Consider the following 52,884-nt stretch of genomic DNA (forward strand, 5'->3'; position numbering starts at 1 on the left):
GATATCCAGGATCGTGCGACGCACGATCGTCGGGATGTCGGCATACGCCTTCGTGGTCACCTCACCCGCGATGTGCACCTGACCAGTCGTGATCAACGTCTCCACCGCGACCCGACTCCGCGGATCCTCCGCCAACAACGCATCGAGGATCCCGTCACTGATCTGGTCGGCGATCTTGTCGGGATGGCCTTCCGTGACCGATTCGGAAGTGAAGAGGCGGCGTGTCACGGCACTCCTAAGTTTGGAAAGGTCGTTCCGCGGCAGTGTAATCACCCGCGTCCGGAGTCGGCCTCTTCGGTCGTGCCCGTTCCAGCCGTCAGGAACGGCCGACGAGCCGGGTGACGACCAGATCCCAGACGCCTTCGGCGAGGTCTTCCTTGGACTGCTCGGGCATCCGGCTGACCGAGCCGTCCGCGCCGATGACCGTCGCCGCGTTGGTTTCGGCGCCGAAGACCTTGTCCGGGCCGACCTCGTTGATGACGATGAGGTCCGCCCGCTTGCGGGCGAGCTTCGCCCGGCCGTTGGCCTCGGCGTCGCCGGTCTCCGCGGCGAACACCACCAGCACCTGCTCCGGGCGACGGCGCTGGCCGAGCTCGGCGGCGATGTCCGGGTTCGTGACGAGCTCGATCGTGGGCGCGCTGCCGTCGTCCGATTTCTTGATTTTGCCAGTCGCGTACGTCGCCGGGCGGAAATCGGCCGGAGCGGCCGCCATGACCACCGCGTCGGCGTCGACGGCGGCCTTGAGCGTCGCCTCGCGCAGCTCGCTCGTCGTGCCGACCCGCACCATGTCGACGCCGGCCGGGTCGGGCAGCGTGACGTTCGCCGACACGAGCGTCACCCGGGCTCCCCGCGCGACGGCGGTGCGGGCGAACGCGTACCCCTGCTTGCCGGAGGAGCGGTTGCCGAGGAAACGGACCGGGTCGAGGGGCTCCCGGGTGCCGCCCGCGGTGACCACCACGTGCCGGCCGGCCAGGTCCGCCGGGGCGGCGACGCCGCGCGCGAGGGCGCGCCGGGCCACGGCGAAGATCTCCGCCGGGTCGGGCAGCCGTCCCTTGCCGGTGTCGGCGCCGGTGAGTCGGCCGACCGCCGGTTCGATGACCCGCACGCCGCGGGCCCGCAGGGTCGCGACGTTGGCGACGGTGGCCGGGTGCTCCCACATCTCGGTGTGCATCGCGGGGGCCAGGACGACCGGACAGCGCGCGGTGAGCAGTGTGTTGGTGAGCAGGTCGTCGGCGAGCCCGTGGGCGGCCTTGGCGAGCAGGTCGGCGGTGGCCGGCGTCACGACCACCAGATCCGCCTGCTGGCCGAGCCGCACGTGGGGAACCTCGTGGACGTCCGACCAGACGTCATCGGCGACCGGCTGCCCGGAGAGCGCCGCCCAGGTCGGCGCCCCGACGAAGCGGAGCGCCGACGCGGTCGGGACGACACGGACCTGGTGGCCCGATTCGGTGAAGAGCCGCAGCAGCTCGCACGCCTTGTACGCGGCGATCCCGCCGCCGACCCCGAGGACGATCCGGGGAGACATCGGGCTGGTGCGGGTTACGGCTGGTCGGTGGGCTCGGCGGTGAGCAGGCCCGCGTTGATCTCGCGCATGGCGATGGAGAGCGGCTTCTCCTGCGGGGTGGTCTCGACCAGCGGGCCGACGTACTCCAGCAGGCCCTCGCCGAGCTGGCTGTAGTAGGCGTTGACCTGCCGCGCACGCTTGGCGGCGAAGATGACCAGCGCGTACTTCGACGTGGTCTTCTCGAGAAGCTCGTCGATCGGCGGGTTGGTGATGCCTTCGGGGTTGGTGGCGATGGATCCCACGTGTTGACCTCTGCGTCTGTCACACCGCGCGCGGTGCTGGCGGTCAACCGCGCACGCGCGGTCGCGCCGGAGCCAGGAAGGAAGAACCGAACAATCCTACCAGCTTGTCCACGACCCGCTCGGTGAGGTCGTGCGCCATGGTGTGTTCGAAGTGGCCCGCCGTGACCGGATCGGGCCGGGCGCCGGGCGGGTGCAGCAGGATCAGCCGGGCGTCCGGCACCGCCGCCCGGACCAGCAGCGCGCCGGCCAGGTCGAGCGGCAGCAGGACGGGATCACCGGCGGCGAGCCGCGACCGCAGCGGCTCGCCGGGCGTGCCCCGCCGGTGCGGGCCGGTGCGGCTCCACTCCAGCAGGCCGCCGACGGTGACGAGCCGGTCGAACTCGGCGGGGGTGAGGAAGACGCGGTCGACGCCGTCCACCTCGTGGTCACGCCGGGGCCGGGTCGTCGCCGGCACCGGCGTCCACACGGCGGGAGAACGCGCCCGGACCAGCGCGGCGACACCGTCCCGGCCGGAACCCGAAGGCCCGGTCAGGACAGTGAGCCGAGCCACCGGGCGCGTCTCGCCATCCGTGCTCACTGCTTGTTTCTACACGGCTGCCGGCCTCAGTTGGCGGCGAACTCTCCAAGCAGGGCCTTGCGCTGCTGCTCGCCGAGGCCACGCAGGCGCCGGCTGTCGGCGATCTTGAGCTTCTCCATGATCTGGGTCGCCCGGATCTTGCCGATGCCCGGCATCGCCTGCAGGACGGCGGACACCTTCAGCTTGCCGACGACGTCGTCGGACTCGGCCCGCTCGAGAACGGCTCCGAGGGTGGTCTTGCCCTGCTTGAGCTGCTCCTTCAGCTCAGCGCGGGCCTTGCGGATCTCCGCGGCCTTCTCCAGCGCGGCTGCGCGCTGCTCGGGGGTCAGTGACGGGAGCGGCACCAGTTCTCCTCAGGTCCCTATCGCGACGGGCGGGACGCACCGCCGCACTGTGAAACGTGGTGTCGCTGTGAACCAAGGTGTCCTTGGTTCCCAGCGCGGGGAAAACTAGCGGTCAGCGGAGCTTTCGGCAACGTGGACGCGCGATGATCAACAGAAAGTGACCGAGCCGTCAGTCAGTCGCGGCCAGCCAGGACGGCCCGGCAGTCGGCCAGGACGCGGTCCGTGGCGGCCCGCAGGGCGGTCACGTCGGGGCCCGCGTTCAGCACCTCGCGGGAGTACGACGGCAGCACCGCGGGCAGGCTGGGACCGAAGACGACGCGCAGGTCGGACGCGCTCCCACCCTGCGCGCCGAGGCCGGGCGCGAGCAGCGGACCGTTGACCGTGGAGAGGTCGTGGCCGGTCTCGCCGATGGTCGCCCCGACCACCAGGCCGAAGCTGCCCAACGGCTGCGCACCCGCGTTGAGCTGGGAAATCTCGTCGATCACGGTCTGCGCGACGGTCCGCCCGTCGGCGGCGCGGGCCCGCTGGACGGCCGCCCCCTCCGGGTTGGACGTGAGCGCCAGCACGAACACGCCACCGCCGTTGGCGGCGGCCAGCTCGAACATCGGCGCGAGTGAGCCGACGCCGAGGTACGGGCTCGCCGTCACCGCATCGACATAGAGCGGACTCGATGGATCGAGGTACGCGGACGCGTACGCGGCGACCGTCGAGCCGATGTCACCGCGCTTGACGTCGAGCAGAACGAGCGAGCCACAATTTCGTAACTGTCGGATAGTTGACTCTAGGATTGCCACGCCACGGGCCCCGAAGCGCTCGAAGAAGGCGGACTGGGGCTTGACGACCGCGACCCGGTCGCCGAGGGCCTCCACCACCGTCCCGGCGAACCGTTCGAGGCCACGCACGTCGTCGTCGAGCCCCCACCGGGCGAGCAGACCCGGGTGGGGGTCGATGCCCACGCACAGCGGTCCCCGCTCGCTGACGGCCCGGTGCAGCCGGGCGCCGAAGGTCTCCATCGCTGCTCTCCCTCTCCACGCGCCCGCAGCGCGCATCGTCGTCCCGGGCGGCAGCACGCCGCCCCCGCCACCACCGCGCCCGCCCGGGCGCGTCGACTCCACCGACGGCCACGTGCCCGCCCGCGTCCGTCGCCGCCCCCGCGGGCGCTTCCCGGCGGGCGGCCCGCGCCGCCCGCGTACTCCCCCACCGGCCGGAACCGGCCGGTCAGCCGGCCTTCACCGCGGCCGCGACCCCGGCGGCGATCCGGGCCACGTCGGCGTCGTCGGTGACGTACGGCGGCATGGTGTAGACCAGGTCCCGGAACGGCCGCAGCCAGACGCCCTCGCCGGCCGCCGCGGCGCTGGCCGCCGGGAGGTCCACGTCGTGATCGAGCTGCACCACGCCGATCGCGCCGAGCACCCGTACGTCCACCACGCCCGGCGCGCCCCGCAGCGGCTCCAGGCCGGCCCGCAGCCCCGCCTCGATCCGCTTCACCTCGCCCGGCCAGTCCCCGGCCCGCAGCAGGCCGAGGGAGGCGTTGGCGACCGCGCAGGCGAGCGGGTTGCCCATGAAGGTGGGACCGTGCGCGAGCACACCGGCCCGGGAGATGCCCCGGGCGATCTCCGGGGTGCAGAGGGCGGCGGCCAGGGTCAGGTACCCCCCGGTGAGTGCCTTGCCCACACAGAGGACGTCAGGGGCCACCCCGGCGTGCTCCGCGGCGAACATCGCACCGGTCCGGCCGAAGCCGGTGGCGATCTCGTCGAAGATCAGCAGCACCCCGTGGGCGCGGGTGGCCTCCCGCAGCACCCGCAGGTAGTGCGGGTGGTGGAAGCGCATCCCACCGGCTCCCTGGACGACCGGCTCGACGATGACGGCGGCAAGCTCGTGGGCGTGCCGCTCGACCGCGTCCGCGAGCGCCGCCTCGTACGCCGGGTCGGGCGGCGTGTCGAAGCCGCCCGGTGGCACCGGGGCGAACACCTGCCGGGGCAGCACGTCGCCCCACAGGTGGTGCATGCCACCCTCCGGGTCGCAGACGCTCATCGGGTGGAACGTGTCGCCGTGGTACCCGCCCCGCCAGGTGCCCAGCCGGCGGCGCTCCGGCCGGCCGGTGGCCCGCTGGTACTGGAGGCACATCTTGACGGCCACCTCGACGCTCACCGAGCCGGAGTCGGCGAGGAAGACGTGCTCCAGGCCGTCCGGGGCCAGCTCGACGAGGGTGCGGGCGAGCGTGACCGCCGGCTCGTGGGTCAGCCCGCCGAACATCACATGGCTCATCCGGCCGAGCTGGTCGGTCACCGCCTCGTCGAGCACCGGGTGCCGGTAGCCGTGGATCGCCGCCCACCAGGACGACATGCCGTCCACCAGCTCCCGCCCGTCGGCCAACCGCAGCCGTACGCCCTGCGCGCTCTCCACGACGTACGGCGGGCTGGCCGGTGGCACCGCCGCGTACGGGTGCCACACGTGCGCCGCGTCGACGGCCTGGATCCGCGCGATCTGCTCGGGAGTCACCTGAGTTCCTTCCTGCCCGGACCGGTCGCGGCGCCGGGGCCCGCCCGCCCCGGGAACGCGCCGGCGGGCCGGGTGACCCCGGCGCGTCCGCTCCGGCGCGGCCGCCTCACCGGGTCGGGACCTTCACCGGCGCGGCGGCCGCCGCCGCACGGGCAGCGGCGCGGACCAGGGCCGGTCCCCGGTAGATGAAGCCGGTGTACAGCTGGACCAGGGACGCGCCGGCGTCGAACATCCGGGTGGCGTCGTCCGGGTCGAGGATGCCGCCGACACCGACGATCGGCAGCCGGCCGCCGGTCTCCCGGTGCACGAACGCGACGACCTCGCGGGCCCGGGCGGCGAGGGGACGGCCGGACAGGCCGCCGGTCTCGGCGCCGCGCGCCCGGTCGGCCGGGGCCAGGCCGTCGCGGGCGAGGGTGGTGTTGGTGGCGATCACCCCGGCCGCGCCCCGGGCCAGGCAGACCTCCAGCAGCTCGGCGACCGCCGGCTCGGTGAGGTCCGGTGCGATCTTCACCAGGACCGGCTTCTCCCCCATCAGGGCGCCCAGCAGCGCGTCGAGGTGCGCCCGGTCCTGCAACGAGCGCAGGCCCGGAGTGTTCGGGGACGAGACGTTGACCGCGAAGTAGTCACCGTGGTCGCGCAGCGCGCGGTACGACGCCCGGTAGTCCTCGACCGCCTCGTCGAGCGGGGTGACCTTGGACTTGCCGAGCGAGATGCCCAGCGGCACCCCGATGGGGCGGGGCAGCGCCGCCAGCCGGGCCGCGAGGGCCGCGGCGCCGGCGTTGTTGAAGCCCATCCGGTTCACCACGGCCTCGCTGTCGCGCAGGCGGAACAGCCGCGGCCGGGGGTTGCCCGGCTGCGGGTGCGCGGTGACGGTGCCGACCTCGACGAACCCGAAGCCCAGCGCCGGCCACGCCGGCAGCGCCGCGCCGTCCTTGTCCATCCCGGCGGCCAGCCCGACCGGGTTGGGGAACTCCACGCCGAAGACGGTCCGGGGCGCCCGCACGGCGTACCGGGCCCGCAGGACCGCCAGCGCGGCCGGCACCCGGGCGAGGCCGGCGAGCCGCCGCAGCGTCCACTCGTGCGCCGCCTCCGCGTCCCCACCCCCCACCCGGAACAGAACCGGCCGCACGCCCCGCTCGAACATCACCGTCGCCCCCCCACCGTGTTGATCATGAAGTTGACGGGTGAATCGGAGATCAACCCACCCGTCAACTTCATGATCGACGTGGGTCGGGCGGGGGTCACCGGCGGGCCCGCAGGGACGCGTGGAGGTCCTGGAGTGGGCGGACCTGCATGTCGCCCCGGATACGGGCTTCGATGCCCATCACCGCGGCGGCGGCGCCGGGGACCGTGGTGATGCAGGGGATGTCCGCCGTCACCGCGGCGCTGCGGATCTCGTACCCGTCGGAGCGGGCGCTGGCGCCGGAGCCCTGCGGGGTGTTGACCACGAGCGCGACGTCGCCGCCGAGGATCATCGACACCGCGTCCTCGCCCTCGCCGGACTCGTAGTGCTTGCGGATCTGCTCACAGGCGATGCCGTGCCGGCGCAGCACCTCGGCGGTGCCGGCCGTGGCGACGATCTCGAAGCCCAGATCGGCGAGGCGCTTGATCGGGAAGATCATGCCGCGCTTGTCCCGGTTGGCGACCGAGACGAAGATCCGGCCGCCGGTCGGCAGGGAGCCGTACGCGGCGGACTGCGACTTGGCGAAGGCGTGCCCGAAGGCGATGTCGATGCCCATCACCTCGCCGGTGGACTTCATCTCCGGGCCGAGCAGCGAGTCGATCCCCTTGCCGGTGGGGGTGCGGAAGCGCTTGAACGGCAGCACCGCCTCCTTGACCGCGATCGGCGCGTCCGGCGGGAGGGTGCCGCCGTCCCCGTCGGCCGGGAGCAGGCCCTCGGCACGCAGCTCGGCGATGGTGGCGCCGAGCGCGATCCGGGCCGCCGCCTTCGCCAGCGGCACCGCCGTGGCCTTGGAGACGAACGGGACGGTCCGCGAGGCGCGCGGGTTCGCCTCCAGGACCCAGAGCTGGTCGTCCTTGAGGGCGTACTGCACGTTGAGCAGGCCCCGCACGCCGATGCCCCGGGCGATCGCCTCGGTGTAGCGGCGGACCTGGGCGACGTGCGAGCCGGCCAGGGTGATCGGCGGCAGCGCGCAGGACGAGTCGCCGGAGTGGATGCCGGCCTCCTCGATGTGCTCCATCACGCCGCCGAGGTAGACCTCGCCGTCGGCGTCGCAGAGCGCGTCGACGTCGATCTCGATGGCGTCGTCGAGGAAGCGGTCCACCAGCACCGGGTGGTCCGGGGAGATGTCGGTGGCCCGGCCGATGTAGCCGCGCAGCGTGGGGTCGTCGTACACGATCTCCATGCCGCGCCCGCCCAGCACGTACGACGGGCGGACCAGCACCGGGTAACCGATCTCCTCGGCGATTGCCTTGGCCTCGTCGTACGAGGTGGCGGTGCCGTGCGCCGGGGCGCGCAGGCCGGCCCGGGCCAGCAGCGACCCGAACGCGCCCCGCTCCTCGGCGAGGTGGATCGACTCCGGGGAGGTGCCGACCACCGGCACACCGGCGTCCTTGAGCCGCTGCGCCAGACCCAGCGGGGTCTGCCCGCCGAGCTGCACGATCACCCCGACCACGCCCGGGCCGCCGGCCGCCCTGCCGGAGGAGTCCTCGGCGTGCCACACCTCCAGGACGTCCTCGAAGGTCAGCGGCTCGAAGTAGAGCCGGTCGGCGGTGTCGTAGTCGGTGGAGACGGTCTCCGGGTTGCAGTTGACCATGACGGTCTCGAAGCCGACGTCCCGCAGCGCCATCACCGCGTGCACACAGGAGTAGTCGAACTCGATGCCCTGCCCGATCCGGTTCGGCCCGGAGCCGAGGATCAGCACCTTCGGCCGGTCCGAACCGCGTACCTCGGTCTCCGAGTCGTACGACGAGTAGTGGTACGGGGTGGTCGCCTCGAACTCGGCGGCGCAGGTGTCCACCGTCTTGTAGACCGGGCGGACGTCGAGGCGGTGCCGCAGCGTACGCACGCCGTCCTCGGCGGCCAGCTCGGGGCGCAGCGCGGCGAGCTGGCGGTCGGACAGGCCGGCCCGCTTCGCGCGGCGCAGCAGGTCCGCGTCGAGCACCGGCGCGTCCACGATCTCGGCCCGCAGCTCGACGAGGCCGGCGATCTGGTCCAGGAACCACGGGTCCATGCCGCCGGAGGCGGCGGCCACCTCGGCGATCGACGCGCCCAGGCGCAGCGCCCGCTCGACGGTGTAGAGCCGCCCGTCGTGCGGCATGCGCAGCGCGGCGAGGGTGTTCTCCTTCGTGGCACCGTCCGGGTCGGGCAGGGTCCAGAAGCCGGCCGCCTTCGTCTCCATCGAGCGCATCGCCTTGTTGAGCGCCTCGGTGAAGTTCCGGCCCAGGCTCATCGCCTCGCCGACGGACTTCATCGTGGTGGTGAGCTCCGGGTCCGCGCCGGGGAACTTCTCGAACGCGAACCGGGGGATCTTCACCACCACGTAGTCCAGGGTCGGCTCGAACGCCGCCGGGGTCTTGAGGGTGATGTCGTTGGGGATCTCGTCGAGGGTGTAGCCGATGGCGAGCTTCGCGGCGATCTTCGCGATCGGGAAACCGGTCGCCTTCGACGCGAGCGCCGACGAGCGGGACACCCGCGGGTTCATCTCGATCACGACGATCCGGCCGTCGGCCGGGTTGACCGCGAACTGGATGTTGCAGCCGCCGGTGTCCACCCCGACCTCGCGCAGCACGGCGATGCCGAGGTCCCGCAGGCGCTGGTACTCCCGGTCGGTCAGCGTCATGGCCGGGGCCACGGTCACGCTGTCGCCGGTGTGCACGCCCATCGGGTCCACGTTCTCGATCGAGCAGACGACCACCACGTTGTCGTGGCGGTCGCGCATCAGTTCGAGCTCGTACTCCTTCCAGCCGAGCACGCTCTCCTCGATGAGCACCTCGTGCACCGGGCTCGCGGCCAGGCCGGCGCCGGCGATGCGCTCCAGGTCCTCGTCGGTGTGGGCCATGCCGGAGCCGAGGCCGCCCATCGTGAACGACGGCCGGATCACCACCGGCAGGCCCAGGTCGGCGACGGTGTCGCGCACCTCGTCCATCGAGTGGCAGACCCGGGACCGGGGCACCAGGGCGGCGGGGTCCTCGACGCCGATCCGGACGCCCGCCTTGGCAACGATGTCCTTGAACAGCTGCCGGTCCTCGCCGCGGCGGATGGCGTCGATGTTCGCGCCGATCAGCTCCACGCCGTACTTCTCCAGCACGCCCGCCTCGTGCAGTGCGACCGCCGTGTTGAGCGCGGTCTGGCCGCCCAGGGTCGGCAGCACCGCGTCCGGACGCTCCCGGGCGATGACCAGCTCGACGAACTCGGGGGTGATCGGCTCGACGTACGTGGCGTCGGCGAACTCCGGGTCCGTCATGATCGTCGCCGGGTTCGAGTTGACCAGGCTGACCCGGATCCCCTCGCTGCGCAGCACCCGGCACGCCTGGGTGCCGGAGTAGTCGAACTCGCAGGCCTGACCGATGACGATCGGCCCGGAGCCGATCACCAGGATGTGCTTCAGATCGGTCCGCTTCGGCATTACTTCCCGCCTTCGCTGTGGTTCCGGTCGAGGCCGCGGCCCTCGATCAGTTCGGCGAAACGGTCGAAGAGGTAGTCCGCGTCGTGCGGGCCGGCCGCCGCCTCCGGGTGGTACTGGACGGTGAAGGCGGGCACGTCCCTGGCCCGCAGCCCCTCGACCACGTTGTCGTTGAGGCAGACGTGGCTGACCTCCACACCGCCGAACTCGGTGTCGATCACCTGGTTGGGCACGACCGCACCCGGCTCGGCGCCGGGGAACCGCACCGCGAAGCCGTGGTTGTGACTGGTCACCTCGACCTTGCCGGTCGCCCGGTCCAGCACCGGCTGGTTGATCCCGCGGTGGCCGTAACCCAGCTTGTACGTGCCGAAGCCGAGCGCCCGCCCGAGGATCTGGCTGCCGAAGCAGATGCCGAACAGCGGCACCTCGCGGGTCAGCACCTCGCGGGCCAGCGCCACCGGCCCGTCCGCGGTGGCCGGGTCACCCGGGCCGGGCGAGAAGAACACCGCGTCGGCACCGGTGGCGAGCAGGTCGTCGATCGTCGAGTGGGCGGGCAGCACGTGGGTGGTGACCCCGCGGGCGGCCAGCCGCCGCGGCACGTTGCGCTTGATGCCCAGGTCGAGGGCGGCGACGGTGAACCGGTGCTCCCCCACCGCCTCGACCACGTACGGCTTCGGGGTGGTCACCTCGGCGGAGAGGTCCGCGCCGACCATCTGCGGCGACTGGCGGACCCGGGCCAGCAGCGCCCGCGGGTCGGTCTCCACGCTGGACACACCCACCCGCATGGCGCCGCGCTCGCGCAGGTGGCGGGTCAGCGCGCGGGTGTCGACGCCGCTGATGCCGACCACGCCCTCGGCGGCGAGCCGGTCCTCCAGCCCGCCGGTGGCGCGCCAGTTCGAGCCGATCCGGGCGGGGTCGCGGACGACGTACCCGGCGACCCAGATCCGGCCGGACTCGTCGTCCTCGCCGTTGACCCCGGTGTTGCCGATGTGCGGCGCGGTCTGCACCACCACCTGGCGGTGGTAGGACGGGTCGGTCAGCGTCTCCTGGTAACCGGTCATGCCGGTGTTGAAGACCGCCTCGCCGAAGGTCTCCCCGACGCTGCCGTACGCCTCGCCGTGGAACGTGCGCCCGTCCTCCAGAACGAGGATCGCCGGTCGTCTACGGGTCACTTCACTGCCTTTCCGTCCAGGACCGTCGGCTCGCCGCGCAGGAAGGTCGCCACGATGCGACCCGGCAGCGTCATGCGGGCGTACGGGGTGTTGCGGCTGCGGCTGGCCAGTTCCGCGGGCTCGATCGTGCGGCGGGCGGCCGGGTCCACCAGGGTCAGGTTGGCCGGTACGCCCGGCCTCGGGTCGTGGCCGTGGTCGGCCAGGCCGGCGATGCGCGCCGGGGCGCGGGACATCCGCTCGGCGACGAGGTCCCACTGCGGGCCGAGCACGTCCAGCGCGATCGACAGCGCCGTCTCCAGGCCGAGCATGCCCGGCCGGGCGTACGCCCACTCGCACTCCTTGTCCTCCACCGCGTGCGGGGCGTGGTCGGTGGCGATGACGTCGATCACGCCCTCGGCCAGCGCGGCGCGCAGCGCGGCGATGTCGGTGGTGGTGCGCAGCGGCGGGTTGACCTTGTAGACCGGGTCGTAGGTGGCCGCCTTCTCGTCGGTGAGCAGCAGGTGGTGCGGGGTCACCTCGGCGGTGACCCGGACCCCCCGGGCCTTGGCCTGGCGCAGCACCTCGACGCTGCCGGCGGTGGAGACGTGGCAGATGTGCAGCCGGCTGCCGACGTGCTCGGCGAGCAGCACGTCCCGGGCGATGATCGCCTCCTCGGCGACCGCCGGCCAGCCGGTCAGGCCGAGGCGGGTGGACACCTCCCCTTCGTGCATCTGGGCGCCCTCGGTCAGGCGGGGCTCCTCGGCGTGCTGGGCGATGATCCCGTCGAACGCCTTCACGTACTCCAGCGCCCGGCGCATCAGCCGGGGGTCGGCGACGCAGTGCCCGTCGTCGGAGAAGATCCGCACCCGGGCGGCGGAGTCGGCCATCGCGCCCAGTTCGGCGAGGTGCTCGCCGGCCAGGCCGACGGTGACCGCGCCGATCGGCTGCACGTCGACCAGCCCGGCCTCCCGGCCCAGCCGCCACACCTGCTCGACCACGCCGGCGGTGTCGGCGACCGGGGAGGTGTTCGCCATCGCGCACACCGCCGTGTAGCCGCCGAGCGCCGCCGCCCGGGACCCCGACTCGACGGTCTCGGCGTCCTCGCGGCCCGGCTCGCGCAGGTGGGTGTGCAGGTCGACCAGGCCGGGCAGGGCGACCAGGCCGGTGCCGTCGACCACGGTGGCGTCGGACGCCGCGAGGCCCGTGCCGGTCTCGGCCACGACGCCGTCGCGGATCAGCAGGTCGGTCGGCGCGCCGCCGACGACGCTCACGTTGGTGATCAGGTACGCGCTCACCGGTTGTTCCCTCCGAGCAGCAGGTAGAGGACGGCCATCCGGACGGAGACGCCGTTGGCGACCTGTTCGACGATGGTGGAGCGGGGCGAGTCGGCGACCTCGGGCGTGATCTCCATGCCCCGGTTCATCGGGCCGGGGTGCATGACGATCGCGTGATCGGGCAGCCGGCGCATGCGCGGGCCGTCGAGGCCGTAGCGGCGGGCGTACTCGCGGGCGGACGGGAAGTAGGAGTCGTTCATGCGCTCGCGCTGCACCCGCAGCATCATCACCACGTCCGACTGGGGCAGCACCGCGTCCAGGTCGTACGAGACGTCGGTGCCGGGCGCGAGCGCCTGCGCGATGTCCACCGGAATGAGCGTCGGCGGGCCGACCAGGGTGACCTTCGCGCCGAGCGTGGACAGCAGCAGGACGTTGGAGCGGGCCACCCGGCTGTGCAGCACGTCCCCGACCACCGCGACCGAGAGACCGGCGAGCCGGCCCAGCCGGGAGCGCATCGTGTACGCGTCGAGCAGCGCCTGGGTCGGGTGTTCGTGGGTGCCGTCGCCGGCGTTGACCACCGAGCCGTCCACCCAGTCGGCGAGCCGGTGCGGGGCGCCCGAGGCGGGGTGCCGGACCACCACGGCGTCGGCGCCCATCGCCTGGAGGGTGAGCGCGGTGTCCTTGAGGCTCTCGCCCTTGGCGACGCTGGAGCCCTTGGCCGAGAAGTTGATCACGTCGGCGCTGAGCCGCTTCGCGGCGGCCTCGAAGGAGATCCGGGTGCGGGTGGAGTCCTCGTAGAAGAGGTTCACCACCGTCCGGCCCCGCAGCGCCGGCAGCTTCTTGACCTCGCGGCCGGCCACGGTCGCCATCTCGGCGGCGGTGTCCAGGATCCGGGTGGCGGTGGCGGCGTCCAGGTCGGCGCCGGAGAGCAGGTGACGGATCATACGGTGGCTCCCCCGTACAGCTTGACCTCGTCCGCGCCGTCGGTCTCCGCGAGGGTGACCTTCACGCTCTCGGCCAGGGAGGTCGGGATGTTCTTACCGACGTAGTCGGCGCGGATCGGCAGCTCGCGGTGGCCGCGGTCGACCAGGACGGCGAGCTGGACCGACGCCGGGCGGCCGACGTCGTTCAACGCGTCGAGCGCCGCGCGCACGGTGCGGCCGGAGAAGAGGACGTCGTCGACGAGCACGACTCGCTTGCCGTCGATGCCGCCGGCCGGCAGCTCGGTCGGCCCGATCGCGCGGGTGGCGTGCCGACGCAGGTCGTCGCGGTAGAGGGTGATGTCGAGCACGCCGACCGGGACGTCGACGCCCTCGAAGGCGCTGATCCGGGCGGCGAGCCGCCGGGCGAGGGGTGCGCCCCGGGTGGGAATGCCGAGCAGGACGGTCTGCTGGGCGCCCTGGGTCTTTTCCAGGATCTGGTGGGCGATGCGGTCGACCACGCGCTGCACGTCGGCGCTGGTGAGGATCACCTTCACCGAGGGTTGCGGCGCGGTCGACGACCGGGCAGCCGGTGGGTAGGCCACGGCGGACCTCCTTCCCCGCCTCACGGGACGGGTCGTTAAAGGACGTCGGATGACCGGCGCGGACCGCGGGCGGACCGGCCGGGGGCTCCGAGCCACGTTACCAGTGGTCACCGCACCGACCGTCGCCACCCGCTGACCTCGGAGTCAGGGCGGCGAAATGGGGACAACTCCCCCAGCGCCCCCAACGGTAAGGTCACGACCACTTGACCGGCTGTCGCAATCCCCGTACCGTCACGCTCCGTAGCGATCGACGGGAGAACCCCGAGCAGCACTGGGAGTGTCCGAATGCCCTCTGAGTACGCCAAGTCGCTGGGCGCCCGCCTGCGCTCCATCCGCCAGCAGCAGGGCCTGTCCCTGCAGGGCGTGGAGGAGAAGTCGAACGGGCGGTGGAAGGCCGTGGTGGTCGGCTCCTACGAGCGCGGCGACCGGGCCGTCACCGTGTCCCGTCTCGCCGAGCTGGCCGACTTCTACCGCGTTCCCGTCTCCGAGCTGCTGCCCGACGGCAGCGGCGTCCGTCACGAGCCGACCAGCAAGATCGTCCTGGACCTCGAGCGGCTCTACGACGAGGCCAGCGAGGACCTCGCGTACGTCGCCCGGTACGCCCGCGCGATCCAGCAGCAGCGTGGTGACTACAACGGCCGCGTCCTGTCGATCCGCGCCGACGACCTGCGCGCCCTGGCGATCGTCTACGACGCCTCGCCGTCCGGCCTGATCGAGCGACTGACCGAGCACGGCGTGCTCGTCGCCGACCCGCGGGCGTTCTTCGCCTCCTGAGCGCTGACGACCGAAAGGGCCCGTGCCGTCCGGCACGGGCCCTTTCGTCGTTCCTGTCGCATCGCGCGCCGCCGCCCCCGCGCGCCGGCTGGCTGCGGGAATCGGCTGCTCAGCGGGGGGCGTACTCGGCGATGCGGCCGAGGATGCCGTTGAGGAAGCGCGGCGAGTCGTCGGTCGACATCTGCCGGGCCAGCTCCACCGCCTCGCTGATCGCCACCGCGTCGTCGACCTCGTCGACGTGGAGCAGCTCGTACACCGCGATCCGGGCGAGGTTGCGGTCCACCGCCGGCATCCGGTCGAGCGTCCAGCCCTCGGCGTAGCTGGCGATCAGCTCGTCGATCCGGTCGAGGTGGCCGGCGATCCCCTCGACCAGGCTGACCGTGTACCCCAGGTGCTCGGGACGCGGCTTCTCGATCCGCTCGACGTAGCCGGCGAGCACCTCGACCGGTGGGCGGTCCCGCAGATCGGCCTCGAAGAGCACGTCCAGCGCCCGCTTGCGCGCCTTGCGGCGCGCGGGCATCTGCTGCTTGGGACCCTCGGCCATCAGGCCCGGCCGAGGTAACGGCCGTCGCGGGTGTCGACCTTGATCTTCTCGCCGGTGGTGATGAAGAGCGGCACCTGCACGGTCGCACCGGTCTCGACGGTGGCCGGCTTGTTGCCGCCGGTCGAGCGGTCACCCTGGAGGCCGGGCTCGGTGTACGTGACCTCGAGCACGACGCTGGTCGGCAGCTCGATGTACAGCGGCACGCCCTCGTGGGTGGCGACGGTCGCCTCGGCCTCGGGCAGCAGGTAGTTGGCCGCCTCGCCGACCGTGCCGCCGGGCACGGTGATCTGGTCGAACGTCTCCAGGTCCATGAAGACGTAGTCCTCGCCGTCGGCGTACAGGTACTGCATGGTGCGCTTGTCGACGGTCGCGGTCTCGACCTTGGTGCCCGCGTTGAAGGTCTTGTCGACCACCTTGCCGGAGAGCACGTTCTTGAGCGTGGTGCGCACGAACGCACCACCCTTGCCGGGCTTGACGTGCTGGAACTCGACGACGGCCCACAGCTCACCGTCGAGGTTGAGTACCAGGCCGTTCTTCAGGTCGTTGGTGGTGGCCATTTCCTGCCTTGATCATCAATTGGCGGACAGACTGAGCAAGTCTACTAGCTGCGCCGCAGCAGCACCCGCCGCCGTCGGCGGGCGGTCACCCTAGCGCAGCTGGCCAGGTGCTACTGCAGGCCCTTTGCTCTGCTTCACCCCGCGCACCGGTATCCGGCTGGAACCAGTGCGTACGTTGAAGCAGAGCAAAGGGGGAAGAAGGAGGGTGGGGCGGGCGGAGCGTGACGTGACCTGACGTGTCCCGCCGACCTCGCCGGTCAGGCGGAGCGGGCGGCCAGATGATGCAGGGCCAGGCGGTAGCCGTCCACACCCAGGCCGCAGATCACCCCGGTCGCCACGGCGGAGACCACCGAGTGGTGCCGGAACGGCTCCCGGGCGTGGATGTTGGAGATGTGCACCTCGACCAGCGGGCCGCGCAGCATCGCGCAGGCGTCCCGGACCGCGATCGAGTAGTGCGACCACGCGGCCGGGTTGAGGACCACCGCGGCGCCCTCGTCGGCCGCCTCGTGCAGCCAGCCGAGCAGCTCGTGCTCGGCGTCGGTCTGCCGCACCACCACGTCCAGCCCGAGGTCCCGGCCGGTCCGCTCGCACAGCTCCACCAGGTCGGCGTACGTGGTGGCGCCGTACACCTCCGGCTGCCGGGTGCCCAGGCGGCCCAGGTTGGGGCCGTTCAGCACGTACACCCTCACGCGGCGACCTCGCGGTAGGCGGCGGCCAGCAGCTCGTCGTCGGGGCCCTCCAGGATCGCCGGGCGGGCCAGCCCGTCCAGCACCACGAAGCGCAGCCGGTCACCGCGGGCCTTCTTGTCCACCCGCATGGTCTCCAGCAGCTGAGGCCACGCGTCGGCGGGGTAGCTGGTGGGCAGGCCGAGCGCGGCCACCGCCGTGCGGTGCCGCCGCGCGGTGGCGTCGTCGAGGCGACCGGCGAGCCGGGCCAGCGCCGCGGCGTACACCAGCCCGACGGCGACCGCGTGGCCGTGCCGCCAGCGGTAGCCCTCCACCTTCTCGATGGCGTGGGCCAGCGTGTGGCCGTAGTTGAGCACCTCCCGGACACCGGACTCGCGCAGGTCGCCGGAGACCACGTCGGCCTTGACCCGGATCGCCCGTTCGATCAGCTCCCGCGCCACCGGCCCGGCCGGGTCGGTGGCCGCCGCCGGGTCCCGCTCGACCAGGTCGAGGATCGCCGGGTCGGCGATGAACCCGCACTTGACCACCTCGGCCATCCCGGCCGCCAGCTCGGCCGCCGGCAGGCCGTCCAGGGTCGCGAGGTCGGCCAGCACCCCGACCGGCGGGTGGAACGCGCCGACCAGGTTCTTGCCGGCGGCCGTGTTGACGCCGGTCTTGCCGCCGACGGCAGCGTCCACCATGCCGAGCAGGGAGGTCGCCACCGGCACCCACCGCACGCCGCGCAGCCAGCAGGCCGCCACGAAGCCGGCGAGGTCGGTGACCGCGCCACCGCCGACGCCCACCACGGCGTCGGTCCGGGTGAAGCCCGCCTCGCCCAGCCGGTCCCAGCAGGCCGCCGCGACGTCGATGTCCTTGCCGGCCTCGGCGTCGGGCACCTCCACCGGCAGCGGGGTCATGCCGGCGGCGCGGAGCCGGTCGTCGACCACCTTGGCCAGGTCCGTCAGCGGCGGGGCGTACAGCACCGCCACACGGGTCGCTCCGGGCAGCAGCGCCGGCAGGTCGCCGAGCAGGTCACGGCCCACCAGCACGTCGTACGGCCGCTCGCCGCCCACCGGGATCCGGGTCACGTCGTCCATCGCGCGCAGCCTAGTCGAGGCGGCGGTCCGGACGCGGCCGGTGTCCACTCCGTGACCAGGCCTCGGGACGGACGTTTGACCGGTGCCACCGGGGGGACGGGTTGCGGGAGGGACGACCACCGACCGCGGAGGTTGCGGCACATGGCCAGATCGACCATCGACGGGGCGGACATCCGGGTGCCGGCGACGATCCTCGGCGTGGGCCTGGGCGGGTTCGTCGACGGCATCCTGCTGCACCAGATCCTCCAGTGGCACCACATGCTCAGCAGCACCGACACCGACAACGTGGGGATCCGGTCGTACCCGGTCGACACCGTGCCCGGCCTGCAGATGAACACCCTCTGGGACGGCTTCTTCCACGCGGTCACCTGGGTGGCGGTGCTCACCGGCCTGGCGCTGCTCTACGCGCGGGTCACCCGGTCCCGGGGCCGGCTGTGGCGCTCCCCGGCGTTGTGGGGCTGGGTACTGGTCGGCTGGGGCCTGTTCAACCTCGTCGAGGGGACCGTCGACCACCACCTGCTCGGCATCCACCACGTCCACGGCGGCCCGCACCAGCTCTGGTGGGACCTCGGCTTCCTCGCGCTCGGCGCGGCCCTGGTGGTCGCCGGCTGGACGATCCAGCGGCGAGCCGCCCCGGTCGACCTCTGCGACGGCGGGCGGCGGTGACCCTCACCCACGCCGGCCATCCGGCCGACGGCTTCCCGGCGGCCGCCCTCGTACCCCTGGTGCTTTTCTGGGGCTATCTGGCCGCGGCGCTTGGGCAGCGGGACCGGGCCGGGTGGAGCCACCGGCGGACGGTGAGTTTCGGGCTCGGCGCCACGCTGCTCGTCGCCGGCCTCCTCTGGCCCGCCCGCGACCTGCCCGGGCACATGGTCCAGCACCTGCTGCTCGGCATGCTGGCGCCGCTCGCGCTGGTGCTCGGCGCCCCCGGCACGCTGGCGCTGCGCGCCGTCGGGCCGCGGACCGGGCGGGCGGCCGTCCGGCTGCTGCGGCACCCGGCGGCCGGGGCGCTCGCCCACCCGGTCACCGGCCTGCTGCTCACCGCGGGCGGGCTCTGGCTGCTCTACCTCACCCCGCTGTACCGGGCCAGCCTGGACAACGCCGGGCTGCACGCCCTGGTGCAGCTGCACTTCGTGCTGAGCGGCTACCTCTTCGCCTGGTCGATCGCCGGCCCGGACCCCGGGCCGCACCGGCCCCGCGTCCCGGTCCGCCTGGTCGTGCTGGGCGTCGGGGTGGCCGCGCACGCCGCCCTCGCGCAGGTCCTCTACGCCGGTGTCCTCGTCGACGTGCCGGCCACGGCGGCCGAGCTGCAGGCCGGCGCGACGATCATGTACTACGGCGGGGACCTGGCCGAGATCCTGCTCGCCCTCGCCCTGCTCGTCACCTGGCGGCCCGAGCGGGCGGCCAGCAGGCCGCAACCGGCTGCCGTCAGCCCTTGAGCAGCCCGGCGATCTCGGCCGCGATCTCCTCCGGGTCACGCCCGTCGGTGACCACGGTCGCGGTGGCGACCTCCGCGTACAGGGGCCGGCGCTGGTCCATCAGGTGCTTGAGGGTGGCGCGGGGGTTGATCGCGAGCAGCGGACGACCGGCGCCGAGGCCGACCCGCTTGACCGCGTCGGGCAGCTCCACGGAGAGGTGCACGACCGGGTGGCCCACCAGCGCCGCCCGGGTCTCCTCGGCGAGGACCGCGCCGCCGCCGAGGGCGAGCACGCCGGAGCAGGAGGCCAGCGCCGCCGCCACCGCCGCCCGTTCCAGCGTACGGAAGTGCGCCTCCCCCTCGTCCACGAAGATCTCCGGGATCGGCTTGCCGGCCATCGTCTCGATGTCCAGGTCGGTGTCGCGGAACTCCACCCCCAGGACGGCGGCGAGCGCCTGCCCCACGGTGGACTTGCCGGAGCCCGGCGCGCCGACGAGGACGCAGACGGGCGCCATCAGCGGATCACCAGCGCGTCGAGGTATGCGGCGAGGTTGCGGCGCATCTCGGTGACCGAGTCACCGCCGAACTTCTCCACCGCCGCCTCGGCGAGCACCAGCGCCACCATCGCCTCGGCGACGACCGCCGCGGCGGGCACGGCGCAGACGTCCGAGCGCTGGTTGATGGCGGTGGCCGGCTCGCCGGTGGTGACGTCCACGGTCGACAGGGCCCGGTTGAGCGACGAGATCGGCTTCATCGCGGCCTTGACCCGCAGCGGTTCACCGGTGGTGATGCCGCCCTCCAGGCCGCCGGCCCGGTCGGTGACCCGCCGGACACCGGTGGCGGTCGGGATGATCTCGTCGTGCGCCTCGGAGCCCCGGGAGCGCGCCTGCTGCCAGCCGTCGCCGATCTCGACGCCCTTGATCGCCTGGATGGACATCAGCGCCGTGGCGAGCCGGGCGTCGAGCTTGCGGTCCCACTGCACGTGGCTGCCCAGGCCGGGCGGCACCCCGTACGCCAGGACCTCGACCACGCCCCCGAGGGTGTCGGCGGCCTTCTTCGCGGCGTCGACCTCGGCGACCATCCGGGCGCTGGCCTCCGGGTCGAGGCAGCGCAACGGGTCCGCGTCGATCCGGGCGGCGTCGGCCGGGGCCGGCCGCAGGCCGGGCTTCGCGGCCACCGGCCCCAGCTCCACCACGTGCGAGACGATCTCGACGCCGAGCGCCTGCTTGACCAGCGCCTTGGCGACGGTGCCGACGGCGACCCGCGCGGCGGTCTCCCGGGCGCTGGCCCGCTCCAGGATCGGCCGGGCGTCGGTGTGCCCGTACTTCTGCATGCCGGCCAGGTCGGCGTGGCCCGGACGCGGGCGGGTGAGCGGGGCGTTGCGGGCCTGCCGGGCAAGCTCCTCCGGGTCGACCGGGTCGGCGGCCATGACGGTGCGCCACTTCGGCCACTCCGAGTTGCCCACCCGGATCGCGACCGGACTGCCCAGCGTGACGCCGTGCCGCAGGCCGCCGATGATCTCGACCTCGTCCCGCTCGAAGGACATCCGGGCGCCCCGGCCGTAGCCGAGCCGCCGCCGGGCCAGCTCACCGGCGATGTCCCCGGTGGTCACCTCGACACCGGCCGGTACGCCCTCCAGGAGCGCGACGAGGGCGGGACCGTGCGATTCACCTGCAGTCAACCAGCGCAACACAGCGGCCAGTCTGTCACGCCGGGTGGCCGCCCCGGTGCGGTGGCCGGCCCGTCCCGCCCTGCGGACGCGGCGGCCGCCGGTGACCCGGACGACGCCGGTGGCAGGAAACCCGTACGATCATGGCGGCGTGCCGGGAAGTCTGGTCGGCGGAGACTTCGTCGACCCCATCGGGAGGCACCGGTGCTGCTCTTCGCGTTCGCGGCCGTGCTGCTGCTGGCCGTCCTGCTGTCCAGCCTCGCGCACCGCAGCATCCTCTCCACGGCGGTGCTCTTCCTGGTCGCCGGCTTCGTCCTCGGCCCGGACACCACCGGCGTGCTGGAGATCACCGCCGACAGCGAGATCGTCGCCACGCTCGCCGAGCTGGCGCTGTTCACCGTGCTGTTCACCGACGGCATGCGGGTCGGCTTCGCCGACCTGCGGGCGGCGTGGCGGCTGCCCGGGCGGGCGCTCGGCTGGGGCCTGCCACTGACCCTGCTGATCACCGCGCTGCTGGCGCACTACGTGGCCGGGCTGGACTGGCCGGAGGCGCTGCTGATCGGCGCGGTGCTGGCCCCGACCGACCCGGTCTTCGCCGCCGCGCTGGTCGGCAACGAGCGGGTGCCCGGGCGGCTGCGGCACCTGCTCAACGTGGAGTCGGGCATCAACGACGGCCTCGCGCTGCCCTTCGTCATCCTCTTCCTGGCGATCGCCGCCGGCTCGGCCGACCTGCACCTCGACGAGCTGGGCACCGAGCTGCTGCTCGGCGTGGTGATCGGGGTGGCGGTCCCGTGGTTGGCGCTGCGGCTGGAGAAGCTGCGCTTCTTCTCCGCCTCCACCCAGTACGAGCCGCTCAACGGCGTGGCGATCGGCCTGCTGGTGCTGGCCCTGGGCCACGTCACCCACGCCAACCTGTTCCTGGCGGCGTTCGCCGCCGGCATCACGGTGGCCACCTTCGGCGAGCGGCAGCGGGAGAGCTTCGAGCACTTCGGCGAGCTGATCGCCGAGGTGTTCAAGCTCGCCGCCCTGCTGGTCTTCGGCGCGCTGATCTCGGTGGAGTTCCTCGGCGAGATCCACTGGACCGGCTGGGTCTTCGCGGTGCTCGCCATCGCGGTGGCCCGTCCGGTCGCACTGGCGGTGTCGTTCCTCGGCTCGCACCTGACCCGCACCGAACAGTTCGCCGCCATGTGGTTCGGCCCGAAGGGCTTCGCGTCGGTCGTGTACGGCCTGCTCGTGCTCCAGGCGGGCATCGCCGCCGCCGACGAGGTGTTCCACCTCGTGGCGCTGACCGTGGTCCTGTCGATCCTGGCGCACTCCTCCACCGACCTCGCGATCGCCCGGATCTTCGACCCCGCGACGACTCCGCACTGGTACGAGCGGCTGCGGGCGGCCTCCGCGGAACGCCGGAACGGTCGCGGGGCCGGGAACGGGCCGCCGTCCTGACGACGGCGACCGCGGTCAGGCCGTACGGATCGCGATCAGCGACTTGGTGAGGCCCAGCAGGCGCTCGTTGCGGATGGTGGCGTCCGGGAACAGGTACCGCATCTCGGCCCGGCCGACCAGTTCCGTGGTGAGGACCTGCCGCATCGCCGCCTCGTAGGACTTGCCCGGGGTGTACGCCAGCGGCCACTTCCGGGCGACGACCACCCGGGCCGGCACCGGCAGGAACTGCATGCCGGGCGCGACCCAGTGGGGCTCGATCGGGAAGTACCGGTACGGGGTCTGCACCCAGTACGCCGGCGCCAGCCCGCGGATCGCCCCGGCCATCCGCCGCCGGCGTTCGTGCCCGCCCACGTGCTCCAGCACGCTGTTGCTGAAGACCAGGTCGTACCGGCGGGCCAGGATGTGCGCCGGCAGGTCGCACGCGTCGGCGTGGGTCGCCTCGGCCCAGTCCGGCAACTCCGGCGGCAGGGGTTCCAGGTTGACGACGTGCACCCGGGCCGGACGGACGGGCACCCGCTCCCAGCTGCCCACCCGGCCGCCCAGGTCCAGCACCGACATGTCGGCGAGGTCGGGGAACGCGTCGGCCAGCCAGGCGGCGCGGCGGGCCCGGCGCTTCGCGCCGAGCGACGTCGGCGCATCGACGAGACGGAACCTCAGCGAGTGGAGTGCCATGACGCTGAGTCTTCCATTGATCACGGTGGGTGCGTCAGTCGGAGAATCGACACCGCCCACCGGTACCGGGTGGACGCCGGCCCAGCCGGTCGGCGCGGGCGAGCCGCAGGGCGGGCACCGCCCGCCCCGACGGCCTCAGATGCCCCGGCCCCGCTTGTGCAGGGTGCGCAGGACGGCGTCCGCGCGGACCATCCGCCCGGCCACCGCGAGCGCCAGGTACGCCCGCGGCTCCCGCGGGTTGCGCCGGATGGTCCGCCGCGCCCAGCGCAGCGCGCCCTGCCGGTCACCGGACGCGGCCCGGGCGAAGGCGATCTGCCCGGTGACCCGCGCCTCGCCCGCCGGCTGGGTGCCGAACTCCGGGTAGCGCTCCAGCAGCCACTGCAACGCCTCGGAGATGGTGTCCCAGCGCTGCGCGAAGTACGAGCGCTTGTGCCAGCGCACCAGCACGTACGGGGTGCGCAGGTTGACCAGCGGCGCGCTGCGGGCGGCCCGCAGCAGGAACTCGTAGTCCTCGGCGTAGCTGCCCGGGATCTCCTCGTCGACCAGCCCGAACCCGTCCCGCAACGCGGCGGCGCGGATCACGAACGTCGACGGGTGCAGCTCGGTCATCCGGTCGCGCAGCAGGTCGGCGAGGGTGACCCGGTCGCGCGGCAGGGACCGGTCGACGGTGTGCCCGTCGTAGCTCACCCGGATGCCGCAGGAGACGAACTCGGCGCCCGGCACGGCGGCGAGCGCGTCGACCTGGGCGCGCAGCTTGCCGGGCAGCCACTCGTCGTCGTCGTCGCAGAAGGCGATCAGTTCGCCGGTGGCGGCGAGGGTGCCCGTGTTGCGGGCGCCGGCCAGGCCGGGGGTTCGCTCGTTGCGGACCACCCGCACCGGCCGGCCGGGCCGGGACAGCTCGGCCAGCGTCGGGTCCGGCTCGGAGCGGTCGTACACGACGACCACCTCGACGTCGCCCGGGTAGTCCTGGTCGAGGATGGCGCGGACCGCGGACCGCAGCAGCTCCGGGCGGTCCCGGGTGGGCACCACCGCGCTGACGCTGGGGTGTCCGGTCATCGTCGCGCTCCGTTCCGGTGCGGCCGTGTCCACGGCCGCCACCACGTCCGCCGGCCACTGGACGCGGCCACCAACGTCTCCACGATCTCCCCGACCCGCGCCACCGCGGTCTCCTGCGCCCGGGCCGAGTCGGGGTCGGCGCGGACGGCGAACCGGCCCGGGTCGGCGACTCCGGCGGCGAGCGCCTCCACCAGCGCCTCGCGGGTCTCGCACAGGACAACCATGCCGGCCGCGCCGAGCCGGCGCGCGAAGAGCAGCTGGTGGTCGTCGACGTGCTCGCCGCGGGCCGGGTCCCGGGGGACCACGATCGGCAGGCGCCCGTGCCGGCGGGCCTCCAGGATGGTGGCCGGGCCGCCGTGGCAGACCACGAGGTCGGCCCCGGACATCGCCGCCTGGAGTTCCTCGTGCCCGAGGAAGGGCACCGCGCCGGGGACGCCGGGGGCGCGGGTGTGTCCGTGCTGGACGGTGAACGCCACCCGGTCGGTGACCTCCGGCGCCCAGCTCTCCAGCCATCCGGCCAGCCGGTCGAACGGGTGCTTGTCGGTGCCGACGGCGACCAGGACGGTGGTCAGGGTCGCGCCGGCGCGGTCCCGCTGGCGTGGGACACGGGTCGCGGCCTCCGGCCGCACCGGCGGCGCGGCCGCCTCGCAGTCGCCGCTCATCGGGCCCGCCTCTCGTTCGCGACTGCGGGGCTCCGCTCCGCTGCACTCCTCGCGCTCACAGGAGCGTCCCCACGACGGTCGCCTCCGGGTACTGCCGGCGCTGCTCCTCCCACTGCACCAGCATCGCGGACAGGAACGGCCGGCAGAGGCGGGCGGTCAGGGTCGGGGTGTCGATCCGGTCGTACACCTCGATGTAGACGGTCGGGATCCGCCGCAGCCACGCGAGCACCACGAACGGCACCGCGACGCCGGCACCGGTGGTCACCACGGCGGCGACCCTGCGCCGGCGCAGCACCCGCGCCGCGAGCACCGCGTTGCGGAGCAGGTTGCGCACGTTGCGGGTGGTCGGGTGGTGGGCGGGGACCACGTCCTCGCCGGTGAGCAGCGAGACCGCCTCCGGTGTGTCGAAGGTGACCCAGACGCGGTGCCAGCGCTCGTACCAGGAGCGCAGGGCGAGCAGTTGGGCGAGGTGCCCGCCACTCGACCCGACCAGCAGCAGGACGGGAGGATCGCCGCGATCCTCGATGTTCCTCTCCACGCGACTCCCCACGTTCGCTTGGACTTCCGATCGACGCCACGCGAGAGCAGATCACGTTTCCCGCGCGGGTTGTATAGGGCGACCGGACGATCAGTCGACCGCCGCCGGCCACGGGCGCTGCCCGTCACGGCATCCGGCGACATCAACGATCGTCACTAGCTGCACCCCCACCATCACACTCCGGAGTGGACCCGGCGTCAACACCCCGGCGACATCTGCGGTTCACCCGTTATGTCGCTTGTCGACCACGTCCAACAGCGCGGGATGCAACGCGGAGTTCCAACCCGCACCGGCGTCGGCGAGGCGCCACGTCCGCAGCCACATCTCCAGCAGGTACGCGTCAGCCACCAGGCGGCGCCCGGCCGGGTCCAGGCCCAGCGCGTCGCCGTACCGGTCGAGTCGCGCGTCCACCGCGCCGGCCGCGGCCTCGGCCGGCTCGCCGCGCAGCACCAGGGCGCGCTGGAACGCGTCGTGCGCCAGGTCGAAGCCGAGCGGCACGTCCGGGCCGCTGTGCTCCCAGTCCCAGGCGACCAGCCGGCCGGCGTGCCGGCCCAGGTTCCACGGCACCCAGTCGCCGTGCCAGTGGCCGAACTCGACGGCCGTCCCGCCGTGCCGGCCGGCGAGCGCGGCCACCGCGGCGACCGCCCGCGCGCCGTCCGGTGTCGCGGCCGCCGCCCGCTCGGCGGTCGTGGTGAGCCGGTCCAGGAAGGTCGACCCCGCCAGCGGGCGCGGCGGAGCCGGCGGGCGGCCCCGGCGGGCCACCGCGAGCACCGCGGCCACCTCCGGCGGGTCGGTGACCGGCACGCCGCGTACGTCGGACGGCAGCGGCTCGACCAGCGCCACGACCTGCCCGGCCCAGGTGGTCTCGGCGAGCAGTCGGGGAGCCACCGGGTGGTCCGGCACACCTGCGAGCACCGGCAACTCGCGCAGGGCCGCCGCCTCGGCGGTCACCAGCGCGCGGGTGGCGTCGTTCCAGCCGATCTTGGCGTAGCCGAGCGGCCGGCCGTCCGCGTCGAACAGTTGCAGGGTCGGCTTGTGGTTCGGGTCCGGAGGGCGTACGCCACACGCGGCGTACGCCGGCGCGGCACCGAGGAGGGCGGCGAGCCGGTGCGCGAGCAGTGCCTCGTCGGCCGCCACCCCGCCGGGCAGGGACACGGTCAACGTCGGGAACCGGGCCAGCTCGATCCCGCGCAGGCGGGCGATCCCGCCGAGGACGGCCCGGACGGCCCGCACCTTCGGCGGTCGCAGTGCGTTGTACGCCAGCAGCGACGCGGCCGTGGCCCGGGGCGCGCCCAGCGGGAGCAGGAAACGGGCCCGCTCCGGCGACGGGACGACCGCGTACCGCGCCACCACCCGGTGGTCGGCCGGCGGCTGGCCGCCCAGGGTGAGCGCGACCCGGTCGTCGCCGAAGACCGCACGGGTCACCCAGCCCAGCCCGTCGGTACGCGTACGCGGGTCGGCGGACGTGGTCGCGGACGCGGTCACGCGGCCCGGTCCGGCCAGTCGAGGTCCAGGCCGAGCCGCTGCCGCAGCGCGTCGTTGTGCGGGCGGTAGTACGCGGTCAGCTCCGCCCGCAGCGCCGGGTCCAGCGGCGACGAACGGCGGTCGTTGTAGACCTCGAAGTCCGGCAGGTCGTGCGGGGGCAGCCCGAGGAAGTCCAGCGTCCGGCGGTACGTCGAACGGGCGTCCCGGTAGAGGTCCTCACTGGGCAGGAAGAGGAACTGCTCCCGGTCGAAGCGCTCCAGCCACGGCTCCAGGTGCTCCAGGTAGCGGCCCCGGGCCCGGTACGTGTACCAGTCGTACGCCTCGCTGAAGTACTCCGGCTCGGCGATCAGCCGCTCCCGCTCCCCCGCGGTGCGCTCCTCCTCGGCCGCGAGGGCGTCCGCGAAGTCCAGCGGCTCGATGCCGTGGGTGCGCCGCTCCTTCCAGTGCGAGTACGCCCGCTCCACCGGGTCGCGCAGCAGCACGATCAGCTTCACCGACGGCATCAGCGCGGCCACCCGCTGCGCGGCGAGCGGGTGGAACATGTACAGCGGGGCCGCCTCCCCGACCCGGACCGGGCCGCCGTGCCGCCGCTGCAACGCCTCGCGCTGCCGGACCGTCGGGAAGTGCGAGCGGTACCACGCCTCGCCGCGCCGCCAGTGCTCCTCGAAGTAGTGGGCGGACTTCGTGTTCCACGCCGGGAAGAGCCGGGGCACCAGCGGGTGCCGGATGAGGTAGTTCCACAGGGAGGTGGTGCCGCCCCGCTTCGTGCCGATGATGAGGAAGTCCGGCAGCGGTCGCCGGTCACTGGTCCGGACGCCGTACCCGACCAGGGACTCCTTCACCCGCTCGGTCACCTGCGTCGGCACGAGTTGCTTCACCCGATCGCGCATAGCCGGCACGACGGACCTCACCTGCCCTCCTGCTGCGGTGGTGCGGAGCCGGTGGCGGTCGGGGCCGCCTCCCCCCGCCCACGGATCTGCCTCATGGTCACCCGGATGCCGTGCCGCACCCGGGGCAACGTCAACAAGCCGACGCAACCGGCGGCCAGGACCGCCGCCGCCACCAGCAGGCCGGGAATGCCCCGGCCGCCGGCCAGCACCCCGACCGTCGCGGCGGCGCCCACCCCGGCGACGGTGGCCGCGGCGGCGCGCAGCATCGGCGCGTCGACCAGCGGCTGCCCGAACACGACACGGGCGCACGTCACCGCCGTCAGGTTCTCGGTGACGATGCCGGCGGCCCAGGCCGCCGCGGCGCCGGTGGCACCGTGGCCGGGAATCAGCACCAGACCGAGCGAGACGGTGACCAGCAGCCCGGCGACGGTGGCGGCGAGGTGCAGCCCGCTGCGGCCGCCCATCAGCAGCAGGCTCTGCACGTTGCCCACCCCGGTGTTCACCAGCATCGCCAGCGCGAGCACGGTCATCGCGGTGGCGCCGGCGGTGAAGCCGGACCCGAAGAGTTCCAGGAACGCCAGCCCGAACACGGCGAGCAGCAGGTAGACCGGCCAGGACAGCACCAGCCCCCAGGCGGTGAGCTGCCGGTGCACGGCGGCCGCCGCGTCCGGCCGGCCCGCGCCGAGCAGCCGGGACAGCTGCGGCGACACCGCCACCCGCAACCCCTGCATCGCCAGCTGGCCGGCGAGGATGTACCGGCCGACGGCGCCGAACACACCCGCCTCGCCCGCGCCGGCGAGGACCGACGTGAGCAGCACGCCGACCCACATGTTGCCGGCGTCGATGGCGGCCGACGCGGCGCGGGGCAGCGCGAAGCCCCAGAACGTCGACCAGTCCCGCCGCTCGGGCCGCAGCGCCGCCCCCCGGCCCACGCCGAGCGGGCCGGCGACCAGGGCCAGGCAGCTCAGCAGGGCGATCCCGGCCGGGACCAGCCAGGCGGACATGCCCGCCACCAGGCCGCCGCCGACGAGCACGGCCGCGCCGACAAGCGCCGGCCGGGCCACCGGCAGCAGGAAGAACTGCACCGACAGGTACGCCCGGATCGGTCGTACGCAGCGCAGCGCGGCGAGCAGCAGCGTCATCAGCACCACCACCGGCACGGCGGCGAAGCTCGTCACGAGCAGCGCCGCCCCGGCCGCGCCACCGAGCACGCGGGGGGCGAGGGCGTCGGCGGCGAGCACACCGGTGACCGCCACGACGACCGCGACCACCAGCGGCGGCAGCAGTCCCACCGGCAGCAAGCGGGCGGCGTCGCCCCGGGGCCCGGTGCGCCGGCGCGGCAGCGCCCACATGAGGCCGGTCTCCGCGCCGAGGGTGCACACGGCGGTCGCCACCGTGACCACCCCGATCGCCGCGAAGATCGCGCCGGAGCCCGCGGTGCCGTAGCCGCGGGTGATGACGACGGCCAGCAGGAACCCGAACAGGCCGCTGGTGGCGGCACCGATCAGGCCGGCGAATCCGCTGCGCGCGCTGCGCCGGGTCTCCGCGTCGGCGCTCGGCGCGGCCGAGCCGGCCGTCGAGGACCGGACGGCGGCGGTCACGTGGTCACCGCCTGCGGACCGACGGGCAGGGTCGGCGCCGACGCACGCCGTGCGGCCGCCTCCCGCTCGGTGAGCGCCATCGCGAACGCGACCGCGTAGAAGGCGACCGCCAGGTTCTGGTTCGCCATGCCGTAGAAGGGCATCTGCACCAGACACACCACCGGCACGATCGCGAGCCACTGCCCGGCCGGGGACGTGGCCCGGCCACAGACGAGGGCGGCCACGAGGAACCAGGCCACGAAGCACAGCAGGGCGGGGACGCCGTGGCTGAACAGCACCATCCACAGCTGCCCCTGGGTGCCGATCGGGGCTTCGGCCGAGACCGTGTCGACGTTGGCCGGCGCGCCGTACCCGAGCCACGGCGAGTCCCCCACGCGCCGCAGCACCTCGCTGTAGAGGGAGAGCCGGTCGGCGTTCGTGTCGCTGGACTCCACGCGGTTGCCGATCAGCTCGGCGACGGGGATGAACAGGGTGGCGATCCCGCCGATCACCACCACGCCGACGATCGAGGCGGCGACCCGCATGTTGCCGCGCAGGCTGGCCCGCACGCCGAGCACGAGCAGACCCACGCCGAGGCTGAGGAACATCGCCCGGTTCAGGGTGAGGAAGGCCGGCGCCAGCGACAGCGGCAACGATCCGAGCACGGCCCACCGCAGCGCACCGCGCCGGCGGAGCATGGTGAACGCGACCACGCACGGCAGGGTCATCGCGTACGCGCTGCCGTAGTTGTTCGTGTACGCGTACGGCGCCGCCGGCCGGTAGATCGGGTTCAGCGATCGGACGCTGTACTCCGCGGTGGAGAGGTGGACCATGTCGTTGATGAACGGGTTACCGGCGATGCCGCCGGGCAGCAGCAGCTCCATCGGGGTGGTCAGGGCGAGCCGCGGCACGAGCACGCCCAGCCAGCCCAGCACCACCAGCCCGAACCAGAAGGCGCAGATCGGCACCAGTACCGCGCTCTGGTCGGCGCGTTCCCGGGCGACGGCGTAGACGTAGACGCCGACGACGAGCGCGGTGGCGTAGAACCCGAACCGCAGCCCGAACGTCAGCACCGAGGCGAACGCTTCGAGCTGCGTGGCGCTGACCAGGACGACCGCCAGGAACAGCAGCCAGATCCCGGCGGCCGGCGGCAGCGGCACCCGGCCCCGGACCAGCAGCAGCGCGAGCAGCAACGCGCCCAGCAGCGGCCAGCCCAGGTAGAACGCGCCGGCCAGCCACCAGAGCGGCACCAGGCCGAACATCATGGCCAGCGGCCAGATCGGCAACCGGGGCGGGGGTGGCGGGGGCGGGGGCGGCGGGAGGATCGGGAGGGGCCCGTCCCCGGCCGGCTCGCCGGTCGCCGGGGCACGGGTGACGGGCACCGTCAGCCCCGCCCGCTGCGGGTGAGCACGAACCCGAGGGGTGTCACGCCGGCGGCGCGCAGCCGCTCGGCCAACCGCCGCAGGTCGCCCTGCCGTGTCCGGTCCTGCTCGACCACCACCACCGCGGTGCCCTGCCGGCCCGCCGCCACGCCGCGCTCGTCGGCCTCGGCCGGTGGGGCGTTGAACAGCACGGTGCCGGTGGCGGCCCGCTGCCGCCAGGTGCCGAAGCGGACCCCGCCGGCGCCCACGGGCACCTCGTCGGCGGCCTTCCTGACCTGGCTCTTGCCGCTGGCCGGCACGCCGGATGCGACCCGGGGCAGGGTCATGGTGGCGTCCGGGTCGGTGGACGGGCGGGGGGTGCCGGTCGGGTGCGGAGAGGGCCGGCGGACGGTGATCTGCTCGGTGATGTCGTCGACGCTGGCCGTCCCGCCCTCGCGGGGCTTGGGCACGGCCGGGCCGGCCGGATTGGCCGCCGCCGGCAGGCGTCCCAGGCCGGCCAGCACCTCGGTGCGCAGCCGCTCCAGGCGACCGCTGTCGTCGGCGACGTACACGTCCCGACCGGTGGCGGCGAGGGCCACCGCCAGCCCGGCGGTCATCGTGGTCTGGTCCTCCCGGGTGGTCAGCAGCGCCACCCGGGCCGGTTCGCGGACCCGCTCGGCGATCGCCATCGCCACGTACCGGATGTCGGCGTCCACCGCGTGCCGCGACCCGCGCAGGCCCCGGCTGCGGACCGTGCCGAGCAGCGGCAGGCCGGTGGCGTCCCGCCCGTCGTCGACCGACCGGATCCGGCGGTCCACCGACTCCCACACGTACGCCAGCACGATGCCGAGCAGCGCACCGCCCAGCAGGCCGGCGATCAGGTAGAGCGGGCGGTTCCCGCCCGCGGCGACCAACGCCTTCTCGGCCTTGCGGGTGACCCAGCCCGGGTTGACGTCGACCGCCGCGATCTCGGTGCGGGCGGAGCTCAGCTGGGTGAGCTGGTTGTTGACCCCGGCCAGCTCGGCGACCGCCGCGTCCACCGCGCCCTCGCGGGCGCCGGCGATGCGCCGTTGGAGCGCCACCTGCTGGTCCTGCACCTTCTTGATGCTCTCGTCGTACGAGCGCAGCATGTCCTCCCGCTGCCGCTCGTACATGGCGCGCCGCACGTCGAGGTACGCCTGGGCGGCGAGGTTGACGCCCTCCACCGCCGCCTCCGGCGAGTTCGCGGTGTAGAGGAAGCGCAGGATCTGCCCACCGGTCGGCACCTCGACCTCGAGGGCGTCGCGCACGTCGCGCTGGTCCCGGCCGGTCGCGTCGACCAGCCGCTGCACCACGTCGGTGCCGGTGGCGATGCCGCTCTCCACGTTCATGTTGACCGCCCGGTCGGCGGACGCCCCGCTGGGCGTGAACGCGTCGGTGACCACCGGACGGACCGCGACCACGGCGTTGGCCGTCACCGCGCTCGGGACGAGGAGCACGTAGCCGAGCGCGGCGAGCAGCCCGACCACGGCCACCCCCGCCACCAGGCGGATGCGGTGCAGCGGTACGCGCAGCAGGTCGATCAGGGTGACCGTGCGGCCTGGCGCTCCCCCGCCGCCCGGAGCGGCGTCGGCGGACCAGGAACCACCAGGAGCGTCAGTCATTGAGCTTCTTCACTGTCTGTTGGGGGTTTCCGACGACCACGACGCGGGGCGGCACGTCCGTCCGCACCACCGTCGCGGCGCCCACGACACTGTCCCGGCCGATCCGGACGCCCTTCATCACCAGCGCGTGCGCGCCGATCCAGACGTTCTCCTCGACGACGATCGGCGCCCGCGAGGCCGGGGTGGGCGGATCGTGCCGCCGCTCGGGCGACAGGTTGTGGAAGTCGTTGTCGAGCAGTTCGCAGTCCGACAGCAGGCACCGGTCGCCGATGGTGACCGACGTCCACGTGCCGATCCAGGTGGCGTTCAGCAGGCAGTCGGCACCGACCCGGACCTCGCCCGGCCCGGCGAACCGGACCAGCTTGTTGAGCCGGGTCCGGTCACCGATGTGCACGCGCACACCCCGGCGCAGCCGGATCCGCCCCCGGATCTCCACGTCCCGGCCGAGGGTCAGCCGGGGATAACGCGCCCGGTACCACCCGCGCTTCACCGCGAACACCGCCCGCACCGCGAGCCCACGGCGGATGCCGCCCAACGACCCCTCCCCACGTCTGGGGCCGGCGACGAGGATCCGCCGCCGGCCCAACGTGAACAACGTACCGATGTTCCGTTACGGACGGATGAGCGTCACTGTACGGAGAAGAACGTCCGCGGGGTAGACCAGGTCAGCTCGGCGCTCGCCGGGACGAGCACGGTGACCCCCGCGCCGTCGACCGCCGGTGCGGCCGTCGGGTCGAAGGGCACGCCGCGCAGCGTACCGTCGGTGCTCCCGTACACGATCTTGCCACCGACCCAGGCCATGCCGCGCACCGCCGACCACGTCACGCCGGTGGTGGGCAGGACGAACTCGGTGGCGCCGAGGTAGTTCCCGTCGATCTCGAAGTACCGGTAGTAGAGGGCGTTCGCGCCGGTGCGGGTGTAGTAGAGCCGGCCGTTGAGGAAGAACGCCCCGGTCATGTTGGCGGCGTTGAACCAGTCGTTGTAGCCGGAGGCCTCCCACGGCACGCCGATGGCACCGCCGTTGAACATCGAGATGTCGATCCGGCTGCCGGTGGGCGTACCCGCCACCGTGTGCGACCAGTAGATCCGGTCGTTCACCCGCCAGGTCGCCCCGGCGCCGGTGTAGTTCGGCTGGCTGACCGTCGTCGGGGCGCCGACGTTCGTGCCGTCGAACGGCACCTTGGCCAGCTGACCCTCGCCCGTGCCCAGGTAGAGGTTGCCGGTGGTGGCCGTCGGCGGGTTCTTCGGGGTGACGGTCCGTCCGCCGGTCAGCGGGAACATGCCGAGCCGGCCGTGGTACTCGCCGCCCATCCCGTCGGAGTTCTGCCCGAAGTACAGCCCGTCGCTGCCCCGCCACAGCACCGGCACCGTCGAACCCCAGTCGCTGGTTCCCGGGGGCATCGACGCGCTGCCGCTGCGGCGCGGGTTCCAGTTGACCGGCATGCCGGTCGCCGGGGTGACCGCGGCGATACCGAGCCGGTCGACGGCGCCGGCGCCGGCGCGGTCGCTCGCGTTGGGGTTGTTCAGCCAACGGAAGTGCCCGCCGAGGTAGATCACGTTGTCGGCGACCTCGACCGAGGTGATGGTGTCGTTGCCGGTGAAGTCGACCCAGGTGGCGAGCTGGCCACTGCCCCGGGCGGCGGTCTCGAACCGGACCAGCGCGTCGCAGTACGCGGCCGGCCAGCCACCGCCGCCGTTGGTGCCGACGACGAACCAGGTGCCGTCGCCGCCGAACTTCACGTCCTGCACATAGTGGATGAACGTCGCCGGCGCCGCGCACGGCGGAACGAACTTCTCGGTGCTCCAGTCGAGGACGGTCGGGGTGCCGGAGAGATCGACCAGCGCCATCTGGTTGCGCGGCAGCTCGTTGACGTACATGAAGTTGCCGCCGACGACGAGGGTGTTCCCGTCCGGGCTGACGTCGATGGTCCACACGTACGGCGCCGTCGTGTGGCGGCCGACCGTCGCGTTGACGTTGAACGTCGGGTCGATCGCACCGGTGCTGGCGTTGAGCCGGCCGAGCCCACCGTGCGCGGTGCCGTTCAACCAGTTGAACGCGCCGGCGACGTAGAGCCAGTTGTCGTGCAGCACCAGGTCCCGTACGGTGCCGCCGTCCGAGCGGCCCACCCAGCTGTCGATGATCGCCCCGGTGGTCGGGTTGAGCGCCACCAGGTTCTTGCGCGACACGCCGTTGACGTTCTTGAACGCGCCACCGACGATCAGCGTGTTGTTCGGGCCGGCGATCAGCGTGTTGACGGCGCCGTCGAGCACCGGCAGGAAGGTCGTGGAGATCGTCCCGCTGCTGCGGTCGTACGCGAACAGGTAGCGCTGCGTGGTCCAGGCCGAGGTAGCGGTCTGGCGGATCTGCGTGAAGCTGCCACCCACGTACACCATCGAACCGACCTGCGCGAACGCGCGGGCCTCGCCGTCGCGCGCGTGCGGCGTGCTGTCGCCGGGGTTGGTCGACACCAGGGTCTGCGTCTCGGGCGCCGGTACCACGGCGGCGGAACTCGCCGACGGCACGGCCAACACGGCGGCGACGGTCACCAGACCGATCGCGGCCGCGCGGATGCGGAATCCGGCAGAACGCCGAGAGAGCGAGACTTCGGGCACGCTACGCCTCCAAGGTGGATGAGAACCCGCGTAGCGTGCCTCGCCGACCCTGCTTGGCGATATCCGCCGATTGGGCGGTCAGTGACCCCACGCGACGACGGCGAGCGTACCGGGTCGGATGTCCGACTCCCCTCCGGCCACCCCGCCGCCGCCGCGCGGTCGACCCGCCGTCAGCTACCCGGCGTCGGTTGGCGCAGGTAGCTGTCGCGACCGGCCCGGGCGAACCCGGCCAGGGCGGACGACTCGTGGTTCATCGTCATGTCGCAGGTGCTCGTCCGCGTCGTCATGCCGGCGGAGTTGAAGTAGATCGCCGCCTTGATCTTCGGGTGCGCCTTGAGCGCGGCGGGGAACTCCTCGAACCAGCGCCGCTTGGCGTCCGGATCGGCCGAGTTGAAGTTCGTGCCGAACTCGGCGAGCATCCGCGGCTTGCCCGCGCCGATGCCGTTCTGGTCGAGCCAGCGGTAGAAGCTGCCGATGGTGGTCGACGGGCTCTTCCAGACGGTGCTGCCGTTGCAGACGTGGAAGTTGTACGGGTCCCAGGCGACCCAGTCCACGTAACGGTCACCCGGGTACAGGCCGGCGTACCGGCTGTAGTGGCCGGACCAGCCCATCATCGTCCACACCCAGACCGCGTTGTGGGCGCCGGCGGCGACCACCCGGTCGTGCACGTACCGCCACGCACGCACGAAGTCGGCGTCACTGCCCTTGGCCGGCTCGTCCTCCGGCTCGTGGTCGAAGCCCAGGAACACCGGCACGCCGGTGGCCCGGATCCGGCCGGCGACCGCGTCGATCGTCGCGTCGTGCCGGCCGCTGTAGACGTCCTTCCAGGTGAGCACCGCACCCGAGGAGAAGATCCGGGACTCCCAGGCGAAGAACATCAGCCGGCCCTCGCGCATCTGCTGCTGCTCGTACGCGTCCGGGAAGGCCCCGTTGCTGCCGTGGTTGGAGAAGTCGTGGTAGCGGTGCACGATGTCGAACCGGCGCCCGACCTGCGCCTCGACGTCGGCGACGGCCCGGCCGTGGTTCCAGGTGGCCGGGTTCGCCGGCGAGTACATCCCCCACCAGGCGCCGCAGGAGGGCACCAGCTTCGACGAGACCTGCCCGCAGCCGCCGGGGCGCGGCGACGGCGTCAGGGTCGGGCTCGGCGCCGGACGGCTCGGGCTGGCGCTCGGCGACGGCGGCGGCGCGGGCGGGGTGGTCGGCGCCGTCGTGCGGCTCGGCGAGGGTGCGGCGCTGCTCTGCGCCGGGGTCGGCCGGCTGCCGACGTCGTAGCGCAGCACGAGTCGGGGGCGCAGGTCGGGGTTGCGGTTCTCCGACGACGCCCAGTAGATGCGGCTCTCCAGCCCCGTCTGCGCCAGCGACACGGTGACCGTGCCGTTGCCGGTCACCACCGTCGACACGTCCCACTCGTTGAAGCCGGGCTGGACCCCGTCCACCGTGTCGAGGACGGCGCCCACCGGCGCCGGCGCGGGCCGTACCAGGCGGGCGTCCACCGTGGACGCGTGGGCGGTGACGCTGGCGGCGAACTTCTGCCAGGCGTGCACCCGCAGCGTGGCCCGGATGTTGACGGCGTTCGCCGGCAGGGTCGTCACCGCGAACTGGACGACCGCCTCGCGGGTGCCGCGGGGGTTGGCGTCGCAGCGCGCCGGGCAGGTCGCGAGGGTGGTCTTGGCACCGTTGTCGCCGTCCTGCGACACGAAGGTGGCCGTGGTGTCCGCCACCGCCCGCACGGACATGTCGTCGGCCGCCAGCAGCGGCATCACCCCGGCCACCAGCCCGCCGACCACCGCCGCGGCGGTCACGCCCAGCAGCGCCGCCTTACGCCGCGGGCCCTGGTGCCGGGTCAGTCGGTGCACTCCGCGCCTGCCCAAGGAAACTCCCTGTGTCTGCTGTGTTGACTCTCGGCAGCGTAACGATGGCCGCCACCCGGCGTGGGCACGACAGCGGGACCTAAGCGGGTCTTAACCGTCGCCTAAGGATTCCCGGTACACCCACAGGGGACGGTCCCGCCCACCCCTGCGGTCAGTCGCCCCGCGCACCGGCCAGGGCGGCGGCCATCGCCGCGCGGGGCGCCGGCACGCCGGTGAACTGCTCGAACTGGCCGACCGCCTGGGCGAGCAGCAGGTCGAGGCCGGAGACGATCCGGCAGCCGGCGGCCCGCGCGGCGGCCGCCAGGGGCGTCGGCCAGGGGTCGTAGAGGGCGTCGAATAGCACGGTGGCCGGTCGCCACGCCACCGACCCGGCGAGCGGGTCGGCGACGCCCTTCGGCACGGTCGAGATCACCACGTCGGCGGTGGCCTGCCCGGCGGCGTCGTCCCACGGCGCGCCGGCGAGCGGCACGCCGACCGCCCCGGCCACCGGCCGCAGGTCGTCGACCGCCTCCGCGCGCCGGGCCACCACGGTCACCGCTCGCGCCCGCAACCGCGCCGCCGCCGCGACCGCCGCCCGGGCGGTGCCACCGGCGCCGAGCACCGTCACCGTGGCGTCGGGCCGTACCCCGGCCCCGGTCAGCACCTCCACCATGCCGGCGACGTCGGTGTTGTCCGCGTACCAGGTGCCGTCCGAACGCCGTACCAACGTGTTGGCGGCGCCGACGGCGGTCGCGACGGGCGACGCGGCCGCCGCCACCGCGAGCGCTGCCTCCTTGCCCGGCATGGTCACCGACAGCCCCGCCCACTCCGGGCCCAGCCCGGCGACCAGGGCCGGCAGCTCCGCCTCCGCGCACTCCAACCGGGTGTACGACCAGCCGGCCAGGCCGGCCGCCGCGTACCCGGCGTTGTGGATCACCGGGGAGAGCGAGTGCGCGATCGGCTTGCCGACCACCGCCGCCCGTCGCGCGACCGCCATCAGATGATCCCGGCCTCCCGGGCCTTGGCCTCGTTGCGCAACTGCTCCTCGTAGGTCTCGGCGAACGCGGAGTGCCCCTCCTTGTCGATCGCCACGAAGAACAGCCAGTTGCCCTTGGGCGGGTTCATCGCTCCGGCCAGCGCGTCCTTGCCCGGGTTGTTGATCGGGCCGGGGATCATGCCCCGCAGCTTGCGGTTGTACGGATTCTTCGGGTTGTTCAGCTCGGCCGCGGTCATGTCCTTGGACGCCTTGGTCGGCTGCCCGGTCAGCTCCAGGTAGTAGTTGACCGTGACGTCCATCTCCAGGCAGCCGCAGTCGAAGTTGCCCTTGTACACCCGGTTGTAGGCGACCCGGGCGACCTTGCCGAGGTCGTCCTTGTTGCCGGCCTCCGCCTGCGCGAGCGACGCCACGATCAGCGCCTCGTACGGGCTGACGCCGCCCAGGCCCTTCTGCACCTTGTCGGCGAACTGGAGCTCACCGGTGACGGCGACGAAGTTCTCCACCATCAGCTTGAGGATCGACTCGGCGGTCGCGTTCGGCGGGATCTCGTACGTGTCCGGGTAGAGGAAGCCCTCGATCGACTTCGCCGCCTTCTTGCCGTCGCCGCGGTTGAACCACCAGTCCGGGACGCCGAGCGCGATGGGGTCCTTCGCCGCCGCCTCGAACTCCTTGACCGGGATCTTGGTCTTCTCGGAGAGCAGCTTGTAGATGTTCTTGGCGGAGCGCCCCTCCGGGATGGTGACCCCGTTCACGACGCGGTTCTTCAGGTCGAGCATCGCCGCGACGGCGCTCTCGCCGCTCATCTGCTTGCGCAACTTGTACAGGCCCGGCTGGATGTTGGTGCTGCGGGCGTTCTCCTCCGCCGCCTCGACGAACGCCTTGGTGCTCTTGACGACCCCCGCGTCGTAGAGCGCCACCGCCATGTCCGAGATGAGGGCGCCCTGCTTGATCTCGACGGTCACCTCGCCGGTGCCGCCGCCCTCGTAGTCCGGAGTGACGAAGTAGCTCTGGATCCGGTCGAAGCCGTAGAAGGCACCGCCGCCGACACCGCCGAGCAGGACCAGGGCCAGCAGCAGGGCCAGGACGGTCTTGCCGCGCCCGCCGCCGGAGCCGTTCTTGCGCTTGCGGACGTAGCCGCGCCGATGCCGGCCCTTCTCCCCCCGTTCCTGCTCATCGAACCCGAGCTCCAGATCGTCGATCATCCTGTCCGCCTCCGCTGCGCGTCCAGCCAGCTCTGCAGAATCTCCACCGCGGCGGCCTGGTCGACCACCGCGCGTTGTCGTCGTCCCCGGACGCCACGCTCGGCAAGCCTACGACTAGCCACGACGGTGGACATCCTCTCGTCGGTGAGCGTTACCGGCACGGGCGCTATTACATCGGCCAGACGGTCAGCGTACGCCCTCGCGTGGACGGCGGCCGGACCCTGCTGTCCGGCGAGGGTGACCGGAAGGCCGACCACCACCTCCACCGCCTCGTGCTCCGCGACCAGCGCCGCCAGCTCGGCGACGTCGCTCGGGACCGTGTCGGGAGCCGCCGTCAGGTCGCGGGCCAGCGTGACCAGCGGGGTGGCCAGCACCCCGTGCGGGTCCGACCGGGCCACCCCCACCCGGACCTGCCCGACGTCCACACCGAGCCGCACTCCCCGAGACAGTTCAATCACGGACGGTCACCCCTCGGCGGAGACGGGCCAGGGCGGACCGATCGGTCCGCCCTGGCCAGGTACGACAGCGTGTCACGCCTCGGCGACCGCCTTCTCGACGGTCAGGAGCAGGTTGGGCGCCTCCGCCGCCGGCAGGCCACCGCCCTGGGCCAGGTCGGGGCTGCCCCCGCCCCGGCCGGAGAAGGCCGCCTTGACCAGGTCGGCCGCCGACAGGCCACGGCTGCGGGCGGCGGGGTTGACCGCCACCACCAGCGACGCCTTGCCGTTGGCCCGGGCGGCCACCGCGACCACCGCCGGCCGCGCCGGGTCGATCTTGCCGCGGATCTCCTGGGCGAGCGTCCGCACGTCGTTGCCGGCCGCGCCCTCCGGGGCCTCGGTCCCGACGTACGCGACACCGCGCACGTCCTTCGCCTGCGCCGCGAGCGCCGCCGCCCCGCCGAGCACCAGCTGGGCCCGGAGCTTCTCCAGCTCCTTCTCCGCGTCCCGCAGCTGGGTGACCGTCTGCTCGACCCGGTCGGCGACCTGCTCGCTGGGCACCCGGTACAGCTCGGCGAGCCGGGAGACCAGCAGGTGCTCACGGGCGAGGAAGTTGAACGCGTCCATCCCGACCAGCGCCTCGACCCGGCGGACGCCGGACCCGATGGACGACTCGGACAGGATCTTCACCAGGCCGAGCTGGCCGGAGCGGGCGACGTGGGTGCCGCCGCACAGCTCCCGGGCGTAGTCGCCGACCTCGACGACCCGGACCTGTTCGCCGTACTTCTCGCCGAACAGCGCCATCGCGCCGATGCGCCGCGCCTCCTCCAGTGAGGTGATGAACGCGTGCACCTCCAGATCCGCCAGGAGCACCTCGTTGACCTGCTGCTCGACGTCGCGCAGGACGCTCGGCGCCACCCCGGTCGGCGTGTTGAAGTCGAATCGCAGCCGGCCCGGCGCGTTCAGCGAACCGGCCTGGGTGGCCGACTCACCGAGGAAGTTGCGCATCGTCTGGTGCACCAGGTGGGTCGCGGTGTGCGACCGGGAGATCGCCCGGCGGCGGCTCGTGTCGATCTCGGCGAAGCCGGTCTCGCCGGCACGCACCTCACCCCGGACGACCCGGGCCCGGTGCACGATCAGACCGGGCACCGGCTGCTGCACGTCGAGGACGTCGACCTGCCCACCGCCCACCGTGATCCGGCCGAGGTCGGGCTGCTGCCCGCCGCCCTCGGCGTAGAACGGGGTGGTGTCGAGCACCAGCTCGACCGTGTCGCCCTCGACCGCCGCCTGGCGGGGCCCCTCGGCGCCGAGCACCGCCCGCACCGTCGACTCCCGCGCGACCTCGTGGTAGCCGGTGAACGTGACCGGCCCGCCCTCGTCGAGCACCACCCGGTACGACGACAGGTCGGTGTGCCCCGTCTTGCGCGCCTGCGCGTCGGCCTTCGCCCGGGCCCGCTGGTCGGCCATCAGCCGGCGGAAGCCCTCGGCGTCCACCTCCACGCCCTGCTCCGCCGCGATCTCCAGGGTGAGGTCGATCGGGAAGCCGTACGTGTCGTGCAGCTGGAACGCCTTCTCGCCGGTGATCGCCGTCCGGCCCGCGGTGCGGGTCTCGGTGATGGCGGTGTCCAGGATCGTGGTGCCGGCGCGCAGCGTGGACAGGAACGCGTCCTCCTCCGCGTACGCGTAGTCCGCGATCCGGTCGAAGTCGGTGGCCAGCTCGGGGTACGACGGCGCCATGCAGTCCCGGGCGACCGGCAGCAGCTCGGGCATCGCCCGCTCCTGCCAGCCGAGCAGCCGGACCGCGCGGATCGCGCGGCGCATGATCCGGCGCAGCACGTAGCCGCGCCCCTCGTTGCTCGGCGTCACGCCGTCGCCGATCAGCATCAGCGCGGTGCGGACGTGGTCGGCGACGACCCGCAGCCGCACGTCGTCCGGGTGCGACTCGCTGGCCACGTGCCCGGACTGCGCGCCGTACCGCTTGCCGGTCAGCTCGGCGGCCTTGTCCAGGATCGGCCGGACCTCGTCGATCTCGTACAGGTTGTCGACGCCCTGGAGGATGGACGCCATCCGCTCCAGGCCCATGCCGGTGTCGATGTTCTTCGCCGGCAGGTCACCGAGGATCGGGTAGTCCTCCTTGCCGGCGCCCGGACCCCGCTCGTACTGCATGAAGACGAGGTTCCAGAACTCCATGTAGCGGTCCTCGTCGACCGCCGGGCCGCCCTCGCGGCCGTACTCGGGCCCGCGGTCGTAGAACAGCTCGGAGCACGGGCCGCACGGGCCGGGGATGCCCATCGACCAGAAGTTGTCCGCCTTGCCACGGCGCACGATCCGCGCGGCCGGCACGCCGACCGACCGCCAGATCCCGAACGCCTCGTCGTCGTCCAGGTAGACGGTCGGCCAGATCCGCTCCGGGTCCAGCCCGAAGCCGCCGTCGGCGACCGACTTGGTCACCAGGTCCCAGGCGAACGGGATCGCCCCGTCCTTGAAGTAGTCCCCGAAGGAGAAATTGCCGTTCATCTGGAAGAACGTGCCGTGCCGGCTGGTCTTGCCGACCTCGTCGATGTCCGGCGTCCGGATGCACTTCTGCACGCTGACCGCCCGCCGGTACGACGGGCTCTGCTGGCCGAGGAAGTACGGGACGAACTGCACCATACCGGCGTTGACGAACAGCAGGTTCGGGTCGCTGATGGCGGGCAGCGGAGCGGACGGCACCACGGTGTGGCCATTCGCCTCGAAGTGCGCGAGGTACCGCCGCTTGATCTCCGCCGTCTTCATCGCTGGTGTTCCTCCGGGAAAATGTCTCGGTCGCCGATGCGCGGGTCCTCCCGCAGGTCGGCGAACTGGTCGTCGAACGCCTCGCCACGGGCGAAGGCCTCGTGGATCTCCTGCTCCCGCTCGGCCATCCCGATCCGGACGTCCTCCACGAAGCTACGCAGCGACTCGACCAGGTTGCCAGCGGATTCCGACAGCCCGCTCGCGATCCCCGCCGGCGTGTACGCCTGCGCGGTCCGGGTGGCCTTGCGGACCACCACCACGCCGACGGCCAGCCCGATACCGAGCCAGAACAACCGCCTCATGCTCTCATCCTCCCGCTCGCCGCCGGCCCGGGTCAGCGGTTGCCGCGCCGGGCGGCCCGTCGCTGCTGCTTGATCGTGTCGCGAACCTCACGCTCGGTCTCGGCGTGCCGCCGCGCCGAGGCGGCCCGGCGGACGCCGTAGCCGAAGGCGGCGACCTTGACCAGCGGGTTGGCGGCGGCAGCGGAGACGACGGTGGCGAGGTTGGCGATGTTGGCGGTGACGTTCTGCGCGTGGCTGGTCATGGTGTCGACCTTTGCGAGCTGGAGGTTGACGCCGTCCAGCGAAATCTGCACCTGCTCCAGCGCGGTGTTGACGTTCTTCACCGTGGAGTTGACGTCGCCGAGCAGCGGGGCGGTGCGGTCGTTGAGGTCGTTGATCATCCGGGTGGCGGCGTCCACGGTGTGCCGCAGCCGCAGGATGGGCAGCATCAGGATCAACACCAGCATCGCGAACGCGATCGCCGCGATCAGCGCCGCGACCTCTCCAAAGTCCACGCCTGTCCTCCTCAAGCCGAATCCGCGGCGCCGGGCGTCCCGGAACGCGCGACCGTCGTACCCACAGCCACGCCGCGCGCCCCCGAGACGGACCAACGGGAGCAGGCGGGCCTGCCAGCCCCAGACCCTACCGTCCGTGATGGAAACCGGCTCAGGACGGTGAGGGTGTCAGTTCCCCGAGCGGGTCCTCGGACAGCGTCGGGAAGGGATCCTCACCGGTCAACGACGGGTCGGTGCTCGGCTGCGGCCGCGTACGGTCGTCGTCGATCGCGTTGCGGACCTTCATCGACACCAACGAGCCGGCGCACTCCTCCGCTGCGGCCGACGGGTCGGGCGAGGGAACGACCGCCGGTTCCCCGTCCACCGGCGGTGGCACGCAGGTCGGCTCCCGCACCCACAGGTCCAGCGTCAACTCGTCCCGACGCCAGCAGGTGTAGCTGCCCTTCGCCGGCTGCTCCGGGCAGGGAGTCACCTTCCACGGCCGCCAGCCGTCCCCGGTCAGGGCCGCCTCGTACGCCTGCGCGGTCTCCTCCGGTGACTTCTCGGACTCCACCGTGCGCTCCCGCAGCCGGCAGTCGAGCAGGCACCAGCGACTGCCGCTCACGTCGTCGACCGTCTTCACCGCCGCCCAGCTCGGCACGTCCAGCTCGTCGAGCGTGTCGAACGCCGGGTCGCGGCTCAGGGTCCGGAGCCCGAAGAAGAGCGGCACCGCCCCGAGCAGAACGATGCTGACCAGCGCGAGGACGGCCATCCGCAGCCGCCGCCGCTCGCGCATCCGCCGGCGCAGCTCCGACCGGGCGCCATCCGACCCGCTCGGGTTCGGTGTGTCGTCGTCGGGCTCGGTGGGCCGGCGCGGCGGCGGACCGTCCGGCGGCGGCGCCGTGGCCGCCGCACCCACCGGCGGCGTGACGGCCGCGCGGGCGAGCGCCGGCTCGGCCGGCCGCACGGGCGACACACCCGACGGCTCCGGTCGACCGGGCTCCCGTTGGGGCGGCAGCGCCCGGCCGTACGAGCGGTCCTCCGGGCCGGGCCGGGGGCCGGCCGGTCGGGCCACACCCGCCGGTGGCCGCGGGCCCCCGGACGTCGGCTCCGGCGGGCCGTCGTCGACCGGCGGCCGGACCGGGACGGGAGCGCCGCCCCGAGCGGCGGCGGGGGCGCCGGGACGGGCCACCCCGGGCGGCGTCGGACCGGCCGGTGCCGCGCCGGGGCGGACGGCACCGGGCGGGACCGCCGCCCCCCGCGGGCCACCCGGTGCGGCCCCCGGACGGGCGATGCCGGGCGGGGTCGGGCCACCGGCGGCGGACGGCGTCGGCGCACCGGGGCGGGGCGGGGTCGCGGCGCCCCGGACCGGCCCGGCGTCCGGGCGCGCGCCGACGGACGGCGGGCCCTCCGGTCGGGGCGGACGGGCTTCCCCACCCGGTCCGATGGGGCGGCGGTCACGTCCGGCACCGGAGGCGGCGGCGGACGGACGGGGGCGCTCGGCGGCGGGCCCGGCCGGTGGGTGCGGCCGGTCGGGCGTGCCCGGCCCGGACGTCGGACCGGCCGGCCGGGCGGTGCCACGTGCGGCGGCCGGACCGGCGGCGGCACCGTCGGCCGGGCGGGCGCGACCAGGCCGCGCGCGGCCGGTGTCGGCGCCGTCGCCGGGCGGCTCGAATCCGGAGCGGGTTCCGTCGGCGGGCCCGCGGCCGGCGTCGGTGTTCGCGGCCCGGCGCCCGGCCGGCGGGCCACTCCGCGGGGCCACCGGCGAGCCGGGCGGGGTCGCCGGACGGTTGATGGTCCGCAGCGAGGGGTCGGTGTGGTGCGGGGTACGTCCGGCCTGCCGGAGCCAGTCGGCCGGGCGCTCCGGCCGGCCGCGCCGGCCCTCCGTGGCCGGTGGGTTTTCGCCGTCGACGGCGGCCCGACGGCCCGGTGTCTCGGTGCCCGCGGTCGGCGGGACGCCGGGCGCGGCGTCGTCCGGTACCGCCCGCCGCCCGCGCGGCGCGGCGTCGGCGACCTCCGGCGCGGCCCGCCGCCCGCGCGGCGCGGCGTCGACGTCCTCCGGGGCGGCCCGCCGCCCGCGCGGCGGCGCGTCGGCACTCTCCGGCGCGGCCCGCCGGCCACCGGACGGCAGGCCGGGGGACGGCAGGCCGCCGGACGGCGCAGCGCTGTCCGGCGCGCCGCGGCGTCCCGGCGCGGGACGGGGCTCGCCGGCCTCGCCCGGTGCGTCAGGCAGTGGACCGTGGGCCGGTCCGGTCGGCTCCTCGGCGGCGGCCCGCCGGCCGGCCCGGCGCGGCGCGACGCCGGGCACCGGCGGCGCGTTGCCGCTGCGCGGCACGACCGGTTCGTCGGTGCCGGGGGCCGGGCGTCGGCCGGCGCCGGCCGCCGGCGGGCGGTGGGGTCCACCGCGGGCGGCCACGTCCGGCAGCTCGCCGGACACCTCGCCCGGCGGGCGGCCGAAGCCCGGGGCGACGTCCGAGGGCCCCCCGGGGTTCGCCGCGCCACGGCGGGTCGGACCGGGCCGGGGTTCGCCGGCCGGGGGCGGTGCGGCGGGGCCGGGCCGGGGCACGCGGGCCCGGGCCGCCGAACCGGTCAGGTCACCGGACCGGTACGGGTCGGCCGGGCCGGGCCGGGACTCGCCGTCACGGGCGGCCGGCGACACCGCACCGGGCCGGGACACCCGGGCCGCCGAACCGGTCAGATCACCGGACCGGTAGGGGTCGGCTCCGGCGCGACCGGCGTCCGGGCGGCGGGCTGCCGGCGGGCCCCCGGGCGCCGGGGCGTTCACATCGGCCGGACCGGTGTGGGGGCCCGGCAGAACGCCTCGGGCACCCGCCGGGCCGGCCGCGTGCGGGCCGGGCGGTGCGGCGCGACCACCGGATCGCGCCGGATGCGGCGCCTGGGCGGGCGGGCCGGACTGAGCGTGCGGGCCGGGTACGTCGGCGGGCGCGGGCCGGCGCGGCCCGGACTGGGCGGGCGGGCCGGACTGGGCGCCGGCGGGTGCGCCGCGGCGCGGGCCGCCCGCCGGGGGCCCGGAGGGCGGTGGCGTGGGCTGTGACCGTGGCGCGGCGGCCGGGGTCCCCGGGCCGGAGACCGGTCGCGCCGGCCCGTCGGGGCCGCCCTGCGGCCACCCGCCCGCCCGGCGTGCCGCGGGGTCGGAACCGGCCGACGGGACGGGACGGGCACCCGGTGCGGGGAGGTCGCCTCGACGCGCGAGACCGGCCGGCTCGGCGGCGCCCGGCCCCGGAGCGGCACCGGGTCGCGGTGGCCCCGCCTCGCCACGGCGCGGCGGAGGCGTCGCGGCCGGACCGCGCGCGGCTCCGTCGACGCCGGACGGGTCCGGCGGCGTCGCCGGGCCGGCCGGCCCGCCTCCGGGGCCGAGCTCCGTCCGCTGCGCCTTGGCCGTACGCAGGTCGTCGATCCAGCCGAACTCCTCGCCGCTGATCGGCTCCTCGGGCTCGGCCTCGGCCTTGCCCCGCCCCCAGCGCCGGCCCTTGGTACGCCGCTCGTCGGCGCCGTCCTCGGGTCGCTCCGCCCCACGCGACTTCACTGCTGACCCTCCTCGGCGGCTTCCGTGCCGCCCTCGTGCGCCCCACCGTCGACCGACCCCCCGGGTCGACGGCCGTTGCCCGTCGTGCCGCCGGCGGTCGCCGCCACGGGCGGGCGCGCGGCCGTGGCCGGAAGCCCGCGGACGATCCGGCGCAGCAGCGGCAGCCGGTCGGCCACCGCGCGTTCGGAACCGTGCTGGCTGGGCCGGTAGTAGTCGGTGCCGACGAGGTCGTCGGGCACGTACTGCTGGGTGACCACGCCGCGCTGGTCGTCGTGCGGGTAGCGGTAGCCGGCGCCGTGGCCGAGGCCCTTGGCGCCGGCGTAGTGCGCGTCGCGCAGCCCGCGCGGCACGGGCCCGCCCCGGCCGCTCCGGACGTCGGCGAGGGCCGCCCCGAGAGCGGTGGTCGCCGAGTTCGACTTGGGCGCGGTGGCCAGGTGGATCACCGCCTGGGCGAGGTTGAGCTGAGCCTCCGGCAGGCCCACGTACTCCACCGCGTGCGCGGCGGCGGTGGCCACGCCGAGCGCGCCCGGGTCCGCCATGCCGACGTCCTCGCTGGCGAAGATCACCAGACGCCGGGCGATGAACCGGGCGTCCTCACCGGCGACCAGCATCCGGGCCAGCCAGTGCAGTGCGGCGTCCACGTCGGAGCCGCGCATGCTCTTGATGAACGCGCTGGTCACGTCGTAGTGCGCGTCACCGGCCCGGTCGTAGCGCACGGCCGCGGTGTCGACCGCCTGCTCGGCGGTGCCGAGGTCGATGCGGTCGGCGCCGACGGCGGCGGCCGAGGCGGCGGCCGCCTCCAGCGCGGTCAGCGCCTTGCGGACGTCCCCGGCGGCGAGCCGGACGAGGTGGTCCTCGGCGTCGGGGTCGAGGGGCAACGCGCCGTGCAGGCCGCGCTCGTCGGCGACCGCCCGGCGGAGCAGGCCGCGTACCGCCGTGTCGTCGAGCGGCTGGAGGGTGAGCAGCACGCACCGCGACAGCAGCGGCGAGATGACCGAGAAGTACGGATTCTCGGTGGTCGCCGCCAGCAGCGTGACGGTCCGGTCCTCGACCGCGGCGAGCAGCGAATCCTGCTGGGTCTTGCTGAACCGGTGCACCTCATCGATGAAGAGCACGGTCTGCGGGCCGCCGGCGCGACGCTGCCGGCGGGCGGCCTCGATGACGGCGCGGACGTCCTTGACCCCGGCGTTCAGGGCCGACATGGCGACGAAGCGGCGGTCGGTGGCGCGGGCCACGAGGTGCGCGATCGTGGTCTTGCCGCTGCCCGGCGGCCCCCAGAGGATGACCGACATCGGGGCGGCGCCGGAGACGAGCTGCCGCAGCGGGGCGCCGGGCGCGAGGAGGTGGTCCTGACCGACCAGCTCGTCCAGGCTGGCCGGGCGCATCCGGACGGCCAGGGGCGAATCCTCCCCGACCGGAGTGAAGCCGTCCACGCCGGTCGGGCCCCCCGGCGCGGCGGGCGCGGCGGCGGGGCCTCCGAGGGAGAAGAGGGCGTCGGACTCCATCACGGGAACAGTACCGGGCCCGGCCGGTGACGCCGGAATCAGCGCCGCCGGCCGGGCCCTCACTGATCGGTTACGGTCAGCCCCGACCGGGCCGCCGGCCCCGGTACCAGCGACCGCCGCCGCCGCCCGGCCCACGGCCGACCCCGGCCAGGTACAGGGAGAGCAGCAGCAGCCCGATGAGTACGAGGGTGTTCCAGTTGAACAGGTCCGGCGCGCCGAAGTTGGTGTCCATCAGGTCGAGGAGCAGGGCGAACCCGAAAACGATCGCCGCGAGAATGGCGAGCATGGCGTTCCTCCGGTGAGGGGGGTCCCAGTAGGTCGGCCGGGATGTACCCAATCGGTCCGTCCGTCAATCTCCACCCTGGATCGGCGCCGCGTCGCCCGGGCCGACCGCCCACCTCGCGTGAAAGGAAGGGCCCCTTCTTAACGCCTGCGGTAGTGGAAGGGCCCCTTTTTAACGTGTGGACACGGGCGCGTCCGGCGCCGGCGCGGCGTCGAGCGGGACGTCCGACCGCGACCTGTCGCGCCGCGCCGCCTGCCGGGCGGGAACGTAGAACGCCGCGGCGAGGGCCAGCGCCATCGCGCCGGCCAGCATCGCGGTGGTCACGCCGGCCCGGTCGGCCACGAAGCCGAGCACCACCCCGCCGAGCGCCGCTGCGGGCATCCCCATCATCGAGGTCAGCGAGATCACGCTGGTTCGGTTCGGCCCGTCGACCTGACGATGGACGAGCCCCTTGTACACCGGGTTGGCCGCGCCGTGCACGGCGTAACAGGCGAAGTAGGCGATCAGCACCCCGACCGGACCGCCCAACAGGCCCATGCCGACCACCGTGGCACCCTGCACGACGTGCAGCAGCATGGCGGTGGGCGCCGCGCCGAGCCGGCGGGTGAGCAGCGGGACGAGCGCGGCGCCGGCAGCCGAGGCGAGCCAGGCGACCGTACTGCCCGGGCCGAGCAGAGCCGCCGCACGGTCCGGGTCACCGACGACGTCGGCGAGGCGGACCGGCAGCAGGTTCTCGAAGGTCACCATGCCGAAGCCCCAGAACAGTTCGACCACCACCAGGGCGGCGAGCACCCGCGAGCGGCGCAGCAGCCCGAACGCCTGGCCGACCATCGGCCCGGCGATCGCGAGTGAGGACCGCAGCGCCGCGGCGCCGGCGGCGGCGGGCCGACGCTCGTCCAGCAACGCGAGCAGCGCCACCAGCGACACCACCTGGAGCGCCAGGGCCGCCACGACCGGTACGGTGAGGGCGCTGACCGGCCCGAGCGGCCCGAGCGCGATCAGTCCGCCGCTGACCAGCGCGCCCGCGGCGATGCTGAAACCGAGCACCGTCCCACCCTGGCTGAGCCCCTTCTCGTACGAGGCGTCCGGGTCGGCGGCGAGGGTGCTGTCGACGTACCAGGATTCGAGGGGACCGCTGTCCAGGGCGCGGTAGACGCCCTGCAGCGCCCAGACCGCGACCAGCAGCGCGAAGGTGTCCGCCACCACCAGCAGACCGGTGGAGAGCAGGTTGACCAGCGCGGCGACCACCAGCAGCGGCCGCCGGCCGAGCGCGTCGGCGAGGCCGCCGGTGGGGAGTTCGAGGGCGAGGACGAGCAGGCCCTGAGCGGCGGCGACGACGCCGATCTGAGTCAGCGACAGGCCGCGCTCCTGCATCAGGAGGATCGTCACCGGGATCAGCAACCCGACCGGCAGCCAGCGCAGGCCGTGCAGGACGAGGTAACGGGCGCGGACCTGACGGACGGACAGCCCTGTCATCACTTCCCCTTCAGCAGCGGGTAGGCGGCGAGGAAGACCTGGATCTGCTCGGCACCCGGCGCGGCCGGGTCCGCCTCCTCGCGGTAGCGCTCCAGGACCTGCCACAGCTCCGCCTCGAGGGCGTGGAGCCGGGCGGCCGGGATGGTCAGGAAGATGTCGCCCATGCCGAAGGCGTCCCGCCAGGCCGGCGACCACTGGTCCTGCACCGCGAACCACCGGTCGGCGTGCTCGGCGAGCAGGCGGACCTGGTTGGCCTGGATCCAGTCGACGGCGGCCCGGGCGTCCGGGTCGTCGTCGAAGTCGGTGGGCTCCCAGTTGGTGACGTCGTGCGCGGCACGCCACCAGCGCTGCCGGCCGGTGCCCCGGTCGGGATCCTCCACGACCAGCCCCACTTCGGCGAGCTGGCGCAGGTGGTAGCTGGTGGCGCCGGTGTTGGTGCCGAGCAGCTCGGCCAGCGTGGTGGCGGTGGCCGGGCCCTGCACCCGCAGCGCCCCGAGCAGCCGGATCCGCAACGGATGCGCCAGCACCCGGACCTGACGGTGGTCGATCCGCACCGCGCTTGGCGCCGGTCGCGCGCCCTCACTCTCAGCCATACCTGCACAATAGTTGTGCACACTTTCTATGCACAAGAGTTGTGCATAGAAAGTGTGCGCAGGGCCCGGGGTCGGGCGGGTCGAGGTTCAGGCGATCAGAAGTTCGGTGACGCCGCGCAGGCGGGTGCGGAGCAGGCCGGCCGCCCGGGACGAGTCGAGGCGCACCTCGGCGGGGCGGTGCAGCCCCAACTCGGCGCTCGTGGTGGTCTTCAGGCCGGCCGGGTCCAGACCGGACGACGCGGCGACCAGCAGCCCCAGCTCGGCGCGGCTCACCGCGTCCGGGCCGGCCACGTTCAACGGGCCGGCGACATCGGAGTCGACCAGTTCCAGGACGGCGGCGGCCAGGTCGGTCACGTCGACCGGGCAGCGCAGTTCGTCGGTGAACAGGGCCGCCCGCCCGGCGAGGGCGTCCCGGCAGAGCTGGATCTGCTTGCTCCCCTCCCCCACGATCAGCGAGGTCCGGACCAGCACGGCACCGGGGTCGATCGCGCGTACGGCGGTCTCGGCCGCCGCCTTCGCCGCACCGTACGGGAAGATCGGAGTGGGCGCCTCGTCGTCGAGGTACGGCGTCGGCCGTCCGGCGTGCACGGCGTCGCTGGACAGGTGCACCAGCCGCGCCCCGACCTCGGCGGCGGCGTACGCGACGTGGGCCGCCCCGTCGGCGGTGACCGACCAGTCGTCGTACCGGTAGGGGGTGGCGACGACCGCGTCGGGGCGTACCTCGGCAAGGAGCGCCCGCACGGCGGACCGGTCCGTGACGTCCATCCGGCGCACCTGGACACCCGGCACCGCGACCGCGCTGCCGAAGTACGTCCCCACCACGCGCCGACCGGCCGCCACCACCTGCCGGCACACCTCACGACCGAGGAACCCGCTGGCCCCCACCACGAGCAGCGTCATCCCGCCCCACCCCCGACTCTGTCGATCATGAGGTTGACGGGTGCGACACGCCGTGCGCCACCCGTCAACCTCATGATCGACGCGGGCTGGAGCCGGGTAGGGCCGTCAGGTGGGGTCGGCTACCGGGGCGGCGGGGCCGGCGGTGCCGGTGTGGGCCGTCGCCGGCGGCTTGGGCTTGGCGTCGATGCCGGCCTCCAGGCGCTGCTGGGCGGTGATCGGGGTGGGGGCGCCGGTCAGCGGGTCGAAGCCGCCGCGCGTCTTCGGGAAGGCGATGACCTCCCGGATCGAGTCGGCGCCGGAGAGCAGCATGCAGACCCGGTCCCAGCCGAACGCGATGCCGCCGTGCGGGGGCGGGCCGTACTTGAACGCCTCCAGCAGGAAGCCGAACTTGTCCTGCGCCTCGTCGGGCGTGATGCCGAGCAGGTCGAAGACGCGCCGCTGCACGTCGCCACGGTGGATACGGATCGAGCCGCCGCCGATCTCGTTGCCGTTGCAGACGATGTCGTACGCGTACGCCAGGGCCCGGTCCGGCGCCTCCTCGAAGCGGTCCACCCACTCCGCGTTCGGCGACGTGAAGGGGTGGTGCACGGCCGTCCAGCCCCCCTCGTCGGTGCGCTCGAACATCGGCGCGTCGACCACCCAGCAGAACGCCCAGGCGCTCTCGTCGACCAGGTTGGCCCGCTTGGCGATCTCGATCCGGGCGGCGCCGAGCAGTTCCTGCGCCTCCCGGGTGTTGGCACCGGCCGCGAAGAAGATCGCGTCGCCGGGCTTGGCGCCGACCGCGTCGGCCAGGCCGGCCAGGTGCTCCTCGGAGAGGTTCTTCGCCACCGGGCCGCGGGCCTCGCCGGTCTCGGCGTCGAGCACCACGTACGCGAGGCCCTTCGCGCCGCGCGCCTTGGCCCAGTCCTGCCAGCCGTCCAACTCCTTGCGGGACTGGCTCGCGCCGCCCGGCATGACGACCGCGCCGACGTAGCCGCCCGCGTCGATCGCGCCGGCGAAGACCCGGAACTGCGTGCCGCGCAGGTAGTCGGTCAGCTCGGTCAGCTCGACGCCGTAGCGCAGGTCCGGCTTGTCGGAGCCGTACCGGGCCATCGCGTCGTGCCAGGTGATCCGCGGGATCGGCCGGGCGATCTCGTGGCCGGCCAGGTCCCTCCACAGCGCGCCGACGATCGCCTCGCCCAGGTCGATCACGTCGTCCTCGGTGACGAACGACATCTCGATGTCGAGCTGGGTGAACTCCGGCTGCCGGTCGGCGCGGAAGTCCTCGTCGCGGTAGCAGCGGGCGATCTGGTAGTACCGCTCCATGCCGCCGACCATGAGCAGCTGCTTGAACAGCTGCGGCGACTGGGGCAGCGCGTACCAGGTGCCCGGCTGGAGCCGCACCGGAACCAGGAAGTCGCGGGCGCCCTCGGGGGTCGAGCGGGTGAGCGTCGGGGTCTCGATCTCCAGGAAGTCCCGCTCGTGCAGCACGGCCCGGGCGAGCTGGTTCGCCCGCGAGCGCAGCCGCATGGCCTTCGCCGGGCCGCTGCGGCGCAGGTCCAGGTAGCGGTAGCGGAGGCGGACGTCGTCACCTGCCTCCACCTGGTCGTCGACCGGCAGCGGCAGCGGAGCCGCCTCGGACAGCACCTCCAGCTCGACGGCCGTCACCTCGACCTCGCCGGTCGCGAGGTCCGGGTTCTCGTTGCCCTCGGGGCGGCGGGTCACCTCGCCGGTGACCTTGACGCAGAACTCGTTGCGCAGCGCGTGCGCGTCCTCCTCACGGAAGACGACCTGCACCACGCCGGAGCCGTCCCGCAGGTCGACGAAGATGACACCGCCGTGGTCGCGCCGGCGGGCCACCCAGCCGGCGAGCGTCACCGTGGTGCCGGCGTCCGTCGCGCGCAGGCTGCCGGCGTCATGGGTACGGATCACGACGTGCGTCTCCCTCGTCTGCGGAATGTCTCTGCCCCGGCATTCTGTCAGGGCTGCCGGCGCCACGTTCCACGGGTGTAAGGAAGGGCCCCTTCTTAACGCGCGGGTGTTAAGAGCGTGTTTGAGAAGGTCTGTTGTGGACGGCGTGGCGGCATGACATCCACCGCCGTGGCGGGCAGGGTGACGCGGTGTCTGCTCGCCGTGG

Annotated in this window: 48 protein-coding genes; 4 read left to right on the top strand and 44 right to left on the bottom strand. The window is 73.9% G+C overall.

Annotated elements, in window-relative coordinates:
- From AB0873_RS27450 to pyrR, 13 genes are all read right to left on the bottom strand, one after another.
- On the bottom strand, positions 1–228 hold a 228-nt coding region (locus AB0873_RS27450), incomplete at its 3' end, for an S-adenosylmethionine synthetase N-terminal domain-containing protein (RefSeq protein WP_366603254.1).
- An 88-nt stretch (positions 229–316) separates the two neighbouring features.
- A complete protein-coding gene (gene coaBC / locus AB0873_RS27455; RefSeq protein WP_366603256.1) occupies positions 317–1,525 on the bottom strand; it encodes a bifunctional phosphopantothenoylcysteine decarboxylase/phosphopantothenate--cysteine ligase CoaBC in 1,209 nt (402 codons plus the stop codon).
- A 14-nt stretch (positions 1,526–1,539) separates the two neighbouring features.
- Positions 1,540–1,806 (bottom strand): DNA-directed RNA polymerase subunit omega, encoded by a 267-nt coding sequence (gene rpoZ, locus AB0873_RS27460; RefSeq protein WP_013285517.1) that lies wholly within the window; start codon positions 1,804–1,806, stop codon positions 1,540–1,542.
- Positions 1,807–1,849: 43 nt separating this feature from the next.
- A complete protein-coding gene (locus tag AB0873_RS27465) occupies positions 1,850–2,383 on the bottom strand; it encodes a guanylate kinase (RefSeq protein ID WP_366603258.1) in 534 nt (177 codons plus the stop codon).
- A 26-nt stretch (positions 2,384–2,409) separates the two neighbouring features.
- The gene (gene mihF / locus AB0873_RS27470; RefSeq protein WP_007458370.1) at positions 2,410–2,727 is read right to left on the bottom strand and encodes an integration host factor, actinobacterial type; all 318 of its coding nucleotides are present in this window, start codon (positions 2,725–2,727) and stop codon (positions 2,410–2,412) included.
- Positions 2,728–2,900: 173 nt separating this feature from the next.
- Complete coding sequence (gene pyrF / locus AB0873_RS27475) at positions 2,901–3,740, bottom strand: orotidine-5'-phosphate decarboxylase (RefSeq protein WP_366603260.1); 840 nt, start codon at positions 3,738–3,740, stop codon at positions 2,901–2,903.
- A gap of 205 nt (positions 3,741–3,945) precedes the next feature.
- Positions 3,946–5,229: an adenosylmethionine--8-amino-7-oxononanoate transaminase gene (locus tag AB0873_RS27480; protein WP_366603262.1), complete on the bottom strand. Its 1,284-nt coding sequence runs from the start codon at positions 5,227–5,229 to the stop codon at positions 3,946–3,948.
- Positions 5,230–5,335: 106 nt separating this feature from the next.
- Positions 5,336–6,376 (bottom strand): quinone-dependent dihydroorotate dehydrogenase, encoded by a 1,041-nt coding sequence (locus AB0873_RS27485; RefSeq protein WP_366603264.1) that lies wholly within the window; start codon positions 6,374–6,376, stop codon positions 5,336–5,338.
- Positions 6,377–6,470: 94 nt separating this feature from the next.
- Complete coding sequence (gene carB, locus AB0873_RS27490) at positions 6,471–9,818, bottom strand: carbamoyl-phosphate synthase large subunit (protein ID WP_366603265.1); 3,348 nt, start codon at positions 9,816–9,818, stop codon at positions 6,471–6,473.
- Positions 9,818–10,987: a glutamine-hydrolyzing carbamoyl-phosphate synthase small subunit gene (carA, locus tag AB0873_RS27495; protein WP_366603267.1), complete on the bottom strand. Its 1,170-nt coding sequence runs from the start codon at positions 10,985–10,987 to the stop codon at positions 9,818–9,820. The genes carB and carA overlap by 1 nt, the downstream gene beginning before the upstream one ends.
- Complete coding sequence (locus AB0873_RS27500; RefSeq protein ID WP_366603268.1) at positions 10,984–12,261, bottom strand: dihydroorotase; 1,278 nt, start codon at positions 12,259–12,261, stop codon at positions 10,984–10,986. The genes carA and AB0873_RS27500 overlap by 4 nt, the downstream gene beginning before the upstream one ends.
- Positions 12,258–13,184 (bottom strand): aspartate carbamoyltransferase catalytic subunit, encoded by a 927-nt coding sequence (locus tag AB0873_RS27505; protein ID WP_155332736.1) that lies wholly within the window; start codon positions 13,182–13,184, stop codon positions 12,258–12,260. The genes AB0873_RS27500 and AB0873_RS27505 overlap by 4 nt, the downstream gene beginning before the upstream one ends.
- A complete protein-coding gene (gene pyrR, locus AB0873_RS27510; RefSeq protein ID WP_366603270.1) occupies positions 13,181–13,765 on the bottom strand; it encodes a bifunctional pyr operon transcriptional regulator/uracil phosphoribosyltransferase PyrR in 585 nt (194 codons plus the stop codon). Before pyrR ends, AB0873_RS27505 begins: the two co-directional genes overlap by 4 nt.
- Before the next feature lie 285 nt (positions 13,766–14,050).
- Here pyrR and AB0873_RS27515 point away from each other — a divergent pair, with 285 nt between their 5' ends.
- Positions 14,051–14,539: a helix-turn-helix domain-containing protein gene (locus tag AB0873_RS27515; protein WP_013285505.1), complete on the top strand. Its 489-nt coding sequence runs from the start codon at positions 14,051–14,053 to the stop codon at positions 14,537–14,539.
- Positions 14,540–14,648: 109 nt separating this feature from the next.
- Here the strand turns inward: AB0873_RS27515 and nusB are convergent, their stop codons facing one another.
- The 4 genes from nusB to aroB form a co-directional block, all read right to left on the bottom strand.
- Complete coding sequence (nusB, locus tag AB0873_RS27520; RefSeq protein WP_196255944.1) at positions 14,649–15,059, bottom strand: transcription antitermination factor NusB; 411 nt, start codon at positions 15,057–15,059, stop codon at positions 14,649–14,651.
- A 23-nt stretch (positions 15,060–15,082) separates the two neighbouring features.
- Positions 15,083–15,640: an elongation factor P gene (gene efp / locus AB0873_RS27525; protein ID WP_091095583.1), complete on the bottom strand. Its 558-nt coding sequence runs from the start codon at positions 15,638–15,640 to the stop codon at positions 15,083–15,085.
- Positions 15,641–15,897: 257 nt separating this feature from the next.
- The gene (gene aroQ, locus AB0873_RS27530; protein ID WP_366603272.1) at positions 15,898–16,329 is read right to left on the bottom strand and encodes a type II 3-dehydroquinate dehydratase; all 432 of its coding nucleotides are present in this window, start codon (positions 16,327–16,329) and stop codon (positions 15,898–15,900) included.
- Positions 16,326–17,402 carry a 3-dehydroquinate synthase gene (aroB, locus tag AB0873_RS27535; protein WP_366603274.1) on the bottom strand — a complete coding sequence of 359 codons (1,077 nt, stop codon included), beginning with the start codon at positions 17,400–17,402 and terminating at the stop codon, positions 16,326–16,328. Before aroB ends, aroQ begins: the two co-directional genes overlap by 4 nt.
- A gap of 141 nt (positions 17,403–17,543) precedes the next feature.
- On the opposite strand from aroB, the gene AB0873_RS27540 reads away from it, so the two are divergent.
- Together AB0873_RS27540 and AB0873_RS27545 are read left to right on the top strand one after the other, a co-directional pair.
- The gene (locus tag AB0873_RS27540) at positions 17,544–18,068 is read left to right on the top strand and encodes a DUF2243 domain-containing protein (RefSeq protein ID WP_155332741.1); all 525 of its coding nucleotides are present in this window, start codon (positions 17,544–17,546) and stop codon (positions 18,066–18,068) included.
- The gene (locus tag AB0873_RS27545; protein WP_366603276.1) at positions 18,065–18,841 is read left to right on the top strand and encodes a cytochrome c oxidase assembly protein; all 777 of its coding nucleotides are present in this window, start codon (positions 18,065–18,067) and stop codon (positions 18,839–18,841) included. The genes AB0873_RS27540 and AB0873_RS27545 overlap by 4 nt, the downstream gene beginning before the upstream one ends.
- On the opposite strand, the gene AB0873_RS27550 is transcribed toward AB0873_RS27545, so the two are convergent.
- Positions 18,831–19,334 carry a shikimate kinase gene (locus AB0873_RS27550; protein WP_366603277.1) on the bottom strand — a complete coding sequence of 168 codons (504 nt, stop codon included), beginning with the start codon at positions 19,332–19,334 and terminating at the stop codon, positions 18,831–18,833. The two genes, AB0873_RS27545 and AB0873_RS27550, sit on opposite strands and share 11 nt — an antisense overlap.
- Positions 19,334–20,512: a chorismate synthase gene (aroC, locus tag AB0873_RS27555; protein ID WP_366603280.1), complete on the bottom strand. Its 1,179-nt coding sequence runs from the start codon at positions 20,510–20,512 to the stop codon at positions 19,334–19,336. The genes AB0873_RS27550 and aroC overlap by 1 nt, the downstream gene beginning before the upstream one ends.
- A gap of 180 nt (positions 20,513–20,692) precedes the next feature.
- On the opposite strand from aroC, the gene AB0873_RS27560 reads away from it, so the two are divergent.
- Positions 20,693–21,931, top strand: a complete 1,239-nt coding sequence (locus AB0873_RS27560) for a cation:proton antiporter (RefSeq protein WP_155332745.1) — start codon at positions 20,693–20,695, stop codon at positions 21,929–21,931.
- A gap of 15 nt (positions 21,932–21,946) precedes the next feature.
- Here the strand turns inward: AB0873_RS27560 and AB0873_RS27565 are convergent, their stop codons facing one another.
- The 25 genes from AB0873_RS27565 to aspS form a co-directional block, all read right to left on the bottom strand.
- Positions 21,947–22,603, bottom strand: coding sequence for a class I SAM-dependent methyltransferase (locus AB0873_RS27565; RefSeq protein WP_155332746.1), 657 nt, complete (start codon positions 22,601–22,603; stop codon positions 21,947–21,949).
- 135 nt (positions 22,604–22,738) lie between these two features.
- Positions 22,739–23,659, bottom strand: a complete 921-nt coding sequence (locus AB0873_RS27570) for a glycosyltransferase family 2 protein (RefSeq protein ID WP_366603282.1) — start codon at positions 23,657–23,659, stop codon at positions 22,739–22,741.
- Positions 23,656–24,321, bottom strand: coding sequence for a glycosyltransferase (locus tag AB0873_RS27575; RefSeq protein WP_366603283.1), 666 nt, complete (start codon positions 24,319–24,321; stop codon positions 23,656–23,658). The genes AB0873_RS27570 and AB0873_RS27575 overlap by 4 nt, the downstream gene beginning before the upstream one ends.
- 55 nt (positions 24,322–24,376) lie before the next feature.
- Positions 24,377–24,859, bottom strand: coding sequence for a UDP-N-acetylglucosamine--LPS N-acetylglucosamine transferase (locus AB0873_RS27580; RefSeq protein WP_155332749.1), 483 nt, complete (start codon positions 24,857–24,859; stop codon positions 24,377–24,379).
- Positions 24,860–25,081: 222 nt separating this feature from the next.
- Positions 25,082–26,344 carry a hypothetical protein gene (locus AB0873_RS27585; RefSeq protein WP_366603285.1) on the bottom strand — a complete coding sequence of 421 codons (1,263 nt, stop codon included), beginning with the start codon at positions 26,342–26,344 and terminating at the stop codon, positions 25,082–25,084.
- The gene (locus AB0873_RS27590; RefSeq protein ID WP_366603314.1) at positions 26,341–27,243 is read right to left on the bottom strand and encodes a sulfotransferase domain-containing protein; all 903 of its coding nucleotides are present in this window, start codon (positions 27,241–27,243) and stop codon (positions 26,341–26,343) included. The genes AB0873_RS27585 and AB0873_RS27590 overlap by 4 nt, the downstream gene beginning before the upstream one ends.
- Before the next feature lie 8 nt (positions 27,244–27,251).
- Entirely contained in the window at positions 27,252–28,835 is a 1,584-nt protein-coding gene (locus AB0873_RS27595; protein WP_366603288.1) for a lipopolysaccharide biosynthesis protein, read from the bottom strand.
- The gene (locus AB0873_RS27600) at positions 28,832–30,196 is read right to left on the bottom strand and encodes an O-antigen ligase family protein (protein WP_366603290.1); all 1,365 of its coding nucleotides are present in this window, start codon (positions 30,194–30,196) and stop codon (positions 28,832–28,834) included. The genes AB0873_RS27595 and AB0873_RS27600 overlap by 4 nt, the downstream gene beginning before the upstream one ends.
- Positions 30,197–30,198: 2 nt before the next feature.
- Positions 30,199–31,818 carry a lipopolysaccharide biosynthesis protein gene (locus AB0873_RS27605; RefSeq protein WP_366603292.1) on the bottom strand — a complete coding sequence of 540 codons (1,620 nt, stop codon included), beginning with the start codon at positions 31,816–31,818 and terminating at the stop codon, positions 30,199–30,201.
- Positions 31,811–32,353: an acyltransferase gene (locus AB0873_RS27610; protein ID WP_366603294.1), complete on the bottom strand. Its 543-nt coding sequence runs from the start codon at positions 32,351–32,353 to the stop codon at positions 31,811–31,813. Before AB0873_RS27610 ends, AB0873_RS27605 begins: the two co-directional genes overlap by 8 nt.
- Before the next feature lie 92 nt (positions 32,354–32,445).
- Positions 32,446–34,389, bottom strand: coding sequence for a hypothetical protein (locus tag AB0873_RS27615; RefSeq protein ID WP_366603316.1), 1,944 nt, complete (start codon positions 34,387–34,389; stop codon positions 32,446–32,448).
- A gap of 212 nt (positions 34,390–34,601) precedes the next feature.
- The gene (locus AB0873_RS27620; RefSeq protein ID WP_366603295.1) at positions 34,602–36,302 is read right to left on the bottom strand and encodes a glycoside hydrolase; all 1,701 of its coding nucleotides are present in this window, start codon (positions 36,300–36,302) and stop codon (positions 34,602–34,604) included.
- A 151-nt stretch (positions 36,303–36,453) separates the two neighbouring features.
- Positions 36,454–37,278: a shikimate dehydrogenase gene (locus tag AB0873_RS27625; protein WP_366603297.1), complete on the bottom strand. Its 825-nt coding sequence runs from the start codon at positions 37,276–37,278 to the stop codon at positions 36,454–36,456.
- Complete coding sequence (gene mltG, locus AB0873_RS27630; protein ID WP_366603299.1) at positions 37,278–38,480, bottom strand: endolytic transglycosylase MltG; 1,203 nt, start codon at positions 38,478–38,480, stop codon at positions 37,278–37,280. Before mltG ends, AB0873_RS27625 begins: the two co-directional genes overlap by 1 nt.
- Positions 38,477–38,938 carry a Holliday junction resolvase RuvX gene (ruvX, locus tag AB0873_RS27635; protein ID WP_366603301.1) on the bottom strand — a complete coding sequence of 154 codons (462 nt, stop codon included), beginning with the start codon at positions 38,936–38,938 and terminating at the stop codon, positions 38,477–38,479. Before ruvX ends, mltG begins: the two co-directional genes overlap by 4 nt.
- A gap of 72 nt (positions 38,939–39,010) precedes the next feature.
- Positions 39,011–41,689, bottom strand: coding sequence for an alanine--tRNA ligase (alaS, locus tag AB0873_RS27640; protein WP_366603302.1), 2,679 nt, complete (start codon positions 41,687–41,689; stop codon positions 39,011–39,013).
- On the bottom strand, positions 41,686–41,991 hold the full coding sequence (locus AB0873_RS27645) for a hypothetical protein (protein ID WP_155332760.1): 306 nt from the start codon (positions 41,989–41,991) through the stop codon (positions 41,686–41,688). The genes alaS and AB0873_RS27645 overlap by 4 nt, the downstream gene beginning before the upstream one ends.
- A gap of 32 nt (positions 41,992–42,023) precedes the next feature.
- Positions 42,024–42,485, bottom strand: a complete 462-nt coding sequence (locus tag AB0873_RS27650; RefSeq protein WP_366603304.1) for a DUF948 domain-containing protein — start codon at positions 42,483–42,485, stop codon at positions 42,024–42,026.
- A gap of 151 nt (positions 42,486–42,636) precedes the next feature.
- Positions 42,637–43,260: a hypothetical protein gene (locus AB0873_RS27655; RefSeq protein WP_366603318.1), complete on the bottom strand. Its 624-nt coding sequence runs from the start codon at positions 43,258–43,260 to the stop codon at positions 42,637–42,639.
- Between the two features lie 2,747 nt (positions 43,261–46,007).
- On the bottom strand, positions 46,008–47,516 hold the full coding sequence (locus AB0873_RS27660) for a replication-associated recombination protein A (protein WP_366603306.1): 1,509 nt from the start codon (positions 47,514–47,516) through the stop codon (positions 46,008–46,010).
- Positions 47,517–47,592: 76 nt separating this feature from the next.
- Positions 47,593–47,802 (bottom strand): hypothetical protein, encoded by a 210-nt coding sequence (locus tag AB0873_RS27665; RefSeq protein WP_155332763.1) that lies wholly within the window; start codon positions 47,800–47,802, stop codon positions 47,593–47,595.
- 168 nt (positions 47,803–47,970) lie between these two features.
- A complete protein-coding gene (locus AB0873_RS27670) occupies positions 47,971–49,275 on the bottom strand; it encodes an MFS transporter (protein WP_366603308.1) in 1,305 nt (434 codons plus the stop codon).
- Positions 49,275–49,868, bottom strand: coding sequence for a helix-turn-helix domain-containing protein (locus AB0873_RS27675; RefSeq protein WP_366603310.1), 594 nt, complete (start codon positions 49,866–49,868; stop codon positions 49,275–49,277). The genes AB0873_RS27670 and AB0873_RS27675 overlap by 1 nt, the downstream gene beginning before the upstream one ends.
- Positions 49,869–49,955: 87 nt before the next feature.
- The gene (locus tag AB0873_RS27680) at positions 49,956–50,768 is read right to left on the bottom strand and encodes a sugar nucleotide-binding protein (RefSeq protein ID WP_366603311.1); all 813 of its coding nucleotides are present in this window, start codon (positions 50,766–50,768) and stop codon (positions 49,956–49,958) included.
- A 105-nt stretch (positions 50,769–50,873) separates the two neighbouring features.
- Positions 50,874–52,679 (bottom strand): aspartate--tRNA ligase, encoded by a 1,806-nt coding sequence (aspS, locus tag AB0873_RS27685; RefSeq protein ID WP_366603312.1) that lies wholly within the window; start codon positions 52,677–52,679, stop codon positions 50,874–50,876.
- Between the last annotated feature and the right edge of the window lie 205 nt (positions 52,680–52,884).

The sequence above is a fragment of the Micromonospora sp. NPDC047707 genome (assembly GCF_040704235.1).
Taxonomy (GTDB): Bacteria; Actinomycetota; Actinomycetes; order Mycobacteriales; family Micromonosporaceae; genus Micromonospora.

Coding starts and splice junctions, on each gene's coding strand:
- coaBC (WP_366603256.1), bottom strand. CDS start 1,525: ATGTCTCCCCGGATCGTCCTCGGGGTCGGCGGCGGGATCGCCGCGTAC.
- pyrF (WP_366603260.1), bottom strand. CDS start 3,740: ATGGAGACCTTCGGCGCCCGGCTGCACCGGGCCGTCAGCGAGCGGGGA.
- carB (WP_366603265.1), bottom strand. CDS start 9,818: ATGCCGAAGCGGACCGATCTGAAGCACATCCTGGTGATCGGCTCCGGG.
- AB0873_RS27505 (WP_155332736.1), bottom strand. CDS start 13,184: ATGATCCGTCACCTGCTCTCCGGCGCCGACCTGGACGCCGCCACCGCC.
- AB0873_RS27515 (WP_013285505.1), top strand. CDS start 14,051: ATGCCCTCTGAGTACGCCAAGTCGCTGGGCGCCCGCCTGCGCTCCATC.
- nusB (WP_196255944.1), bottom strand. CDS start 15,059: ATGCCCGCGCGCCGCAAGGCGCGCAAGCGGGCGCTGGACGTGCTCTTC.
- efp (WP_091095583.1), bottom strand. CDS start 15,640: ATGGCCACCACCAACGACCTGAAGAACGGCCTGGTACTCAACCTCGAC.
- aroB (WP_366603274.1), bottom strand. CDS start 17,402: ATGGACGACGTGACCCGGATCCCGGTGGGCGGCGAGCGGCCGTACGAC.
- AB0873_RS27540 (WP_155332741.1), top strand. CDS start 17,544: ATGGCCAGATCGACCATCGACGGGGCGGACATCCGGGTGCCGGCGACG.
- AB0873_RS27550 (WP_366603277.1), bottom strand. CDS start 19,334: ATGGCGCCCGTCTGCGTCCTCGTCGGCGCGCCGGGCTCCGGCAAGTCC.
- AB0873_RS27565 (WP_155332746.1), bottom strand. CDS start 22,603: ATGGCACTCCACTCGCTGAGGTTCCGTCTCGTCGATGCGCCGACGTCG.
- AB0873_RS27570 (WP_366603282.1), bottom strand. CDS start 23,659: ATGACCGGACACCCCAGCGTCAGCGCGGTGGTGCCCACCCGGGACCGC.
- AB0873_RS27575 (WP_366603283.1), bottom strand. CDS start 24,321: ATGAGCGGCGACTGCGAGGCGGCCGCGCCGCCGGTGCGGCCGGAGGCC.
- AB0873_RS27605 (WP_366603292.1), bottom strand. CDS start 31,818: ATGACTGACGCTCCTGGTGGTTCCTGGTCCGCCGACGCCGCTCCGGGC.
- AB0873_RS27625 (WP_366603297.1), bottom strand. CDS start 37,278: ATGGCGGTCGCGCGACGGGCGGCGGTGGTCGGCAAGCCGATCGCGCAC.
- mltG (WP_366603299.1), bottom strand. CDS start 38,480: ATGATCGACGATCTGGAGCTCGGGTTCGATGAGCAGGAACGGGGGGAG.
- alaS (WP_366603302.1), bottom strand. CDS start 41,689: ATGAAGACGGCGGAGATCAAGCGGCGGTACCTCGCGCACTTCGAGGCG.
- AB0873_RS27645 (WP_155332760.1), bottom strand. CDS start 41,991: ATGAGGCGGTTGTTCTGGCTCGGTATCGGGCTGGCCGTCGGCGTGGTG.
- AB0873_RS27655 (WP_366603318.1), bottom strand. CDS start 43,260: ATGCGCGAGCGGCGGCGGCTGCGGATGGCCGTCCTCGCGCTGGTCAGC.
- AB0873_RS27660 (WP_366603306.1), bottom strand. CDS start 47,516: ATGGAGTCCGACGCCCTCTTCTCCCTCGGAGGCCCCGCCGCCGCGCCC.
- AB0873_RS27665 (WP_155332763.1), bottom strand. CDS start 47,802: ATGCTCGCCATTCTCGCGGCGATCGTTTTCGGGTTCGCCCTGCTCCTC.
- AB0873_RS27670 (WP_366603308.1), bottom strand. CDS start 49,275: ATGACAGGGCTGTCCGTCCGTCAGGTCCGCGCCCGTTACCTCGTCCTG.
- AB0873_RS27675 (WP_366603310.1), bottom strand. CDS start 49,868: ATGGCTGAGAGTGAGGGCGCGCGACCGGCGCCAAGCGCGGTGCGGATC.
- AB0873_RS27680 (WP_366603311.1), bottom strand. CDS start 50,768: ATGACGCTGCTCGTGGTGGGGGCCAGCGGGTTCCTCGGTCGTGAGGTG.